This is a genomic window from Sphingobium sp. SG1, from assembly GCF_057063145.1.
In genome coordinates this window covers 1-56230 of the sequence record NZ_JBVVOJ010000018.1, presented here as the reverse complement: position 1 = coordinate 56230, position 56230 = coordinate 1, and the positions used below count along the sequence as shown (strand labels likewise).

Sequence of the window (56230 nt, the reverse complement as noted above, 5' to 3'; positions counted from 1 at the left end):
CAAGGCGCCGTCGACCCAGACCTTTTCGGGCCGGGTGTAGGTGCTGAACGGATTGCCGTTCCACAGCACGACATCGGCCATCTTGCCGACCTTCAGGCTGCCGGTCTGGTCGGCGATGCCCATCGCCTTGGCCGGATTGATGGCGAGCCAGGTCCAGGCGATCTCGTCAGGGATATTGATGCCCATGCGACGGCCCGCGCCCAATGCCTTGGCCGCTTCCTGGTTCAGGCGCTGGATGCCATTCTCGTCATCGGAATGGACGATGGCGCAGGCGCCGGCCTGGTGGACGAGCGGGACATTTTCCTTGATCCCGTCATAGGCTTCCATCTTGAAGCCATACCAGTCGCCCCACATGGCGGCGCAGATGCCGTTCTCGCGCAGCAGGTCGGCGATCTTGTAGGCCTCGACCGCGTGGTGGAAGGCGGTGACCTTGTAGCCGAACTCCTTCGACATATCGATCACATTGGCCATCTCGTCGGCGCGGTAGCAATGGTTCTGGACCAGGATCTTGCCTTCCAGCGCGTCGGCCAGCGTCTCCATGCCCAGGTCACGGGTCTGGTCCTTACCGGCGGCGCGCTTCTTCTGATATTCGCGCGCCTTGATCCAGGTCTGGCGATCGACCGCCATATTGCCCATGCGGGTGCTGGGTTCGCGGCCCTTGGCGCCATAGACGCGCTTGGGATTTTCGCCACAGGCCATCTTCAGGCCATAGGGTGCGCCGGGGAATTTCATCCCCTGCATGGTGCGGGCCTGGACATTCTTCAGGATCACGCTGCGGCCGCCGAACAGATTGCCCGACCCCGGCAGGATCTGAAGCGTGGTGACGCCGCCATTGGCGAGCGCGCGACCGAAACCGGGATCCTGCGGCCAGACCGAATGTTCGGCCCAGACATGGGGCGTGACCGGCGAGGTCATTTCATTGCCGTCCGAATGCGCGTCCACGGCAGGCGAGGGATAGACGCCCAGATGGCTGTGAATGTCGATGACGCCGGGCGTCACATATTTGCCGGTGCCGTCGAACACCGCGATGTCGGCCGGGATCGGCGTGTCGGGGCCGCCGATCGAGGTGATCTTGCCACCCGACAGGAAGACGACGCCCTTGTCGATCCGTCCGCCCTCACCATCGAAGATGGTCGCGCCGCGGATCGCGGTCGCCACGCCCGGATAGGGCTTGTAGGTCGAAGGATAGGGATTGTCCGGCTCGGCCGAACTGCCCTGAGACGCCGGTGCGGGCTGATCCTTTTCCTTCTTGGCGACCGCCGGCGCGGTCATGCCGGTCGCGACCAGCGCCAGCCCCAGCAGCAGCTTGCTGCGTGCGTTCATGCCTGTTTCCCCTTTTCAGCGGCAATGAGATCGAGATGCATCATGCGTTTCACATAGGGCGAGACGAGCAGCACCAGGCCGCCGACCACCACGGAAAACCAGCCGATGCGGCTGTAGACGTCCAGCACCTGGGTCACGTCGCCCGCCTCGCCGCTGCCGGTGGCGCGCGCGATCAGGCCGGCGATGAAATTGCCCGCGGCCATCGCCAGGAACCAGGTGCCCATCACCAGCCCGACCATGTTCGACACCGACAGGCGCGTCATCGCCGACAGGCCGACCGGCGAGAAGCAGAGTTCCGCCATGGTGTGGAGCAGGTAGATGAGGAAGACGAAGATCACCGGCGTCAGCGACTGGCCGGCCATGGCCGCGCCCGCGACCAGCACCAGGAAGCCGGCGCCGCACAGGATGAGGCCGATGCCGAACTTGGCGGGCGAGGATGGCTCCAGCCGGCGCTTGTCGAGGAAGGTCCACAGCACCGCGAACAGCGGCGCGAGCAGGATGATGTAGATGGAGTTGACCGACTGGAACAACGAGGCCGGCACGTCCCAGCCCAGGATGACGCGATCGACATTGCGGTCGGTGAAGATGTTGAGCGAGGAACCGGTCTGTTCGAACAGGCCCCAGAAGAGCGGATTGAGCGCGATCAGGAAGAGCGCGGCGAACATCCGGTCGCGTTCCACCTTGGTCAGCACCGTCACCGAACGCCACAATATGTAGGCGACGGTCAGGGCGGAGAAGATCAGCAGCGTATAGCCCAGCAGTTCGGCATAGCGGATGACCATCCAGATCGCCGCCACGCCCAGCGCGGCGCTGGCATAGATGGTCCATTCCTGCGAGATCGTGCCGATCGCCGGCGCGCGCAGCTTTTCCGGCGCGGGCGGCTCGCCCTTGCCCAGCAGCCAGGGCCGCAGCCAGACGAACATGACGAGGCCGAGCAGCATGCCGACGCCGGCCGCGCCGAAGCCCCAGCTCCAGCCCCACAGTTCGCCCAGCAGGCCGCAGACGATCGGTCCGCTGGCACCGCCCAGGTTGATGCCCATGTAGAAGATGGAGAAGGCCGGGTCGCGGCGATGATCGTCACGGGCATAAAGTTCGCCCACCAGCACCGAGATATTGGCCTTCAGGAAGCCGGTGCCGACGATGATGCTGGCCAGCGCCAGATAGAAGCCGTTGAGATAGAAGCCATCCTGCCCCCCCGGCCCTTCGGTGATGGCGATCAGGAAATGGCCGATGGCGATGAACACGCCGCCCACCAGCACCGCCTTGCGCGGGCCAAGGAACCGGTCGGCCAGATAGCCGCCTATCACCGGGGTGATATAGACCAGCGAGGTATAGGCGCCGTAGAGGATATAGGCCTTGTCCTCGCCGAACAGGAAATGTTTGGTGAGGTAGAAAATCAGGATGGCACGCATGCCATAATAGGAAAAACGTTCCCACATTTCCGCGAAGAACAGCAGGAACAGGCCGCGCGGATGGCCGAGCCAGGTCTTGCCTGCCTCCGCCGGTACGGTGATTGCGGTCGCCATCGGACCCCCTTGAAATTGTCTTTTTGTGCCGGCCGGCGAGAGCGGCGGCGTTATGGCGCGGACCCTAGAGGGGAAAGGTGGGCAGAGTCAAAGCAGGGTTGAAGCGACAGGAAGTGCGCCCTTCGCCCTTGCGCCCGGCGGCAAAGCCTCCCATTTGGCAACCGATGTTCAACGACCTTTCCAGCCCCCTCACCCTGCTGCAGACCCGCCGTTCCGGCAAGCCGCGCGACCTGATCGCGCCCGGCCCGGACGATGCGCAGCTGCGCCAGATCCTCGAAGTCGCGCTCCGCACGCCCGATCATGGCAAGCTGGCGCCCTGGCGCTTCGTGATCGTGCCGCAGGACAAAAGGGAAAAGCTCGCGGAAGTGCTGGAGGCGGCCTATCGCGCCGAGAAACCCGAGGCCGGGCGGCTGGAGATCGAGGCGATGCACCAGTTCGCGCATCAGGCGCCGACATTGGTGGTGGCACTGTCCAAGCCTGTGGCGGGCAGCAAGATCCCGGTCTGGGAGCAGGAATTGTCGGCCGGCGCCGCGATCATGAACCTGCTGCACGCCACCCATGCGCTGGGCTTTGCCGGCGGCTGGCTGACCGGCTGGCCGAGCTTCAATGACGATGTGCGCGACGCCTTTGGCAGCGCGGACGAGCGGCTGGCCGGATTCGTCTTCATCGGCACGCCATCACGCGCGCTGGAAGAACGGCCCCGGCCAGATTATAACGATATCGTATCGACATGGGACAGATAATTGCCGAAAATACGGACTTTCACGTAACAAGGTCCATTGACCTGCACGGCTGTATTATGGCACTGATGCACTTATGAGCGACGAATCCAAACCCGTCTATCTCCGCCTTCGCGAGATCATTGCCGCCTCCATCCTGGATGGGGACTATCGCGATGGCGACCTCCTCCCCTCGGTCCGCGCCTTTGCCGCGCAGCAGGGCGCCAATCCGCTGACCGTGGCCAAGGCCTATCAGAGCTTTCAGGATGACGGTCTGGTCGTCGTGAAGCGCGGCGTGGGCATGTTCGTCGCCGATGGCGCGACCCGCAAGCTGCGAGAGGCGGAACGCAGCCGCTTCCTGGAAAGCGTGTGGCCGCCGGTCGCAGCGCAGATCAGGCGGCTGGGCATCCGGCTCGACGAACTGGACAGCCAGAAGGTCTGAAGAAGAGCGCCCCACGGGGCGCTTTTTTTTTTTACAAGGCAGCGAGCGCCTTCACCGCCTGCTGGCGATCGGGGAAATGGGCGGCTGCCGCGCGCGACAAAGCGCGCTTCGCCTCCGCCTTGCGCCCGGCAGCGGCATAGGCCTGCCCCAGATGCAGTTGGAAAGGCGGGTTTTGCGGCGCGAGGGCGACCGCCTTTTCCAGCAGGTCGATCGCCGCCGGCCCCTTCGCATCGGTGCGCAGCAGCACCAGGCCATAGATGTCGGCGGTGACCGGATTGGCCGGCATCAGGCGATAGGCCTGGGCCGCATAGAGGCGCGCCTTGCCGGGCGATCCCGTTTCCAGGCTCGCGCGGGCCAGATCGGCCATCAGCAACGCATCATGGCCGCCGGTCTGGGCTTCCACAGCCTGCAACAGGCGTAGCGCGCCGCGCCAGTCATGCGCCTGCATCGCCGCCCCGGCCGCCAGCCGCTGCATCTCCACGTCCATCGGATTCTGCGCCAGGAACAGGCGGACGAGTTGCAGCGCGCGGGCGGGATCGCCCGCCGCGCTCCAGGCCGCGACCAGCCGCAGCGCGGCATTGCGATCGAACCGGATATTGGCCGCCGCCTCGAAACTGCGGGCGGCATCGGCCGGCCGGCCGGCAGCGACCAGAGCATCGCCCAGCACCACATGGGCGGCCGGCGCGCCGGGATTGGCGCGCGCCAGCAGCCCGGCGCGGTCAATCGCCTCGGCCGTGCGCCCCTGCATCAGCAGCGCGCGGATATAGGGGATATTGTCGGCCGCGGTGGCGACATCGGCCGGCGGCGCCATCACGGCATTCGCCCCACCCAGCAGATCCGACGAGGGACGCACCGGCCAGGAGGCACGGGCCAGCAGCGCATCGGCCTGCACGCGATCGCCCAGTTGCTCCTGCGCGCGGGCGGCCAGCGTCAGCACATAGGGATCGGCATCATGGCGATCGACAAGGGGGGCGAGCGTCGCCGCCGTGCCGGCATAGTCGCCGGTCAGATAGGATGCGCGGGCGAGCAGCGTGCGCGCCACGCGATTGTTGGGCTGCATCGCCACCAGCGGCCCCAGCGCATCGGCCGCCAGCACGGCATTGCCATCCGACAGGTGCAGCACGCCGCGCAGCAACCGGGTCGCCGGTTCGCCATCCAGCCGGCCATCGGTGCGCGCGAGCAGGGTGCGGGCAAGATCGATCTGGCCGGCGCGGGCAGCGATCACCGCCTGAAGGAACCAGGCGCGCGGATTGCCGGGATCGAGCGCCAGGATGCGCCGGCTGACGCTGAGCGCGCGGCTCGCACGGCCGGCATCGGCCAGCGTCGCGGCATATTCGGTGAGCGGGGCAAGCGCATTGGGATGATCGTCCAGCGCGCGTTCGAACCAGGGCAGCGCCGCCACCAGCCCATATTGATCGCGGATCAGCATGCCGCGCAGGGTCAGCGCATCCGGATCGCCCGGTGCCAGCGTCAGCGCCTTGTCCGCGGCCGCAATCGCCCCGGCCTGATCGCCCAATGTCAGGCGGAACCGGCCAAGATCGACCCAGGTCCGGGCTTCGCGCGGGGCGAGATGCAGCGCATCGTCAAAGGCGCGCTGGGCGGCGTCATTGTCGCCCTTGGCCTGCCAGGCGCGGGCGGCGACGCGGGCGGCCTCGGCCGACTTGCCTTCGCCCGCCTGCACCGCGCGCAGCGCGCCATCGGCATCGCCCTGCAACAGCAGCGCCTGCGCCAGCAGCCCATTTATGTCCGCGACGCTGGCGCCCAGCCTGCGCGCGCGCAGCAGATCGGCCTGCGCCCCGGCGCCATCACCCAATTGCACCAGCGCGCGGGCATGGCCCAGCCGCGCCGGCAGCGATGCCGGATTGCCACGAATGGCGTTCATCATCTCGATCCGGGCGGTGCGCGCATCGCCGGCATCCAGCGCGGCCAGCCCACGCGCGAGCGCCGCACTGCCGTCCGCCTCATGCACGCGCCATTGCCACAGGCCGGCCAGCGCCAGCAGCAGCAGGGCAAGGCCCGCCAGCAGGATCAGGCGTGAGCGCCGCATCGATCAGCCCTGCATCTTATATTGCTTGAGCAGGTCGTAGAGGGTCGGCCGGCTGATCCCCAATATCTTGGCGGCACTGGAAATATTGCCGTCGGTGCGCGCGATCGCCCGGCGGATGGCGCGACGATCGGCCATTTCGCGGGCAGCCTTGAGATTGACGACCTCGCTGCCTTCGGCCCGATCGCCGTCGAGATCGAGATCGGCCGCCGTCACATGCTTGCCATCAGCCATGATGACCGCGCGCTTCACGCGATTTTCCAGTTCGCGCACATTGCCCGGCCAGCCCCAGGCGTCGAGTGCGGCGAGTGCATCGGGGGCGAAGCCCTTGACCTGCGGGTTCATATCTTGCGCGAAGCGGGTTAGGAAATGGCGCGCGAGCAGCGCCGGATCGCCCGGCCGGTCGCGCAGCGCGGGGATGCGGATGACGATCTCGGCCAGGCGATAATAGAGATCCTCACGGAAGCTGGCGGCGGCGATCATCGCGTCGAGATCCTGATGGGTGGCGCAGACGATACGGGTGTCGACCGCGATCGGCTGGCGCCCGCCGATCCGTTCGATCACCCGTTCCTGCAGGAAGCGCAGCAGCTTCACCTGCAGGGGCAGCGGAATGTCGCCGACCTCGTCCAGGAACAGGGTGCCGCCCTGCGCCTGCTCGATCTTGCCGGGGGTGGTCTTGACCGCGCCGGTGAAGGCGCCCTTTTCATGACCAAACAGTTCTGATTCCAGCAGGGTTTCGGGGATGGCCGCGCAATTGATCGCGACGAAGGCACCGCCGCGACGCGGGCTGGCATCATGCAGACCCTGCGCCAGCAATTCCTTGCCGGTGCCGCTGGCGCCCAGCAGCATGACCGAGACATCGGCGCTGGCGACCCGCTCGATCGTGCGGGCGACCCGCATCATCTCCGGCGCGCCGGTAATCATCCGGCCGAGCACCCTCCCGCCCTCCGGCGCGGCTTCGGCAAGGCGGGCATTTTCCTGTTCCAGCGCGTGGACATGGAAAGCGCGGCGGACGATCAGGCCCAGTTCGTCAATGTCGACCGGCTTCTGGTAGAAATCATAGGCACCGCCGGAAATGGCATTGAGCGCGCTTTCCCGCGCGCCATGGCCCGACGCCACGATCACCTTGGTATCGGGCTTGATGCGCAATATCTCCTCCAGCGTGGCAAAGCCCTCGCTGGTTCCGTCCGGGTCCGGCGGCAGGCCCAGGTCGAGCGTCACCACATCGGGCGCCTCCATCCGCAGCATCTCGATCGCTTCCAGCCGGTCGCCGGCGATGAACAGTTGATAATCCTCATAGGCCCAGCGCAATTGCCGCTGCAGGCCGGGATCATCCTCGACGATCAGCAATTTGGGGCGGGTGTCGCTCATCAGGCGGCCTTTCCTTGAACATCATCGCACGCCGGCGCGGGCGCCAGCGGCAGGCGCAGGGTGAAACGGCTCCCCACGCCGGGTTTGCTTTCCACGTCGATCCGCCCGCCCATCGCTTCGGCAAGGCTGCGCGCCTCGAAGGCGCCGAGGCCAAAGCCGCCGGCCTTGCTGGAGGAAAAGGGCTTGAACAGATCGCGGCGAATGAATTCGGCGGTCATGCCGCAGCCCTGATCGACCACGGCCAATGTCGCCTGACCGTGCGCGCTGCCCAGATGCAGTTCGACCGGGCGATCGGCATCGCTGGCGTCGATCGCATTTTGCAGCAGATGGACCAATATCTGCTCGACCCGCGCCGGATCGGCGAGCGCGACCGGCACGTCACCGCTGACGGTGATGGCGCGCTGGCGGGCGCGGCTGCGCACGACCTGATCGACCAGCGGCCCCAGCGCCACCGGGCGCGGCTCTTCGGGCCGGCCCTTGTTATGCTGCGACAGGCGGGCCAGCATGTCGTTCATCTTGCCCACCGACTCCTTGAGCGTCAGCAGCATGTCGGCGCGGAAATCGGGATTGTCGGCGTGCCGCTCTGCATTGCGCGAGAGCAGGGACAATTGGCTGACCAGATTCTTGATGTCATGCGCGATGAAGGCGAAGCGGCGGTTGAACTCGTCGAAGCGCTGGGCGTCGTCGAGCGCCTGCTGCCCCTGCGCCTCGCTGATATGGGTCGCCGCCTGGCGCCCGGCGGCGCTCAGCATGTCGAAATCCTCCCAGTCGAGGCGGCGGTCGATCGGCGGCGGCGCAAGCAGGATCGCGCCGATCAGACGGCCATAATGGAGCAGCGGCACCAGCGCCCAGACATGGGCATCCTCGATCAGCCAAGGCGGCAGGTCGAAGGTGGCGTCGCCATCGCGGATGCGACCGACATCGACGATCCAGCCGCTTCCTTCCCAGCTTTCCAGCTGATCGAGCGGCAGGGACAGGCCGGCAATCGGCTCCTGCGGCCAGTTCCATTGCGCCTCGAACGCCAGCCGACCATCATCGGTGCGCAGCAGCAGCAGGGCGGCGGGGGAATCGGTGATATCGGCGACCGCCTTTGCCACCCGCTCGCCCAGCGGCGGGGCATTTTCGCCCGGCCGGCCGATGGTTTCGCCAAAGCGCATCCATTCGGTGCGATAATCGTAGCGATGCTGGAAGAAATGCTTGGCGACCTGCACCTTCCACAGCGCGCGCATCTGTGGCGAGGGCAGCAGGACGAGCGCGGTCACCGCGACAAAGAAGACTGCGCCAATCTCCACCACCCGCGCATAGGGGCCGGCGATCATTTCGATCAGCACCGCCGCCGCGGTCAGCACCACGACATAGAGGCCGACCGCGACCAGCGAGAGCGACTGGAAGGCGATGGTGCGCGACAATTGCAGCCGCCCGGCCATTTCCTTGCGCATGCCGATCGCGATGACCGGCGCCAGAAGCGCCATCAGCGGCCCGCGCAGCGCGTATAGCTCGTTGACCCGATCCATCGCGAAATAGCCGATGACATAGAGATTGAGGTCATAAGTCCACATCGCCGCCAGCGCGCCGAGCAGCAGCGATACCCGACCGCGATCGCGCGAGGGCCAGGCGGTGTAAAGATGATGGACCAGCAGCAGGCAGCCGATCGCCGTCATCATCCGCAGCACCAGCGACACTGCCACCAGCATCTGATGCAGATCGCTGCGGACCGGCAATTGCCGCCAGGTGAGATCGGTCGAGGTCTGGAGGAAGATGAGGCCGGCAACGGCGAGATAGACGAGACCGACAGCGACCAGCGCGCCGCCGCGCGAGGCCGGGCCGCGCCGCAGCATGACGAACAGCAGCATCAGCCAGGCCGCGTTGCGGACGCTTTCCCCGATGCCCGACAGCGGCTTGTCGACGCCGCCGAACGAGACATAGAGCGCCCAGCAGGAGGTCAGCAGCAGCGCGCTGGCGAGCATGCGCGGTTCGGCCGCATCGTCCCGGCGCCGCAGGATGAAGATGCCAAGCGCGGCGAACAGGACCGCGGCCAGTGCATGGCCCCAGTCGCCGATGAATTGCAGCAGCGCGCTCATCGCCTGCCGCTCAGCGTGCGCCGTCAGGCCAGAGGATCACCCGCACCGTCTGGATCAGGATCAGCAGGTCCAGGAAGGGCGTGTAATTCTTGGCATAATAAAGATCATATTCGAGCTTGTGGCGGGCATCCTCGATCGACGCGCCATAGGGATAGTTGATCTGCGCCCAGCCGGTGATGCCCGGCTTCACCATGTGCCGTTCGGCATAATAGCGCAGATGCTGTTCCAGATCCTCGACGAACTGGCGCCGTTCCGGGCGCGGGCCGACGAAGCTCATCTCGCCCTTCAGCACGGTCCAGCTCTGCGGCAGTTCGTCGATGCGCAGCTTACGCAGCCAATAGCCCAGGCGCGTGATGCGCGGATCGTCCTTCTCCGCCCAGACCGCCTGGCCCTTGACCTCCGCATCCTGGCGCATGGTGCGCAGCTTCACGATCCAGAATTCCTGGCCATAGAGGCCGACGCGCTGTTGCCGGTAGAAAGCCGGGCCACGGCTGTCGAGCTTCACCAGCAAGGCAGCAAACAGGATGATCGGGCCGGTCAGCAGCAGCAGGATCGAGCTGGCGATGATGTCGAAGATGCGCTTAGCCATGCTGGACAGGCGACGACCGGCGGAAAAACCGTCGGAAAAGATCAGCCAGCTGGGATTGACGCTGTCGAGATCGACGCGCCCGGTCTCGCGCTCCAGGAAGGTCGAGAGATCGTTGACATGGACGCCGGTGGTCTTGATCCGCAGCAGGTCGGACATGGGGATGGCGTTGCGCCGTTCCTCCAGCGCCAGCACGACCTCGCTGGCGTTCAGCCGCACCACATAATCGGACATGTTGTAGATGGCGGTGCGGTTGATCGCTTCCTCCACCACCTGGTCGCCGTCATTCATGGCGATATAGCCGACCACCAGGAAACCGGCGCCGCGCTTCTGTTCCAGGTCGCGGATGCGATTGGCACGCCGGCCGGCGCCCAGCACGACAAGGCGGCGCTTGAACGCCTCCCCGCCGAGCAGCGATCCCAGCAGCATGCGGGCCAGCAGCAGCAGCCCCATCGCCAGCCCCATCGCGTAGAGCGAGTTGGAGCGCCACAGGGTGATGCCGGGCAGGAGGAAATACATGACCGAGAGGAATATGACGCCGAGCGAGATGGCGACGAGCAGGCGCGCAAAGGCGAAGCGGATCGATTGCAGCGCTTCGGGGCTGTAGACGCCGACCGCGATCATGCCGGTCTGGATGGCGAAGGCGAAGCTCAGCAGCGGGCCGATGCGGGTCGCGATCGGCTCGACATCCATGCCGATCTGATGCGCGCGCAGGATCCAGCCCGCTTCCGCCGCGCCGATCAGCAGCAGGAAATCGAGCAGGCCAAGCAGCAGCACCGCATGAGGGACATAATGTTTGAATAGCCTGATCATCGTATCGCGCTTCTTCCCGCAGCACCGCCCCTCCGGTCGGGAAGGGCCGCCAACTGGAGTCGGCCCAGCCTTACAACAAGCTGTAAGGAAATCCGACAGGGCTCAGACCCTGCCTGAAAATGGCAAAGAAAATCTGAAGATGGCGCCAATGACTGTAAATCAAGGCGACACCGGATCGCCTTGCCCCGCCCGATCGCAAGGAGGCTCAGTTGTTGTTGCGCAGCTTGTCCGCCGCATTGCGCGCGGCTTCACCCACGATCCGGGCACCATTATCGACCGAATCCGCCGCCTGGGTAATGGCGTCGGCGCGCCGATCCTCGCGGCTTTCGTTGGTGAGGTAGAAGAAGCCAATCGCCAGGATCAGGGCCAGCGCCACCAGCGCGAAAACGATGCCGCCGCTGCCTTGTGGACGATCCGAGCGTCGCCCCGTCCGATCCTGTCGATGTTGCGGGTCGCTGCCCATGGCTTCCATCCTTCCCATGGCCTTTCAACCGACAAGCCGGGCGGATCGTTCCCGATCACGCCGGGGCAAGTGCATCCCGCCCTCAATCTTCGACGGTCTTGCCACCCATGTCGTCATCGCCGTCGTCGTCGGCGGCACCATGGTCGACCAGATTGTCGGAAATGCGGCCACGGCTCAGGCGATCGACATCGTCCATGATCTCGTCCAGCACCGCCGTATCGGTCGTTTCCTGCGTCCGGCGCGAGGGCAGCGCGCCCTCCTCCAATATCTGTTCGAGCGCGGCGCGACCGCGGGCCACGCGGCTCTTGATCGTGCCGACCGCAACGCCGCAGATTTCCGCCGCTTCCTCATAGGCGAAGCCACCCGCGCCGACGAGGATCAATGCCTCGCGCTGGGGCTGGGGCAATTGCAGCAGGGCGCGCTGCATGTCGCTGAGTTCGACATGCTTGTCCTGCCCCGCGGGCGCAGCGAGCAGCCGGTCGGCGGTCAGGTCGTCCCAATCGCCGCGGAAACGCGAGCGGCGCATCTGCGAGAGATAATGATTGCGCAGGATGATGAAGGTCCAGGCGCGCATGTTGGTGCCGGCCTGGAAACGGGCACGGGCGGCCCAGGCCTTGAGCAGGGTTTCCTGGACAAGATCGTCGGCGGTGTCGCGATTGCCCGACAGGGATCGCCCGAAGGCGCGCAGATGCGGAATGACCGCGGCCAGTTCCCGCTTGAACTCGCCGTCCGACAGTGCCTCGCGCGGCGCCTGGTTCAGCCCTTCATCCACGGCAGCAACCCCCGTTTCGACTGTCGCCCTCGCTGCATGAACCGAAGTCGTCAAAGCCATATATGCATCCGCACCCTAGTTCGATTACCGCCAAAGGCCAATTCCCAAGATACCCCTAGAAACGCCCATTTTTTCCACTGCCTTACCGCCAGAGAACCAGCAGCATCACGATCACGGCCAGTGCGAGCGAAATGCCCAGCACATAGCGAACGACGTGCGGCGTGGCGCCGCCCCGTGCGTCCTGCGTGGAGATATGCTGCTTCTCGTCGGCCATCGGCCCTCTCCGAATCGTTACGCATATTTAACGCGTTAAAGCCGGGAGGGTTCCGCCGACCGTCACAAAGGATCGGCCGGCGGGAAGACAGGTCAGGCCGGGGCGGTCGCTTCGTCGAAGAAAAGCGCCTGCGAGATCGCGGCCTTGACCGTCGAGCGCTGGAACGGCTTGGTGATGAGGAAGGTCGGCTCGGGCCGTTCGCCGGTCAGCAGCCGTTCGGGGAAGGCGGTGATGAAGATCACCGGCACCGAGAATTCGGCGAGAATATCCTTCACCGCGTCGATGCCGCTCGAATCGTCGGCCAGCTGGATATCGGCCAGCACCAGGCCGGGTCGCTCCGCCAGCGCCTCGCGCACCGCATCCTCGCGGGTGACGGCAATGGCGGTCACGTCATGGCCAAGGTCGCGCACGATCGTCTCGATATCCATCGCGATGATCGGCTCATCCTCGATGATGAGGACCTTGGCACGGGTCTGCGCCTCGATCTCCTCCAGCGCTTCCTCGACCAGGGCTTCGACATCGGCGGTATCGAGACCGATCAGATAGCCGGCATCTTCCGTGGTGAAGCCTTCGAGCGCGGTCAGCAGCAGCGCCTGACGCGGCAGCGGGGTCAGCCGGGCCAGGCGGGCATGGGCGATCGCCTCCTGCCCGATCGAGCCCGAGAAGCCGGGCTCGTCATCCAGATGCGAGGACGACCAGATCGCATGGAAGGTCTTGTAGAGGCCGAGGCGAGGATCGACACCGCTGGGAAACTCCTCCGGCGCGGCAACGATCGCTTCGAGCGTGGCGCGGACATAGGCGTCGCCATGTGTCTGGCTGCCCGTCAGCGCGCGCGCATAGCGCCGCAAGAAAGGAAGATGGGGGTGCAGTTGCTGTCCAAGCGACATCGGTAAGTCTTCTCCCTGCCCTGTCGGGCCTGTTGTCCGAAACATCGGCTCCGCCGGAGGATGGGATGACGATGCCGCGCTGGCAAGCCCCTCTCCCCTGCCGCCGAATGACCGACGGTGCAAAAAATGCTTCGAATGCCGGAACCATCGACACCAAGATTTGTTTCACTCTCGTTCGGTTTTTTCGACGGTAACGGCTTTTTGGTGAAATTTGCCCAGCTTGGTGAATTGACGCCGCTATGCGTTGCGGCGAAATAGCGGACAGGCTGGCGTCACGGATTTAGCTTCAAAGGGGCTGATTTTGGTTTCTTCAACAACGGAACGGGACAGGATGGGAGGGGATATTGACGTCGGCACGACCATCCGCGACCGCGATATGAAGACTGCGCCCGAACCACGCAAGCGCCGCACGGCCGCGAAAAAGGACGAGGCCCAAGTGTCCCAGGTGCTCAAGTCCGTCTATCAGCGCACGGTCGACGAAGATATTCCCGCCGAAATGCTGGACCTGCTCAGCAAACTGGACTGATCAACGCTGGTCGGGGCGGCATTTCCCTGCCGCCCATACAAGGACCCTCTCGATCCCCCATGACCATGTTCGGCGTCTATCTCCGGTCCACCGGCGTCAAGATGTTCCTCATCCTGACACTCGCGCTGCTGCCGCTGGGGCTGATCGCGCTGGTGGCATCGCTGCAGGCGATCCGCACCGCCGACCTGGAGAAGGAAGCGCTACTGCGCGTCGCCGTGACGCAGAGCGCGCGCAAGCTGACCGCCGATCTCAACGCCGATCGCACCGCGCTGGGCCTGACCGTCAACGCGCTGGCCGATGGCAAGGCGGACGGCGAAATCTGCAACCGCCTCTCCTTCTTCCTCACCGCGCAGGACCGGAACGGCATCCGATTCTATATCTATGACCGATCCGGCAAGAAGCTGTGCGGATCGGCCACGCCGGAACCGGCCGGCATTCCGCCCACGCGCCGCTTCATCGGCCCGCGCGTCGAACTGCTGTCGTCCGGCGACTTCCTGCTCTCTCGCACCCACAGCCATGACAATCGCGTCGCGGCGCTGGCCTATTATTCGCGGCCGCATCTCGAAAGCGTCGCCGATCCGGCAACCGCGCTGCAGAACCGGCAGTTGAGCCTGCGCCAGGGCGAGCGGCAGATGATCGTCAGCCGCCCCGGCAGTCGGATCGACGGCCATAGCAGCAGCCTGTCCGCCCGGCTCGACCCGCCCGACATATTGCTGACCATGACGGTGCGCGAGCCGCCGGCGACGATCGCCCGATTGCTGTCGCTGTTCCTGCCGCTGGTGATGTGGTTCGCGGCCGCGGCGATCGGCTGGTTCGTGGTCAATCGGCTGCTGATCCGCCCGCTGGTGCTGCTGCGGCGCCAGGTGGCCGCCTATCAGCCCGGCGAAGTGCTGGAGCCGTTGCGGCGCATCCGCACCCCCGCGCACGAGATCAGCGACCTGGGCGACACCTTTCGCGAGATCAGCGAGGATGTCGCGACCCATGAGGCGGAAATGGCCGCCGCGCTCGACACCCAGCGCAAGCTGACGCGCGAGGTGCATCATCGGGTCAAGAACAACCTGCAGATCATCGCCAGCCTGATCAGCCTGCACGCCCGGTCGGCGCATGAGCCCGAAGCGGTGTCGGCTTATGGATCGATCCAGCGCCGGGTCGATGCCCTGTCGGTCGTCCATCGCAACCATTTTGCCGAGTTGGAGGAAAATCGCGGCGTCGGCGTGCGCCCGCTGATCAGCGAATTGTCCGCCAGCCTGCGCGGCACCGCCCCGCATGAGGCGCGCCGTTTCGGCATCCAGATCGACAGCGACGATGATCTGCACATCAGCCAGGATGTCGCCGTTCCGGTCGCCTTCCTGGTGACCGAACTGGTCGAACTGGCGATGCTGTCCGATCCGCGCGCGACGATGCGGATTTCGGTGCATCTAGAGGCCGATCGCAACGACCGCGCCCTGTTGCAGATGGCGTCGCCCGCGCTGCGCGCCGGGCCGGAAATGACTTTATTGCTGAACGAACGTTATGGCCGGGTGCTGACCGGCCTGTCGCGCCAGCTCCGCTCCCCGCTCGATCATGATGCCGAAGCGGGCTGCTACAGCATCGCGATCAGCGTCATTCCCTGAAAAAGCGTCAGACCCGCTGATAGTCGCGGCGGAAATCGGCCGTGAAGGTCGACAATGTGCCCGCCGCGATATTGTCGCGCAGGCCCTGCATCAGTTCCTGATAGAAATGGATGTTATGCTGGGTCATCAGCATCGCGCCCAGCATCTCGCCCGACTTCACCAGATGATGGAGATAGGCGCGGCTCCAGGTCGCGCAGACCGGGCAGCCGCAGCGCGGATCGAGCGGGCCCAGATCCTCGTTGAACTTGGCGTTGCGGATGTTGAGCGGGCCGGCCCAGGTGAAGGCCTGGCCATTGCGGCCCGACCGGGTCGGCAGCACGCAATCGAACATGTCGATGCCGCGCTCCACGGCGCCGACGATGTCGTCGGGCTTGCCCACGCCCATCAGGTAGCGCGGCTTGTCCTGCGGCAGCATGTCGGGCGCGAAGTCGAGCGTGGCGAACATCGCCTCCTGCCCCTCGCCCACCGCAAGGCCGCCCACGGCATAGCCGTCAAAGCCGATCTCGATCAGCTTTTCCGCCGAAATCTTGCGCAGCCCTTCGTCGAGCGAGCCCTGCTGGATGCCGAACAGGGCCGCGCGATCGGCATGGTCGCCGCCCGCATCGAAACCGTCGCGCGAGCGCTTGGCCCAGCGCATCGATCGCTCCATCGACCGGGCGGCCTCGTCATGGGTGCAGCCATTCTTGGTGCATTCGTCAAAGGCCATGACGATGTCGCTGTCGAGCAGCCGCTGGATCTCCATCGAGCGCTCGGGGCTGAGCATATGCTTGGAGCCGTCGAGATGGCTGGAGAAGGCGACCCCCTCCTCGCTCATCTTGGTAAGGGCGCTGAGGCTCATCACCTGATAGCCGCCACTGTCGGTCAGGATCGGCCGGTCCCAGCCCATGAAGCCGTGCAGTCCGCCCAGCCGTGCCATGCGTTCGGCGCCGGGGCGCAGCATCAGATGATAGGTGTTGCCCAGGATGATGTCGGCGCCGGTGGCGCGCACTTCGGCCGGGCGCATCGCCTTGACGGTGGCGGCGGTGCCGACCGGCATGAAGGCGGGCGTGCGGATCTCGCCGCGGCGCATCTGGATCGCGCCGGTGCGGGCCTTGCCGTCGGTGGCGGCGATCGAGAAGGAAAAGCGGGGCTTGGTCATCGCCGCGCTCTAGGAGCGAACGCCCGCGCGCACAAGAGCAGCGCGGTCGGAGCGCCGTTTCAGCCGGCCCGGCGGACGCCGTCGAACAGGGTCATCGCGTCGATATCGAACCCCTCGACCCGGCGATAGCGGCCGATGAAGCGCAGACAATCGGTGGACAGGCGCAAGGTCCAGGGCTGGCCCTGCGCGTCCTGTAGCGTGAGTGTCACATTCTTGCGGGCCGGAAGGCGATGCATGTCCATGCGACCGCCCTAATTAACAATGGTTAACAAAGGGCTGAGCAGACGGGCTGAAAAGGGGAAACGAAAATTTCTGTTGCGATATCGCAACAACAATCTCCATTTCGGCGCATTTACCGCGCTTTCCGGGCAACAGTTGCGGATAAAAATGGTTAATGATCTGTCAACTATTTGTCCCGCACTGCATCATAAGCGCCGACCGTCGAAGGTTCAGATTCAAGAGAAAAATGGGGCGCACATGATTGATTCAGGACGCTTTAGTGCAGCTGACGAGCGCGCGACCGAGGTCGAAGCGGCATTCGAGATCGAAAGCTTTGGCGAGGATGCCGTAACGTCATCCCCCGCCCCTTCCCAACTGTTCGACCTGGGCCAGATCGACGTGCAGTGGGAGGCCGAATCCGAAACGCTCTGGGCGTTCATGACGCCGGCCAATCGACCCAATTTCAGCATGACCATGCTGCGCGACGTCCGCTACTGGTATGCCGAGACCAAGCGACTGTTCGATGCCGGCCAGTTGCCGGTCAAATATATGGTGGCCGGCTCCCGCTTCCCCGGCGTGTTCAACCTGGGCGGCGATCTGGAACTGTTCGCCGGCTGCATCGAGCGCGGCGACCTGCCCGGCCTGGTCCAATATGGCCATGCCTGCATCGACGTGGTCCATCGCACCTGGCGCAACGGCGACATGCCGGTGGTATCGATCGCGCTGGCGCAGGGCGATGCGCTGGGCGGCGGGTTCGAGGCGCTGCTCTGTTTCGACGTGGTGATCGCCGAGCGCAGCGCCCGTTTCGGCCTGCCGGAAATGCTGTTCGGCCTGTTCCCCGGCATGGGCGCCTATTCGATCCTGTCGCGCAAGCTGGGCCGGCTGGCGGCCGAGCGCATGATCCTGTCGGGCAAGGTCTTCACCGCGGAAGAGATGTTCGACATGGGCATCGTCCATACGCTGGTCGAGGATGGCGAGGGGGAAGCGGCGGTGCGTGATTTCGTCACCCGCAATCGCCCGCACCATGCCGGCCATGTCGGCGTCTATGAAGCCGGGCGCCGGGTCGATCCGCTGCACCATGACGAACTGAAGGATATTGTCGAGAATTGGGCCGCTTCGGCGCTCAAGACCGACCTCAAGGATATCCGCATGATGCGCCGGCTGGCGTCGGCCCAGACGCGCTTGACCAAATAGGGATCAGGCCAGGCGGCGCTGACGGATCAGCGCCGCCATGTCATGGACATCGGCCCTGTTGCGGTTGAGCAGGGCCTGCAACTCTCCGATCGGGACCGGCCGGCTGAGGACGAAGCCCTGAACGTTGGTGAAGCCGGTTTCGCGGGCGTAGCGCAACTGTTCCTCGGTCTCGATCCCCTCAGCCACCGTCTCCACCTCCAGCGCGCGGGCCAGATAGGCGACGGACTGGGCAATCGCCCGGTCGCGGGGATTTTCGCCGACGCCGCGCATGAAGCTCTGATCGACCTTGATCGTGTCGAACTCATGGGTGCGCAATGCGCCCAACGAGGAATAGCCGGTGCCGAAATCGTCGAGTGCCAGGCGCAGGCCGATGCGGCGCAATTCGCTGAGGATCAGATGGGTGCGGCGGTCATCTTCCAGGAAGATGGATTCGGTGACTTCCAGTTCCAGCCGGCGCGCCTTGAGCCCCGACTGGAGCAAAGCGGAGATGACGGCGCGCGGCAGGCCGTCGGTCTTGATGAGCGCGGGCGAGATGTTGACCGCAACCCGGATATCCTCGTCCCAGCCCATCGCATCCCGGCACGCCTGGGCCAGCGCCCAGTTGGTCATCGGCTCGATCAGGGCCGAGCTTTCGGCGATCGGGATGAACTCGGCCGGGGAAATCCAGCCCAGTTCGGGATGCTGCCAGCGCATCAGCGCTTCGCAGATGGTAATCCGGCCAGTCTCGGTATCGAAGATCGGCTGATAATGAAGTTGCAGCTCGCCATTGGCGAGTGCGCTGCGCAGCCCGGTCTCCAGCTCATAGGTGCGGTTCTGCCGCTCCTTCATGGTCCAGTCGAACTGGGCATGGCGATTTCGACCCGCATGCTTGGCTTTGTAGAGCGCCAGATCGGCATGTTGCAGCAGCTCGTCGCCATCGGCGCCATCTTCGGGCGCGACGGCAATGCCCATCGAGGCGGAGATGGTCAGGTGATGGCCGCCGACTTCGAAATCGCCGGCCAGAATGCGGGTGATGTCGCCCGCGATCACTTCGGCCTGGATGCGGCTGACGCCAGGACAGATCAGCACGAACTCATCGCCGCCGAAACGCGCGACATGGCCGCGCCGGTCGAGCGCACGAGTCAGCCGCTCGGCCACCTGGCACAGCAGCTGGTCGCCGACGATATGGCCCAGCGTGTCGTTGATTTCCTTGAACCGGTCGAGGTCCATCCACAGGACGGCGGTCTGATCCGCATCGGAAATGCGATTGTCGAACAGGTCGCGCAGCCGCATCTGCATCGCCATGCGGTTTTCCACGCCGGTCAGGCTGTCATAGCGGGCCAGCCGCTCGAACTTGATCGCGAGGTTGCTCTTCTCCTGCTTGCCCTGCATCGCCTCCAGCACGATGCGGTGCGTGGTCTTGGTGATTTCCGCCATGGCGAAGATCATCAGGAAGCAGAGCACGCCAAGGACGACATAGCCGACGCCGCCCGCGATCAGCAGGCCGATCGAGGTCGGCAACATGGTGAAACAGGTCTGGCCGACCGCGACATGGACCCGGCCGGCATTGCGCCCGGAAATGCCGCCCGCATAGGAAGCGACCATGCCGACGGCGAGCACATGCAGGGTCGCATCCTGGCTGATCGTCAGGGTCGCGAGCGACTGAAGCCCGAGCAGCGCGGCATAGATCCAGGCGCCCATTTCATAGGCGATTCCCCAGATCGGACGCGCCGGGCCATCCTGATGCGCCAGCGCGCGCTGGAAATAGACGGCCGAAATGGAGCGGCTGATTCCCACGATCAGGACCAGCGCAGCGATGATGTGCATGGTCAGGACATGGGCCTGCCAAGCGATCACAAGGCTGAGCGAACCTCCTGAAATCGCGCCAGAAAGCAGCGATGCCGGGGAGGCGTAAAGCGCCTTGACGAGGCTGTCCTGCACCTCAGCGCTCTGCTGGGTACGGGGCGCAAAGCGCGCGCGCAGGACTGCGCACAGATGGCGGACGAGGCGTGACACGTGCCAGCATAGTGGCGGATCAGCCTTGAGATTTGGTAAACCAGATGCCCACCAAAGCAGATCAATTCCGCTGCCCGATCAACAATATCCCCCTACCCCTCCCCGGCCAGGGCACCGTCATATGGGGCCGGAAACAGGCTGTAGGACAGCGGAAAGGACGGGCATGAAAAAGGCCGGTGGATCGCTCCACCGGCCTCATCATTTTCGCAACAAGCGCAGGACTGATTAGAAGTCCATGCCGCCCATGCCGCCCATGCCACCCGGCATGGCGGGCATGGCGGGCTTGTCTTCGGGCAGTTCCGAAACCGCGGCTTCGGTGGTGATCAGCAGACCAGCAACCGAGGCAGCGTTCTGGAGCGCGGTGCGCACGACCTTGGTCGGGTCGATGACGCCAGCGGCAACCAGGTTTTCATAGGTGTCGGTCGACGCGTTGAAGCCGAACGAGGTGTCGGTCTGGTCAAGCAGCTTGCCCGAGACGACAGCACCGTCATGGCCGGCGTTGGCGGCGATCTGGCGAACCAGCGCCGTCAGCGACTTGCGGACGATGTCGATACCGCGGGTCTGGTCGTCATTGGCGCCAGCGACGCCTTCGAGAACCTTGGTCGCGTAGAGCAGCGCGGTGCCACCACCGGGGACGATGCCTTCTTCGACGGCCGCGCGGGTCGCGTGCAGGGCGTCGTCGACGCGGTCCTTGCGCTCCTTGACTTCCACTTCGGTCGCACCGCCAACCTTGATGACGGCAACGCCGCCAGCCAGCTTGGCCAGGCGTTCCTGCAGCTTTTCACGGTCATAGTCCGAAGTGGTGACTTCGATCTGCGCACGGATCTGCTCGGTACGGCCCTTGATCGAGTCGGCATCACCGGCGCCATCGACGATGGTGGTGTTGTCCTTGTCGATGGTGACGCGCTTGGCGGTGCCCAGCATGCCCAGGGTGACGTTTTCGAGCTTGATGCCCAGGTCTTCCGAAATCACTTCGCCCTTGGTCAGGACGGCGATGTCTTCCAGCATGGCCTTGCGGCGATCGCCGAAGCCCGGTGCCTTGACCGCAGCAACCTTCAGGCCGCCGCGCAGCTTGTTGACGACCAGGGTCGCCAGCGCTTCGCCTTCGATGTCCTCGGCGATGATGAGGAGCGGACGGCCCGACTGAACCACGGCTTCCAGGATCGGCAGGATCGACTGCAGATTCGAGAGCTTCTTCTCGTGGATCAGGATGTACGGATCAGCCAGCTCGACAGCCATCTTTTCCGGGTTGGTGATGAAGTAGGGCGACAGGTAGCCGCGGTCGAACTGCATGCCTTCGACAACGTCCAACTCGAAGTCGAGACCCTTGGCCTCTTCCACGGTGATGACGCCTTCCTTGCCGACCTTTTCCATGGCTTCGGCGATCTTCTCGCCGACTTCCTTGTCGCCATTGGCCGAGATGATGCCGACCTGGGCCACTTCGGCCGAACCGGCAACCGGCTTCGAGCGCGACTGGATGTCCTCGACAACCTTGGCGACGGCGAGATCGATGCCGCGCTTCAGGTCCATCGGGTTCATGCCGGCGGCAACCGACTTCATGCCTTCGCGCACGATGGCCTGGGCCAGGACGGTTGCGGTGGTGGTGCCGTCACCGGCGATGTCGTTGGTCTTCGAAGCGACTTCGCGGACCATCTGGGCGCCCATATTCTCGAACTTGTCCTTCAGTTCGATTTCCTTGGCGACGCTGACGCCGTCCTTGGTGATACGGGGGGCGCCGAAGCTCTTGTCGATGACGACGTTGCGGCCCTTCGGGCCCAGGGTCACCTTGACCGCGTCGGCCAGGATGTCGACGCCGCGCAGGATGCGCTCACGAGCGTCACGCGAAAACTTTACGTCCTTCGCTGCCATGATCTAATTCCTTCGAAAAATAGGGAAAAATGGAAAACCGAAATTCGGGAAATCGCTTAGGCGACAATACCCAGAATGTCCGATTCCTTCATGATGAGCAGGTCTTCACCGTCGACCTTGACTTCGGTGCCCGACCACTTGCCGAACAGCACGCGATCGCCGGCCTTGACGTCCAGCGGAGTGACCTTGCCGTCTTCGGCCTTCGAACCCGAACCGACGGAGACGATTTCGCCTTCCTGCGGCTTTTCCTTGGCGGTGTCGGGGATGATGATGCCACCGGCCGTCTTCGCTTCCGCTTCAATGCGGCGAACGAGAACGCGGTCATGCAACGGACGGAATGCCATGATGATTGCCTTTCCCTTTGTGCTGGGATGGGTCCGGCGCGGCCCGCAAGAGGAATGTCCCCGTGCGATATTGTGCCCCGCCTTGTCCTTCTCCCGATGAACTCTCTCATTGTTAGCACTCGCGGATGGAGAGTGCTAGCGGCATGCATATGGAAAAGTCGTTTCGCCGGTCAAGGGCGGGACGGGATAAAATTTTCGCCGTCACGATGGATCGGGGATCGATCGGACCGGCGTGCGGGCCATAGCGCAATCACCCTGCTCCGTCATGCCGGGCGCGACGGACCGCACGGGGATTGCGACGCGACAGGTGGCGGGATCGGGGCACGCACCTGTCGAAGTTCACAGTGTAAACGGGGTTTCCGGGCCTTTTGCACCGCCAACGCGCCGGAAACGCGACAGCTACGCGCCTGTCGCGCCTCGGGGGCGTGGGGGTGCAGGTCAGTGGCGCGCGCCCGCCATGCGCCGGCGAGGCGACGGTGACGCGACACATAGGCCCCTGCCGCGCGTCGATCGGGCGACAGACGAGGCAGAGGCGGCGATGCGAAGAAAGGCGCTGGTCCATCGCGCAGGGTAGATCAGAAATCGGGCATGTAGGACAGTATCGGTGAAGCGAGCATCTCCGTCATTGCGAGCGGAGCGAAGCAATCCATCTCGCGCCAGTGGATTGCTTCGCTCCGCTCGCAATGACGATATCCGGCTTTGACAGCTAACGACCAGCAGCGGCTGTAAATTCCTCCCCTGCAAGGTTCGGCAGAGGCACGCGACTCTGCCGAAGGGGACCACGAAGTGGTGGAGGGGTGTTACGCTATCGAGAGGGGGATACCCCTCCGTCTGGCCTTCGGCCAGTTCAAGGGAGACACGGGTCTCCCTTGAACTCCCCTTGCAGGGGAGGATGGTCTGAAAACGACCAGAAGCTGACATTCCTCCCCGGCACGGGGAGGTGGCAGGCGCGGAGCGCCTGACGGAGGGGCAGGAGCCTATTAGTGCTGCGCTATTGGGCCTGTGCCCCTCCACCACTCGCTGCGCGAGTGGTCCCCCTCCCCGTACCGGGGAGGAATGTCTTGTTCCCACCCTTCGTCATTCCCGCGCAGGCGGGAATCCATCTCCTGACCTCGCATCTGGTCCGAAGCTGGTGAGATGGATCCCCGCCTGCGCGGGGATGACGCTGTGAAACAGGTGGCCAGCTTCCCACCCCACTCCGCCATCTCAGCGACGGGTGGGAATGGCCGTGCCTGCCCCCTCCCCCATTGCCCGGCGATTGCGGCATGTCCTTATTCATGTCGCGTCGGGAATCTTTGATGGCTGGGGCATCCCGCGCGCGCGTCAGTGGTTGGACGGCGCATAAGCGATAAGAGGAGAGCGTCATGTCCTATGCCACGATCGTCGCCGCCGTCGATGTCAACGCCCCCGAGTTGGCCCGTGCCGCCATTGCCGGCGCGGCCGATGTGGCGGGGAACCAGGGCGTCGTCCATCTGCTCTATGTCCGCTATTATCTGCCGACCCGCTATTCCGAACTGCTGGACGGCAGTTTCGACGAGAATGAGGAGCGCGATGCGCTGGCGGCGATGAAGACATGGGCGAGCGAGGCCGGGCTGGCGCCCGATCGCACCCATTTCCTGACCCGGCGCGGGCGGGTGCGCGACGAGGTGCTGAGCGAGGCGGCGCGGCTGAAGGCCGACCTGGTGGTGATCGGATCGCACCAGCCCTCGCTCACGTCCAAGCTGCTGGGGTCCAATGCGTCGGCGATCATCCACCAGTCGCCGGTCAGCGTGCTGGTGGTGCGGACGCAGGCAGCGGAATAGCAGAAATAATCAACAGGGGTTGAGCGGCGCTCGGTTGCGGCGGGCGGGCGCCGTTCCTACCTGCCGGGCATCAGAGATTTATCGGAGCGATGCCCGCATGACCGACAGCTATACCCCGCCCGCCGTCTGGATTTGGGACAAGAATAAGGGCGGCGCCTTTGCCAATATCAACCGGCCGATCGCCGGCGCCACCCATGACAAGGCATTGCCGGTCGGGCCGCATCCGCTCCAGCTCTATTCGCTGGGCACACCCAATGGGCAGAAGGTGACGATCCTGCTGGAGGAATTGCTGGAGGCGGGCGTCACGCAGGCCGAATATGATGCCTGGCTGATCCGCATCGGCGATGGCGACCAGTTCGGTAGCGGCTTTGTCGACGTCAATCCCAACAGCAAGATCCCCGCGCTGATGGACCATAGCGTGTCGCCGCCGCAGCGCGTGTTCGAATCCGGCGCGATCCTGCTCTACCTGGCCGAGAAGTTCGGCAAGTTCCTGCCGACCGATCCGGCCAAGCGCACCGCGGCGCTGAGTTGGCTGTTCTGGCAGATGGGCAGCGCGCCGATCCTGGGCGGCGGCTTTGGCCATTTCTTCGCCTATGCGCCGGAAAAATACGAATATCCGATCAACCGCTACACGATGGAAGTGAAGCGGCAGCTGGACGTGCTGGACCGGCATCTGGCGGAGAATGACTATCTGGCGGGCGACGAATATTCGATCGCCGATATTGCGGTGTGGCCCTGGTATGCGGGCGTGCTGCTGAACCGGGTCTATGGCGCGGCGGAGTTTTTGGATGCGGGCAGCTACAAGAACGTGCTGCGCTGGGCGAACCAGATCGATGCACGCCCGGCGGTGAAGCGCGGGCGGATCGTCAACAAGACCAACGGGCCGCTGGAGGATCAGCTGCACGAGCGGCATGATGCGGGCGACTTCGCCACGAAGACGCAGGACAAGCTGGAGGGGGTGGCTTAAACGGCCACCCGCTCGTCATCGCGAGCGAAGCGCGGCGATCCATGGATTGGTTGGGCGCTGCCCGCCTTCGGCCCGCTTCGCTCGCAATGACGAAGGATCAATAACCCACGGTGAAGCGCTGGCGGCTATGTTTCGGCGTTTCGATCTCGTCGGCGAGCGCAAAGGCATAGTCGGCATAGGAGATGCTGCTATTGCCCTCGCCATCGACCAGCAGCTGGTCGGTGCCGAGACGGAATGTCCCCTTGCGATCACCGACGAAGAACAGGGCGGAGGGCGAGAGGAAGGTCCAGTCGAGATCCGCCACGCCGCGCAGATAGGCGAGGAAAGCGCCGCCCCGGCCGGCTTCCGCCTTATAGGCTTCGGGGAATTCCGGCGTGTCGATCAGCTTGACGCCCGGCGCGACTTCCAGGCTGCCGGCGCCGCCGACCACCAGATAGCGGGCCACGCCCGACGCACGCACCGCGCCGACCAGCGATGCCGGATCGGTGTCGGCGAACATGACGGCGCTCACCACCGCATCATGGCCGGCGAGCAGCGCGCTGAGCGCGGCCGCATCATTGACGTCGCCGGCGATGGCGGTGACGCCGGCATCCTGCACGGCATTTTCGGGATGGCGCGAGATCGCCGTCACCTGATGGCCGCGGCGGGCCAGTTCCGCGCTAATTTCCCGCCCTGCCCGGCCGCTGCCGCCGATGATCGCGATCTTCATGTTCCATTCTCCATGGGTAGTTACCAATGGAAACCAGATAGCGATTGGGATATCATGGTCGCAAGAAGGCACTTTGCCATCACCTGGTTACACCGAGGAAACCGACCCCATGACTGCGCCCACGCCCCTGCCCCGGATCGGCGACGCCTATGATCCCGATTGCCCGACCCGCCATGTGCTGGACCGGATCGGCGACAAATGGGCGGTGCTGGTGATGCTGACGTTGAAGGACGGGCCGGTGCGGTTCAACGATCTGCGCCGGCGGATCGGCGCGATCTCGCAGAAGATGCTGTCGCAGACATTGAAAAGCCTGGAGCGCGACGGGCTGGTGAGCCGCGCCGCCTATCCCACGGTGCCGGTGACGGTGGAATATCGGCTGACCGAGATGGCGCAGGGGCTGATCGGCATATTGGACCAGATCACCCGCTGGGCCGAGGGCCATGTCGGCGCGATCATGGATGCGCGCCGGGCACATGACGCGCGGGAGGCCGAGGCCGCCTAACCGGCCTGGGTGGCGCGCTGGCCCTGCGACGCAGTGCGATCGCGCCACCAGCGGTTGATGCGACGGGCGGCGGGACGCTCCACACCATAGGTGAGCGCGCTTGCCAGCAGCAGCGAGGCCGCGGTTGCCAGCAGCAGGCCGATCCAGGTCGACAGGCCGGCGCGGTCGACCAGGTTCATGATCGCCAGCCCGGCATTATGGTGGATGAGGTAGAGCGCATAGCTGATCGCGCCCAGCCAGAGCAGCAGCCGATGGCGCAGGAAGGGCAGCCAGCCGCGCAGCATCGCGGCGAAGATCGCCATCACCAGCAGCGCCGCGACCAGATATTCGCGCGGGTCGGCCCAGGCGATCGTCGCCAGCGCCGCCACGAAGAAGGGCGCCTGCTGGCCCCAGCGGCGATGGCCCGACCAGATGCGATAGAAGAGCATGCCGATGATGAAGAAGGGGATATAGTCGAGCACCAGCAGCATGACGAGGCGGCTGGGCATCGCGTGCCAACCGGCAATCGCCGCCTTGATCGCCAGCCAGCCGAGCAGCAGCCATTCCAGCCGGGCAAAGCCGCGTCCCATCCAGATCGCCAGCATGCAGCAATAGAAAGCGAGTTCGACGCCCAGCGTCCAGTAAACGCCATCGACCGCGGGCAGGTAGAAATAGCCCTGCAGCATCGTCATGTTGACCGGGATCACCCAGGCGGGCGGCAGCAACTGACCGGTGCCGAGCAGCAGGACGATGCCGATCGAGAGCGCCATCGCGGCCCAATAGACCGGAAAGAGCCGGGCGAAGCGCTTGACCGCGAAATCGGCGGCGCTGCGCGTTCCTTCCAGCGAGAAGGCGATGACGAAGCCGGAAATGGCGAAGAAGAGCAGCACGCCATAGCCGCCATGTTCGAACAAGGGCGGCAGGCGATGACCGTGCGGGAAGAGCTTGGGGTAGATGTTGAAATAGTGAAAGAGCAGCACGGAAAAGGCCGCGATGCCGCGCAACGCGTCCAGTTCCTGCAATCGCGTCCGACCCTGCCCCATCATCCCCCTGCCCTACGCCCCCACGCGATAAGATTGGGTAAATTTGCGTGAACGATAGCGCCCGCCCTGGGGCGCCGGCATCAATTGCCGTCGGCGTCGACCATGAACTGCATCGGCTTGCCGCGCGATTCCGGTTCCCAGCCGGCCGCCAGCGCCGCGCGCACGCCGCGCGCGACGATGGCGTCGTTGATCTGGAGCCGGCCGCGGGCCAGTCCTTTGAGCAGGCGCTTGGGCGGCGGAAATTCCAGCACCGCGCCGCGCTGCGTCCCCTGCTGCTGCAGGGCGACGGTCATGCCGCGCCAGCCATCCGCATCGCTCCATTGCGGTTCGCGCCGCACTTCCCAATCATAATGCGCGCCATCGACCAGGACGGTGCCGCTGTTGTTGCTGTTTGACATGATCGCCCTATAGAGCATAATCCATTCATTCTGAATGGATTATGCTCTACTTTCCTTTTATTTTCCGCATTTTCCGAGCCAGCAGATGATACCATCTGCCTCGAAAATGCTCTAGCCTGCCGCCCTGACGATGTCAGCCCAGTCTTGTTCGCTAATCACCTCGATGCCGAGCGCGGTCGCCTGCTTCAATTTGCTGCCCGCGCCCGGACCGGCGACGACCAGATCGGTCTTGGCGCTGACCGATCCCGCCGCCTTGGCGCCCAGCCGTTCGGCCTGTGCCTTGGCCTCGTCGCGGCTCATGGTTTCCAGCTTGCCGGTGAAGACGACGATCTTGCCGGTGACCGCGCTGGCGGTGGTTTCCACCACATAATCGGGCGGCGACACTTCGGAGAGGAGATCGTCCCACGCCTCGACATTATGGGGTTCGTGGAAGAAGTCGGCGAGCGCATGGCCGACGGCGGCGCCGACATTCTCGACCCCGATATGCTCGGCGATCGCCTTGTCCTTCTTGGCCTGCGTCTCATGCTCCTGATCGCGCAGGGCGATGATCTCGTCAGCCAGGGTGCGGAGCGCAGGAAGCGTGGTGTAGCGCTTGAGCAGATCGCGCGCGGTGACGGCGCCGACATGGCGGATGCCGAGGCCAAACAGCAGCTTGGCGGCATCAGGCGCGCGCTTCGCCTCGATCGCGGCGAGCAGATTGTCGACCGACTTTTCCTTCCAGCCCTCACGCCCGAGCAGTTCCCCGGCATGGGTACGCAGGCGAAAGATGTCGGCCGGCTCCTTGATCCAGCCAAGGTCGAGAAATTCCTCGATCGTCTTTTCGCCCAGCCCCTCGATATCGAGCGCGGCGCGGCTGACGAAATGGCGCAGCCGCTCGAACCGCTGGGCGGCGCAAATCAAGCCCCCGGTGCAGCGATAATCGACTTCCTCCTCCTCGCGCACCGCTTCCGATCCGCAGACCGGGCAATGGGTGGGGAAAGGAAAGGGTTCGCGCGCTTCGTCGCGGGTGAGATTGTCGACCACCTGCGGGATGACGTCGCCGGCGCGCTGGACGACGATACGGTCGCCGGGCCGCACGCCCAGCCGCTCTATCTCGTCGGCATTATGCAGCGTGACGTTGGAGACGACGACGCCGCCGACCGTCACCGGGGTCAGACGCCCGACCGGAGTCAGCTTGCCGGTGCGGCCGACCTGGATGTCGATCGCCTCCAGCGTGGTCTGGGCGCGTTCGGCCGGGAATTTATGGGCGATCGCCCAGCGCGGCGCCTTGGCCACGAAGCCGAGCCGCTGCTGCCAGTCGAGCCGGTCGACCTTGTAAACAACGCCGTCAATGTCGAAGGGCAGATCGGCCCGCGCGCGCTCGATCGCGCGATAATGGGCCAGGATCGCGTCGATGCTATCGACGCAGACCAGCATGTCGGACACGGGCAGGCCCCAGCTCGCGATCGCCTGCATCACGCCCAACTGGGTGTCGGCGGGCAGCGCGCTATGGGCACCCCAGCCATGGGCAAGGAAGCGCAGCGGCCGGCTGGCGGTGACGCTGGCATCCTTCTGGCGCAGCGAGCCGGCGGCGGCGTTGCGCGGATTGGCGAACTGGCGCGCCTTGTCGGCATCCTCCGCCTCGTACAGCAGCCGCTGGTTGAGGGCGACGAAATCCGCCTTGGCCATATAGACCTCGCCCCGCACCTCGAACAGGTCGGGGATGGCCTCACCGGTCAGGCGCTGGGGGATGTCGGCGATGGTGCGGACATTGGCCGTCACATCCTCGCCCGTGGTGCCGTCGCCGCGGGTCGCGGCCAGCATCAATTCGCCCTGCTCATAGCGTAGCGAACAGGACAGGCCGTCGATCTTCGGTTCGGCGGTCATCGCCACCGGCGCGTCTTCGGCCAGCGCCAGGAAGCGGCGGACGCGGGCGGCGAACTCGGCGATATCCTCGTCGGCAAAGCCATTGTCGAGGCTCATCATGCGGACCGCGTGCGGCACTTTCTTCAGCGCCGAGGTGGCGGCGGCGCCGACCTGGGCATTGGGCGAGTCGGCGCGGATCAGGTAGGGAAAGGCCGCTTCGAGCGCGTTATTCTCGCGGATCAGCGCGTCATAGTCCGCGTCGCTGATCTCCGGCGCGTCCTGGTCATGATAGAGGCGGTTATGCTTCGCCACCTCCCTGGCAAGGCGCATCAGGCGGTTGGCGGCTTCGGCTTCGGTGAGGCTGGCGGGGTCGGTCATCATACCTGATTCTTGAAAAACTCGTCGATCTTGCCGCCCCAATACAGTTCGTGAGGCGCATGCACACCATCCGCATCGATAATCTGTGCCGCGCTTTCTTTCAGAAGACGAACCAACCGGGAATCTGCTCGACAACGGTTGAGTGAGACGAAAAAGGTCTCCGCGTCAGGTGCCAGTCGATCCGCATGCGTGAGGATGGCCGGAATATCCGGTTCGCCGGGCGCTTCAAAGCGCAGCCAATAACGCTCAACGACCGCCTCAAGCGCTTCGCGTTCAAGTGGATGATATTCACGATCGCAGCGGGCCATGAAGACCAAGCTGTTAAGCAAGGCAACGAAATCTGCGCGTTGCCGAACATTCAGCCCCCAACCGGGTTTGGATCTTTGCGATCGATCAACTTGAAACTGAGCGAAGAAAATAGGCGGCGCATCGGATACTTCGCCGGTCTCTGCATCCGCAACTTCGACAATGCGATCTACCCGAAACTGTCGAACCGCCAGACGGTGATGGCAAAACCCCCAAAGGTAGAGCGTATCAGCAGCGCGATCCAATCGCTGGCAGGTGACCAGTCTTTGCGACTGATTACCTTTGCTATCCTTGTAAGCGATCAGAATGGGAAGACCGGAAATTGAAATGATTTCATCTTGCCAGGATGGCTGATCGCCATCGTCTATCGTATCGCTTTCATCCTCATCTTCAAGCAGCAGGATAGCCGTTACGCTATTTCGAGCGGCAACAAATTTTCCGCGGACCTCATTCCACAAAGTCGCCATTGCACCCTCCGTCTATTTTAAAGTCGCATCATACCCCTGCCACCGGTACCGTCTCGAAATGCTGGGGGAAGCCGGCGATGATCGGGCGGGCCTTGACGATGGCGGCGCGGACGGCGGGGAGTTTCAGCGAGGCGGCATGGCTTTCGCGGCTGTCCCAGACTTCGGTGATCCAGAGCGCGTCGGGATTGGCGGTGTCGAGCGCGACCACATAGGAGAGGCAGCCGGGCATCGCGCCGATCGCATCCTTGAGATAACCGACCAGTTCGTCGCGCTTGCCCGGCGTGCTGAGCATCTGGCCAATCAGGCCGTAGCGCGGCTTTGCCTCCTGCGCGACGGCGGGGATGGCCGTTGCGGCCAGCGTCGCGGCGGTGAGGCCGAGCATGTCTCTGCGATTATGGGTCATGCGGCTATCCTATCCCCTCCGTTCGTCCTGAGCGAAGTCGAAGGACGCGCCGAGCGGAGCGAGGCGCCTTCGCTTCGCTCAGGTGAAGGCTTCGACTTCGCTCAGCCCGAACGGTATGTGAAACGCGCGAATTGGCAAGCCTCAAGCTTCCAGCAACCGTTCCGCCTGTGCCCGTGCTTCGGCGGTGATTTCCGCGCCGGAGAGCATGCGGGCGATTTCCTCGCGGCGCTCGCCATCGCTCAGCGCATGGACGCCGGTGCGCGTTACCGTACCGTCGCTGGATTTCGCGATCAGCATATGGCCGGCGCCGCGCGCCGCGACCTGGGGGCTGTGGGTGACGACGAGAATCTGGTTGCTCTGCGCCAGCCGCGACAAGCGCTCACCGATCGCATCGGCCACCGCGCCGCCGACGCCCCGGTCGATCTCGTCGAAGATCAGCGTGTCGGCCCCGCCCTGCTCCGCCAGCGCAACCTTGAGCGCGAGGATGAAGCGGGACAGTTCGCCGCCCGAGGCGATCTTGGCGAGCGGCGCGAAGGGCGCGCCGGGATTGGTCGAAATCTCGAACTCGACCCGGTCCATGCCGGCGCCGCTCCATTGCCCTTCGTCGAGCGGGGCTACGACGGTGCGGAAGCGGGCGGCGTCCAGCTTCAGCGGCGCCAGTTCGCCCGCGACCGCCGCATCGAGCCGGCCGGCGGCAAGCTGGCGTTCGGCCGACAGCGCCTGGGCAGCGGCGCGATAGGTTGCGGCCTTGCGCGCGACATCGGCTTCGAGCGCGGCGATATGCTCCTCCCCACCCTCGATCGCGGCGAGGCGCGCAGCCATCTCGTCGCGCAGCGCGGCGAGATCGTCGGGCGCGACCTGATGCTTGCGGGCGAGACCCCGCAGGTCGAACAGCCGGGTCTCGATCGCGTCCAGCCGGGCGGGATCGAAGCTCAGCGCCTCGGCCGCCTCGGCAAGCTTGTCCTCCGCCTCGCCCGCTTCGATCACGGCGCGGTCCAGCGCCTCCAGCACGGCGGAGAGTGGTTCATATTCGCCCGCGATCCGGTCGAGCCGGCGGGCCGCCTGGCGCAATTGGGCAAGGCCACCGTCGGAGCCGGTCAGGCAATCGGTGACGGCGGACAGGTCATCGGACAGGCGCGCCCCCTTCTGCATGGTCGCGCGCTCCTCCGCCAAAGTCGCTTCCTCGCCGGCTTCGGGCGCGAATTTCGACAGTTCGGCAACGGCATGATCGAGATAGTCGCGATCGCGCGCGGCATTGGCGACGGTGTCGCGCGCCTGCGCCAGATCGGCCGCGGCGGCGCGCCAGGCGGCATGAGCGGTGGCGACCGCCTCCGCCTCGCAACGGCCATAGGTGTCGAGCAGCGCGCGGTGGCCACGGGCATTGAGCAGGCCGCGATCGTCATGCTGGCCGTGGATCTCGACCAGCGCGCCGCCCAGATCGCGCAGCAGCGCGGCGGAACAGGCCTGGTCGTTGATGAAGGCGCGGCTGCCGCCATCGGCCTTGACCGTGCGGCGGATCAGCAGCGGTTCGCCGGCTTCGATCTCGATGCCATTGTCGGCCAGCAGCAGCGCGGCGCGATGGCCGGCGGGCGGCGGATCGAAGCTGGCGGTGACACTGGCCTGCGCCTCCCCTGCCCGGACGAGGCCGCTATCGGCGCGGGCGCCGAGCGCCAGCCCCAGCGAATCGAGCAGGATCGACTTGCCCGCGCCGGTTTCACCGGTGAGGACGGAAAGGCCGGCGCCGAACTCCAGGTCCAGCGCCTCGATCAGCACGACATTGCGGATGGCAAGCGAGGTCAGCATGGCGCCTGTCTACCTGCCATCGCACAAAAGGGGAACAAATAAAGCGTGCGCCTCAGCTCTTGACCGGATGCTGCTGCATCAGCTTGTAGCTGCGCTCATACCATTTGGTGCCGGGATAGTTGCGGCCCAGCACGGCGGCGGCCTTCTGCGCTTCGGCCGGGATGCCGAGCGAGAGATAGGATTCGACCAGACGCTCCAGCGCTTCGGGCGTGTGGGTGGTGGTCTGGAACTTGTCGATCACGGTGCGGAAGCGCAGCGTGGCAGCAAGCCACTGGCCCCGGCGCTGGTAGAAGCGGCCCAGCTCCATTTCCTTGCCGGCGAGGTGGTCATTCACCAGGTCGACCTTCAGACGGGCGTCGGCGGCATAGCGGGTGTCGGGATAGCGCCGGATCAGTTCGCCCAGCGCATCCATCGCCTGCTGGGTGATCTTCTGGTCGCGGGTGACGTCGGCAATCTGCTCATAATAGCACAGCGCGATCAGATAATAAGCGTAGGGCGCGTCCTTGTTGCCGGTGTGGATCGACAGGAAGCGCTGCGAGGCCGCGATCGATTCCGGATAGTCGCGGTTCATATAATAGCTGAACGCCGACATGAGCTGCGCGCGGCGGGCCCAGGGCGAATAGGGATGCTGGCGCTCGACCTCATCGAACAGTGCGGCGGCGAGCTTGTACTGGCCGCGATCGAGGCGGGCCTTGCCGCTGTTGTAAAGGGTCGACACGTCGCGGGCGACGTAGAGGGTGTCAGCCTTGTTCTTTGATGTGGAGCAGCCGGTCAGCACAGGCGAGGCGATCAGGACCAGAGTGGTGGCCGCGCCGATGCGCGTCAGGGTTTTCGTCAGCATGCGCCGGGTCATAGCCGAGCGGATCGCCGTCGCCAAGCGCCAGAATGTTGCAGAACGTTAAGCCGTGTCAGCGCGTCTGTTGCGGCAGGTCGAGGCAGGCCATGGCGCCGCCATCCGGCGCGGGTTCCAGCCGGAAGCGGCCGCCAAGCTGCTGCGCCAGCGCGACGGCGATGCGCAGGCCGATGCTGGTCGGCCCGTCGGGCATGGTCCCGTCCGGCAGGCCGCGCCCATCGTCGACGATGCGCAGTTGGAGCGCGCCGTCCGCCTGCTGTTCCAGCGTCACCGCCACCCGCCCGGCGCGATCGGGCAGGCCATGTTCGATCGCGTTGCTGACCGATTCCGCCACGATCAGCGCCAGCGGCACGATGACATCGGGTTCGAGCGACAGGCCATCGGGCGCGCAGATGGTGCAATCAATATCGGTGCGGCCCGACGCATCGACGATATCGGCGCAGAGCATGACCATGAAGGCGCGCAGTTCCTGCCCCTGCCCCGAGGGATCATAGAGGGCGCGGCTGATCTTGCCGATCAGGGCGAGGCGGGCGGCGGCATCGTCCAGCGCGCGACGGGCGACATCATTGTCGATCTGGCGCCGCTGGAGCGAGAGCATGGCGGCCACTACCTGAAGATTGTTCGACACGCGGTGCTGAAGCTCGCGGAACAATAATTCGCGATTCTCGGCCAGGGCGCGGCTGCGCTCCCGCTCCACCGCCAGGTTGAAATTGGCGCGCTGCATGAAGTGGATGAGCAAGATGTCGACGGCCACGACCATCGTGTAGAAGATCAGCGCCATGGCGACGCCGGGGTTGAAGGCCAGCGCATAGAAGGGCGGGATGAAGCAATACCAGGACAGCAGCCCGCCGATGATGGCGGCGAAGATGCCCGGCCGCACCCCGAACAGGAAGGAGGAGAGGATGACCGCCGGGAAGAAGGTGACGAAGGGATAGCCGACCGGCAGCAGCGTTTCCGCTGCGACACGCGCCAGCCAGGCGAGCATGCAGAGCAGCAGGCTCAGCGCATAGCCATAGACCGGTCTTGGAAGCACGAGCGGCAGGCGCTCGACAAACCGCTCATTGCTGCGTTGCATGGACATTCCCCCGGAACCGTGACGCGACCGTATCAGATGTCGCCCCCCGCGCCTTGATCGAAATTAGCCCGGACGGGATTCGTCACGAAAAAGGGCGCCCGGTCGAACCGGACGCCCCATTTTCTTGTCAGCGATGATGCTGCCGATCAGTCCTGGGTCAGGAAGTCGGGCAGGCCGGCGTTGGAGCCGTCATCGTCGCCCTTGCCTTCGCTGCGCGGGCCACGGTCGCGGCGCGGGCCACGATCGCCACCACGACCGCCACGGTCGCCGCCGTCACGGCGCGGGCCGCGACCACGATCGCCGCGATCACCACGGTCGCCGCGCGGTTCACGCGGTTCGCGGGCCGGACGGGTGTCTTCCAGTTCCTCGCCGGTTTCCTGGTCGACGACGCGCATCGACAGGCGAACCTTGCCGCGCGGATCGATCTCGAGAACCTTGACCTTCACTTCCTGGCCTTCCGACACGACGTCGGTCGGCTTTTCGACGCGCTCATTCTTCATTTCGCTGACGTGGACGAGGCCGTCCTTGCCACCCATGAAGTTCACGAACGCACCGAAGTCGACGATGTTGACGACCTTGCCGGTGTAGATCTTGCCGACTTCCGCTTCCTCGACGATGCCGAGAATCCACTTCTTGGCAGCTTCGATCTGGGCGGTGTCGGACGACGAAATCTTGATGATGCCTTCGTCGTCGATGTCGACCTTGGCGCCGGTTTCAGCGACGATTTCGCGGATGACCTTGCCGCCGGTGCCGATGACGTCACGGATCTTCGACTTGTCGATCTGGATCGTCTCGATGCGCGGGGCGTGCGCCGACAGTTCGGTGCGGGTCGAGGACAGGGCCTTGTTCATCTCACCCAGGATGTGGGCGCGACCTTCCTTGGCCTGGCGCAGGGCGGTCTCGAAGATTTCCTGCGTGATGCCGGCAACCTTGATGTCCATCTGCATGGTGGTGATGCCGGCTTCCGTGCCAGCGACCTTGAAGTCCATGTCGCCGAGGTGATCTTCGTCACCCAGAATGTCCGAGATGACGGCGAAGTCGCTGCCTTCCAGGATCAGGCCCATGGCGATGCCCGACACCGGACGCTTCAGCGGAACGCCCGCATCCATCATCGAGAGCGAACCACCGCAGACGGTGGCCATCGACGAGGAACCGTTCGACTCGGTGATGTCCGAGAGAACGCGGATGGTGTAGGGGAATTCGTCCTTGGTCGGCAGCACCGGGTGCAGCGCACGCCAGGCGAGCTTGCCATGGCCGACTTCACGACGACCCGGCGCACCGAAGCGGCCCACTTCACCGACCGAATAGGGCGGGAAGTTGTAGTGCAGCATGAAGTTTTCATAGTGCAGGCCGGTGAGGCCGTCGATCATCTGCTCGGCGTCCTTGGTGCCCAGCGTGGTGGTGCAGATCGCCTGCGTCTCGCCACGGGTGAACAGGGCCGAACCATGGGTGCGCGGCAGGAAGCCGACCATCGCCTCGATCGGACGGATCTGGGTGGTGGTGCGGCCGTCGATGCGCTGGCCGTCCTTCAGGATGGCGCCACGGACGATTTCGGCTTCCAGCTTCTTGGTCAGCTTGATGCCGGCCATCACGGTCTGGGCGTCGAGGCCGTCTTCCGTGAACATCGCCTTCGCCTTGGCGCGGGCTTCGTTCAGGGCGTTCGAGCGGGCCGACTTGTCGGTCAGCTTGTAGGCGGCGGCGATGTCGCCACCGATCAGATCCTTGAGCTTGCCCTTGAGCGCGCCGAGATCGTCGCCCTTGGCCATTTCCCACGGATCCTTGGCGGCCTTCTCGGCCAGCTGGATGATCGCGTCGACGACCTTCTTGCTCGCTTCATGGGCGAACAGGACAGCGCCGAGCATGACGTCTTCCGACAGTTCCTTGGCTTCGGATTCGACCATCATCACGGCGTTGCTGGTGGCAGCGACGACCAGGTCGAGTTCGCCGGTCTTCACTTCGTCCAGCGACGGGTTCAGCTGATATTCGCCATCCTTGTAACCAACGCGCGCAGCGCCGATCGGGCCCATGAAGGGCACGCCCGACAGGGTCAGGGCAGCCGAAGCAGCGATCATCGCGACGATGTCGGGCTCGCTCTCGCCATCGAACGACATCACCTGAGCGATGACGTTGATTTCGTTGTAGAAGCCTTCGGGGAAGAGCGGGCGGATCGGACGGTCGATCAGGCGCGAAACCAGGGTTTCCTTCTCGGTGGCGCCACGCTCACGCTTGAAGAAACCACCCGGAATGCGGCCGGCAGCCGAATATTTTTCCTGATAGTGAACGGTCAGCGGGAAGAAGTCCTGGCCTTCCTTCACCGACTTGGCGGCGGTCACGGCGCACAGCACCACGGTTTCGCCATAGGTTGCCAGCACGGCGGCGTCGGCCTGACGCGCGATCCGGCCGGTTTCGAGGGTCAGCGTCTTGCCGGCCAGCTCGATCGAAACTTTCTTTACATCGAACATATATGTTCCTTTGCCCACCTGGCCCTATTGCCGGGCGGGGCCTCATATGCGGACGAAACCGGTCCGCGGCGGTTGTGGAGCATCGTGTGGCCCCTGAAACGAAACGGGGCGCCGGATTGCGCCCGTCCCGAATGACATCCCCAAAAGGACGTCCGTTAGAATCGGAAACGGCCCCGAATGGGGCCGTCCCTTATTAGCAGGCTTACTTACGCAGGCCCAGCTTGGTGATGAGGTCGGTGTAGCGAGCCGCATCCTTCTTCTTCAGATAGTCCAGCAGCGAACGACGCTTGTTGACCAGCATCAGCAGGCCGCGACGGCTGTGGTTATCCTTGTGGTGACCCTTGAAATGCTCGGTCAGGTTCGAGATGCGCTCCGACAGGATCGCAACCTGGACTTCCGGCGAACCGGTGTCGCCTTCGACGCGGGCATGTTCCTTGATCAGCGCTTCCTTGCGCTCTGCAGTGATCGACATCGGGCTTCCTTTCGTATCTAGAGATTGAAGCCGCGCACCACCCGGATCTCCGGGCCACTGGACTCCACCAGCGCGACGGGCGTATCGCCCAACATCGCCAGCAGGAGACCGGTGTGCGGTTTCCCCATGAGCATCTTCCCCTGTCGGAGTGCCAATGCTTCATCGGGAGAGACTGCAAGAGCCGGGATATCGTCCAGCCCTGCCGTCAACGGGAGCATAAGCTCGCCGATGTCGCCGCCCCTAGCAGCTTCGTCCAGTTTGTCCAGCGAAATCGCGGTTTCCAGGGTGAACGGCCCGGCCTTGATCCGCCGCAACATGGCGACATGGCCGACCGTGCCGAGCGCCAGCGCGATGTCGCGGGCAAGGGAGCGGATATAGGTGCCCTTGGAGACATGGGCACGCAGGGTGACGGCGGCCAATTCCTCCCCGGCACGGGGAGGGGGACCATGCGAAGCATGGTGGAGGGGCACGCCCCCCATATCCTGCCCATCCAAAGTCGCATCCAGCGGCGCCTGCCCCTCCACCCCGTCGCTGCGCGACGCGGTCCCCCTCCCCGTTCCGGGGAGGAATAGTTCATGGATCGTCACCGATCGCGTCTTCATCTCCACCTGCTCCCCCTTGCGGGCGAGGTCATAGGCGCGCTGGCCGTCGATCAGGATCGCGCTATAGGCGGGGGGCGCCTGTTCGATTGGGCCGGTGAAGCGCGGCAGGATGGCTTCCAACTGCGCCAGCGTCGGGCGCACATCGCTTTGCGCGATGACCTTGCCCTCCAGGTCGAGCGTGTCGGTCTGTGCGCCGAAGGCGATGGTGAAGTCGTAAATCTTGTCGCTGTCGAGCATCCGACCGGCCAGCTTGGTCGCCTCGCCGATCGCGATCGGCAGCACACCGGTCGCCAGCGGATCGAGCGTGCCGCCATGGCCGACCTTCCATTTCTCCGTGCCGCCCAGCACCTCGCGCTGGGTTCGCAGCGCGCGCTTCACTGCGCTGACCGCCTGGGTCGAGCCAAGGCCATGGGGTTTGTCGAGGATAAGCCAGCCGTGCATGGCGGCGCGCTCTATAGCGCCCGCCATCCCCTGTCAGCCCTTATTGCGGCCCAACGTCTCTTCGTTCCGCCGATCAGCCATTTCCCCCTGCCCCGCGCCGCGCTATTCCCGGCGCCATGACGATCAAGCTCATCTGCCTCGATGCCGACGATACGCTGTGGCACAATATGCGCCATTTCAACGCGACCCAGGACGCGCTGACCGATATGTTGCAGCCCTTTGCCGATGTCGATGTGACGCGCGAACGGCTGATCGCCTGCGAGATCCGCAACCTGCCGCTCTATGGCTATGGCGCCAAGGGCTTCACCCTCTCGATGATCGAGGCGGCAGTGGAACTGGCGGGCGAGCAACTGTCGACCGCGATGATCCAGGACATATTGGCGGCCGGCCGCGCGCTGCTGGCCCATCCGGTCGAGCTGTTCGACGGGGTGGAAGAGACGCTGGAGCGGCTGGCGGACATCGGCCCGCTGGTGCTGGTGACGAAAGGCGACCTGCTGCACCAGGAAAGCAAGCTGGCGGCGTCGGGCCTTGGCGACCTGTTTTCCGGCATCGAGATCGTCAGCGACAAGAAGGTCGACACCTTCCGCACCCTGTTCGCCCGCCATGGCATCGCCCCCGAACAGGCGGTGATGGCCGGCGATTCGATGCGGTCGGACATATTGCCGGCGCTGGAGGCCGGGGCCTGGGCCGCGTTCATCCCGCAGGAGGGCGCCTGGTCGCACGAGCGGGCGCAGCCGCCGATCGGCGCGGCCCGCTATACCCAGCTCGAACGGCTGGACGAATTGCCGGACTGGATTGCCGGCATCAACTGAAGCTCAGGCGGCGCGGGCAGCCCATTCGTCGGCGAGGATCGAGTAGATTACCGTGTCGCGGACATGGCCGGTCCAGGTGATGCGCTGCTTGCGCAGCACGCCTTCGCGCACGGCGCCCAGCTTCTCCACCGCCTTTTGCGAGCGGATGTTGCGGGCGTCGATGCAGAACTGGACGCGGGTGAAGCCGCAGGCAAAGGCGCGGCCAAGCAGCAGCGGCTTGATCCGGCCATTGAGCCCGGTGCCACGCACCGACGGCGTCATATAGGTGCCGCCCAGTTCCAGGCCATTATGCGCGGCGTCGACATTCAGATAGCCCGACATGCCGACCGGCTCGCCATCGGCCAGAATGAGAAACGTGTAGCGATTGGGCGTCGCCAGGATCGCGTCGAAGGTCGGGTCGAAATCCGCGCCGGCGAGATGGTTGGGATAAATCTCCCACACCGGATCGTCGACCGGGCAGATGGCGCGCAAGGCTTCGCGATGATGCTCGGCCAGTTGCTCCAGATAGAGGCCGGGCGCTTCGATCGGCGCCAGCAGATCGTCCATCCGGCTCATCCGCGCATCTGCTCGACAAAATGGCGACGGCACAGCGCGACATAACGGTCATTGCCGCCAATCTCGGTCTGGGCGCCCTGGCGGATCGCCCGGCCCGACGCATCGACGCGCAGGTTCATCGTCGCCTTGCGGCCGCAATCGCACACCGTCTTGATCTCGGTCAGCGCGTCGGCGAGGCCGAGCAGATGGGCACTGCCCTCGAACAATTCCCCCTGGAAATCGGTGCGCAGGCCGTAACAGAGGACGGGAATGCCGAGGCTGTCGCTGACCGCGGCCAGTTGCCAGACCTGATCGCGAGTCAGGAACTGCGCCTCGTCCACCAGCACGCAGGAGAGCGGCGTCGCGTCATGCTGGGCGGCAATGGCGGCCAGCATGTCGACGCCCGGCTCGAACAGATGAGCCTGCGCCTCCAGCCCGATGCGCGACGCGATCCGGCCATGGCCGAAGCGATCGTCGACCGCCGCCGTCCACAGCATCGTCGCCATGCCGCGTTCCTGATAGTTGAAGCTCGATTGCAGCAGGGTCGTCGATTTGCCCGCATTCATCGAGCTATAATAGAAATAGAGCTTCGCCATGGCCGCGCTTTAGCGCAGCGTGGGCGCAACGCCAGCCAGGAAACGCACCAGCGCGTCGGCGAGCGCGATCCGCTTGTCGGAGAAGCTGTGATCGGTCGGCCAGACCATCAGGCGGGTGTTGGGATTGGCCGACTGGGCGTCCGCCCCGACCTTGCGCGCCATCGCGCCAATCCCCCGGTCCGCGCCGATGATGGTCAGCGGCCGGCGGCCATAGCCGACCAGCTTGCGGCCGAGGTCGAACTTCTGCGTATCGCCCTTGATCTCGGCGGTCAGGCTTTCATAGCTGGCGCCCGACAGCGGCGGCAGGTCGCCGGCCACCTCCGCCTTCCAGCCGGCCTCCCCTTGGGGCGTTGCGAGCGCGGCCACGGTCTGGGCCGGATCCCAGGGATCGATCAGGAACAGGCCGGCAACGCGCGGTTCGGCGGCCGCCGCCTCCGCCGCCATGAAGCCGCCCATGCTGTGGCCGGCGACCACGATCGCGCTGGTGTCGATACGATATTTGGCGACGGTCGACGCTTCCTCCAGGAACAGCAGCGCATTGAAGGCATCCTCCGCCGCGTTGGTGAAGGAGAAGATGCCGGGGCTGCCCCACGATCCGCGATAATGGAGGGTCAGAACATTCCAGCCGGCGCGGCGCGCGGCCTGGGCCAGGTCCAGATTCTGCTCATTGCCGGGAAAGCCGTGGAGCAGCAGCAGGGTCGGATGCACGCCGCTGCCCGCCGCGACATACATGACCGCGTTCATCGCCCCCTCGCCCGAGGGAATGACGAACGCGTCCATCCGCGCGGGGTTGGCGGCGTCGGGCGCGGGATCGGTGGTGACAGCGGGATGGATGGCGGGTTCGCGGGCGATGGCGGGCGTAGCCAATGCCAAGGCGGCCATACTGATTATCCCGCTCATCTTCATGCGTCTGCCCCTTTACTCGATTGCGAGTGAGACGCTGTTAACGGGGCTACACCGTCCCGTCGATGACGATAACGCGCTTATTCCTCCCCGTCATCCTGCTCCAGGTCGCGGGCGACCTTGGGGTCGCGGAGCAGCTTGTCGATATGGCTGCCCTCGTCGAAGCTCTCGTCCGACAGGAATTTGAGCTTCGCCGCATATTTGAGGCGGATGCGGTGCGCGACTTCGCGCTGGAGATAGGCGGTGTTGGTGCGCAGCGCCTTGAGCACCGCTTCCTCATCCTTGCCAAGCAGCGACTTGATGAAGACGGTGGCGTGGCGCAGGTCGGGCGACATGCGCACTTCGGTGACGCTGACCACATGCTGGCTCAGCACATCGTCATGCACGTCGCCGCGCTGGAGAATGTCGGAAAGGACATGGCGCACCTGTTCGCCGACGCGCAGCAGGCGGACAGAGGGGCCTTCGGGCTGGTTGGACATAGTCAATAACTCCCCCTCCCCGGCCGGGAGGGTGCAGGTGGGGTGGTGAGCGTAGCGGGCACGGCCGAATAGCGAAAGGGTGGAAGCGATTGCTTGCACAATCGCACCCACCCCCGGCCCTTCCCCGAAGGGAAGATCGTTCGCCTTGATTTACAGCGTGCGTGCGCGCTCTTCGACTTCGAACAGTTCGAGCGTGTCGCCCGGCTTGATGTCGTTGGTGTCCTGCAGGACCGCACCGCACTCCATGCCGGCGCGGACTTCGGAGACATCGTCCTTGAAGCGACGCAGCGACGCGATGTTGGTGCGCGACACGATGACATCGTCGCGGGTGAGGCGCGCGGCCAGACCCTTGCGGATGATGCCGTCGAGGACGAGCAGACCGGCGGCCTTGTCCTTCTTGCCGGCCGGGAAGACCTGCAGCACCTCGGCGCGGCCGACGATCGTCTCGATCCGTTCGGGGGCGAGCTGGCCAGCCATTTCGCCGCGAACTTCCTCAAGCAGGTCGTAGATCACGTCATAGTAGCGCAGGCTGATCTTCTCGCGCTCGGCGAGCTGACGGGCCTTGGCATTGGGACGCACGTTGAAGCCGATCAGCGGCGCGCGGCTGGCAGCGGCCAGCGTGACGTCGCTTTCGGTGATCGCGCCGACACCCGAATGCAGGATGCGGACCTTGATCTCGTCGGTCGAGATGCGGTTGAGCGAGGACACGATCGCTTCGACCGAACCCTGCACGTCGCCCTTCACCACCACCGGATATTCGATGACCTTGGTGTTCAGCGCCGAGAACATATGCTCGAAGCTGGTCGGGGCAGCCGTGGTGCGCTTCTTGGTCGCCTGCTCCTGACGATAGGCAGCGACTTCGCGGGCGCGGGCTTCATTCTCGACGACGGTGAGCTGGTCACCGGCCATCGGCACGCCCGACAGACCCAGAACCTCGACCGGGGTCGAGGGGCCGGCGGTCTTCACCTGCTGGCCCTTGTCGTTGATCATCGCGCGGACCTTGCCGCTTTCCGAACCGATGACGAAGGTGTCGCCGATCTTCAGCGTGCCCTTGCGGACCAGAACGGTCGCAACCGCACCACGGCCCTTGTCGAGCTGTGCCTCGATCACATTGCCTTCGGCATCGCGATCGGGGTTGGCGGTCAGTTCCATGACCTCGGCCTGGAGCAGGATCTTGGTGATCAGTTCGTCGAGGCCGGTCTTCTTGAGCGCCGACACTTCCACGTCCTGGACGTCACCACCCATGTCCTCGACCACGATTTCCTCGCTCAGCAGGCGCTCACGCACCTTCTGCGGGTTGGCGTCGGGCTTGTCGCACTTGTTGATCGCGACAATCATCGGCACGCCAGCAGCCTTGGTGTGGTTGATGGCTTCGATCGTCTGCGGCATCAGGCCGTCATCGGCCGCCACCACGAGGATGACGATGTCGGTGACGTTGGCGCCACGGGCACGCATTTCCGAGAAGGCTTCGTGGCCCGGCGTGTCGAGGAAGGTGATGAGATCACCGCTCTTCGTCTTCACCTGATAGGCGCCGATATGCTGGGTGATGCCGCCGCTTTCGCCGGCCACCACGTCGGTGCCGCGCAGCGCGTCGAGCAGCGAGGTCTTGCCATGGTCGACATGGCCCATGATGGTCACGACCGGGGCACGGGGCTTGAGCGTTTCGGGTGCGTCAGCCTCGCCTTCCATGCCGATTTCAACGTCGGCATCCGACACGCGCTGGATGCGGTGGCCGAATTCCTCGACCAGCAGCTCCGCCGTATCCTGATCGATCGGCTGGTTGAGCGTGACGGCGGTGCCCATCTTGAACAAGGCCTTGACCAGATCCGCGCCCTTTTCGGCCATACGGTTGGCCAGTTCCTGCACGGTGATGCTTTCGGGCACCACGACGTCGCGGCTCTGCTTCTCGCGCGGCTGGCTGCCGCCCGAATAATGGGCACGACGTTCCTTCTCGCGCGCACGCTTGAGCGCGGCGAGGCTGCGGGCACGGGCGCTGTCGTCGTCCGCAAGCGCGCGGGTGACGGTCAGCTTGCCGGACTGGCGGCGATTATCGTCGTTGCGCTTGGCACGATCCGGCTTCGCCGGTTCGGGGCGCTTGACCGGCGCGACCGGGGTGAAGCGGCGCGGCGGCGGCATGGTCGAGCTGGTGGTCGCCGGTGCGGCGGGCGCGGCCGGAGCGACAGCGGCAGGCTCGGCTGCAGCAGCCGGCGCGGCCGGCGCTTCGACCGGCGCAGCCGGCTTGGCGGCTTCGGCAACCTTGGCCTGCTCGGCGGCTTCGGCAGCCTTGGCGGCCTCGACCTCGGCATTTTCGGCAGCCTGGCGATTTTCCTCGGCGCGGCGCTTTTCTTCCTCGCTGGCGGCAAGGCGCGCAGCATCCTCACGGCGGCGCGCATCTTCCAGGGCGGCCATGCGGGCTTCCTCGGCCTCGCGCAGCAGCTTGGCCTGCAGTTCCTGACGCGACATCAGGCTCTGCGGCGGCGCCTGGCGCACGGGGGCGGGCTGCGGCGCGCGCTGCTGCGGCGCAGGCGCGGCGGGACGGGGTGCGGCCGGCGCTGCGGGCGCGGCCGGCGTCGGATCAGCCTGGGGCGCAGCAGCGGGCGCAGCGCCGGTGCTTTCACCCGGCTTGCCCATGGGGACGCGGCGCCGCTTCACCTCAACCACGACCGTGTTCTTGCGGCCATGGCTGAACTGCTGCTGCACCTGACCGGACTCGACCGTGCGCTTGATCCCCAGCGGCTTGCGGCCCAGAACCGGCTTGTCTTCGTTGCTGTCACTCATCGACTATGTTTAACCCTTCACATCATCATCAGCCGGCGCAGCCGCCGACGCATCATTCCATGCAGCCTCATGCGCCTGCGCATCGGCGGAGTCCTGCTCCCCATGCACCGGCGCCCCGGTAGCGCATCCCAGATAGCTTTCCAAGCGGCCCAGAGCCGCACGCAGGCGCACTGTCGCCCGCGAGTCGGTCACCGCGATATGGACGACATTGTCGCGCCCCATTGCCATAGATAGGGCGTGCCGGTCCACAGGCAAGACGATGCCCGCAAGATCCGTGCCTTCCGCTTCCTGTCCCACACGCAAGGCCTGGTCCAGTTTTCGATTGCCGTCCGTGCCCGCATCGGCGGCATGGAGCAGCATTTTCACCATGCCCTTGCGGCATGCTACGTCGATCTTTTCCGATCCGGTCAGCAGCATGGAGGCACGAGCCTCCAGCCCCAGGCGGCTGAGCAGATCCTGCCGCAGCCCGGCCTCCACCAGATCGGGAAGATTGTCGGGAATTTCAAGAGCGCCTTCCTTGAAGGCGCGGGCGAGCGCGCCCTTGAGCTTGCCCTTGGCCAGCGCTGTTTCCAGTTCGGCCCGCGACACGCCGATCCAGGCGCCCCGGCCCGGCGCCTTGGCGCGGACGTCGGGCAACACCTGTCCTTCAGGGCCGATGGCCAGGCGAATCAGCGTTTCGGGATCGGCGCGGTCGCCGCTCAATATGCATTTGCGTTCGGTCATGCGCGCCCCTCCGCCAAAACGGACAAAAGGGCAAGACCAACGCTGTCGAGTAGGCTTATTCTCTCATCGGGGAGTGTCCGCAGCATTGGCGTCCTCCCTGTTTGGAGAAATTGCGCGGTCGGCGATCAACTGACCGCCGGCCGCATAATTTTCGGTCGAGACTTCCGAGATCACGATCTGGACGGCAGCCGCCGGCTTTCCCAGCCGCTCCACGAGCGACTGGGTGACGTCAGCAACGATCGCGGCTTTCTGCTCGCGAGTCGCGCTACCGGCCAGGCGGATGTCGACGAAAGGCATGTTGGCTTACGCTTCCTCGCCTTCGAACCAGTGAGCGCGGGCGGCCATGATGATCTCATTGCCCTGCTCGTCGCTCAGACCATAGGCAGCCAGGATGCCGCCCTTGTCCTCATTGCCGCTGTCCGACTTGCGACGACGCTGATCGACACGCTTCTTCTGCACCAGTTCATCGGTGGCCAGATCGGCGAGATCGTCGAGCGTCTTGACGCCGGCCTTGCCGAGCGTGACCAGCATCGCTTCGGTGAGGTGCGGCATGTCGGCCAGCGCGTCCTCGACGCCCAGCGCCTGACGCTCTTCACGGGCGGCCTGTTCGCGACGATCGAGCGCTTCCTGCGCACGGCTCTGCAGCTCGGCAGCCAGATCCTCGTCGAAACCTTCGATCCCGGCCAGTTCCTCGACGCTGACATAGGCGACTTCTTCCAGCTCGCCAAAGCCTTCGGCGACCAGCAACTGCGACAGCGTCTCGTCCACGTCCAGCTCGTTCTGGAACATTTCCGAACGGCTGACGAATTCCTTCTGGCGCTTCTCGCTGGCGTCGGCTTCGGTCATGATGTCGATTGCCTTGCCGGTCAGCTGGCTGGCGAGGCGGACATTCTGGCCGCGGCGGCCGATGGCGAGCGACAGCTGATCGTCGGGAACGACGACTTCGATGCGCTCTTCTTCCTCGTCGATGACGACGCGGGCGACCTGGGCCGGCTGCAGCGCGTTGACGACGAAGGTGGCGGTATCTTCCGACCAGGGGATGATGTCGATCTTCTCGCCCTGCATTTCCTGCACGACGGCCTGGACGCGGCTACCCTTCATGCCGACGCAGGCGCCGACCGGATCGATGCTGCTGTCACGGCTGATGACGCCGATCTTGGCGCGCGAACCCGGATCGCGGGCGGCGGCCATGATGGTGATGACGCCATCATAGATTTCGGGCACTTCCTGCGCGAACAGCTTCTTCATGAATTCGGGGTGCGCGCGGCTGAGGAAAATCTGCGGACCGCGATTTTCGCGGCGCACGTTCAGCACGACCGACCGGATGCGGTCGCCGACGCGAACGACTTCGCGCGGGATCTGCTGGTCGCGGCGGATCACGCCTTCGGCGCGGCCCAGATTGACGACGACATGGCCGAATTCGACCGACTTGACGACGCCGGTGATGATTTCACCCACGCGGTCCTTGAACTCGTCGAACTGGCGCTCGCGCTCGGCGTCGCGGACCTTCTGGAAGATCACCTGCTTGGCCGACTGGGCATCGATGCGGCCCAGGTCGATCGCGGGCAGCGGATCGACGATGAAGTCGCCGACCACGGCGTCCTTCTTCAGCTTGGCGGCCTGCTTGAGGTCGACCTGCTTGAAATAATCCTCGACCACCTCGACGACTTCGACGACGCGCCACAGGCGCAGGTCGCCGCTGTCCGGGTCCAGCTTGGCACGGATGTCATTCTCGGCGCCGTAACGGGCACGGGCGGCGCGCTGGATCGCATCTTCCATCGCCTCGATGACGATCGCTTTGTCGATCATCTTCTCGCTGGCGACGCTGTTGGCGATCGCGATCAGCTCGGCCTTATTGGCGGAAATGGCGTTGGCCATGACGATAAAACCCTTATTCCTCGGTTTCGAACTCGTCCGCCCCATCGGAGGAGAGCGGCATGGTAGCAGAAATCAGTGCATCGGTCAGCATCAGCTTGGCATCGCCGACCAGCGCGAACGGGATGGTGACATCGCCGGCCTTGGCATCTTGGAACAGGATATCCTCACCCTCGACGCCCTTGAGGATGCCACGGAAGCTCTTGCGCCCCTCGACCACTTCGGTCGCGGCGATCTTCGCTTCATGGCCCGCCCATTCGAGAAAATCATGCAGACGGGTCAGCGGCCGGTCGATGCCAGGCGAACTGACTTCCAGACGATAGGCTTCCTCGATCGGGTCGACTTCATCCATCACGTCGGACAGGCGGCGCGAGATGGCGGCGCAATCCTCGATGACCAACTGCTTGGTCTTCGGGTCTTCGGCCATGATCTGCAGCGTATATTCGTCGCCCGATCCGAACAGCTTGATGCGCACGAGGTCAAACCCCAGGGCCTTTACCTCGGGCTCGATCAATGCGGTCAGTTCGGCGATGTCCGCCATGGATACTCCAGAAAATAGACAGGTCTGCTTGTTGCCGCCGCAGGCTTGGTGCCTGCGACCCTGACATGTGTGACGATGTAAGGAAGCAATATCCATATAGGCAGGTTGCCAATGACCTGCAACATCTTTCGTAAAATGCGCTATTTCAGGGGTCTGCGCGGCCTGTCCAGTCGCGCCACATCCACGCCAGCAGATAGGGCCGGGCCAGCGCCCGGTCCAGCGCATAGGGAATCCAGCCGGGACCGAAGGGCACATAGAGGCGAACCGGCACCCCCTGCCCCCGCGCTACCTTCCGGCAGCGACGGCCCGGCAGCCCCCGCAACTGCTCCAGACTGCACGGCGTGCCGGCGTCGCGCAGCAGGGCCAGCGCCCGGTCGGCCAGCGCGGGGCGATGGGTAGCTATCGCGACCGGCGCCGCGCGGCCGGCCAATGCTTCGACCAGCGTCAGATAGGCGGCATCGGGATCGACGGCATAGCCCGCCGGGTCGGGCCATTCACCGCGCACGACCCGGACCGGCGCGCTGCTGTCGCGCAGCCGGACCGCATCGGCCACGCTGCGCTGCCAGCGGGCGGGTAGGACGATGCCGGTATCGGGAAAGTCGGGCAGAAGCCGTTCGACCGCCGCCAGCGTCTCGTCCGCATCCTGCGGGCCATGGGCGTCGAACACCAGCGACAGGCCGGACTGGCGCGCAATCTGCGCCAGTTCGCGCAGGCTGACCGGATCGAAACGCAGCGGCGGCGCCTTCACCGACAGGCTGAGGTCCAGGCCGCGCGCCCGCTGCGCCACCCGCGCATAGGCGGCCATGATCGACGAGGGATCACCCCCCGCCCCTTCGAAATAGCCGATCGTGGTGGCAGCGCCGGCGCGGGCCTGTTGCCGGGCGATCGCCACGGCATGGGGGGCGTCGGGTGCCGGGATGACCCGCCCCAGCGCACCGGGCAGGGCATAGCGCGTGTCCCGCAACAGGCGCCAGGCCGCCCCGCCCCTCACCGCCGCCACAGCCGTTGCCGCGACCAGACAATAGCGTCCGCCGCAAAGGCCGCCGCCCCGCGCAGATTATAGGGATAGGTGCGCAACTGGACGCAATCATGCTCCGCCTGGGTCCAGAGCTTGCGAATCCAGGGTTCGGCGACGCCGAGAAATTCGAAACTGTGCAGCCGCGCCTGCGCCGCCCAGCCGATGGCATGGAGCATCAGCAGCCCGCCGGGCGAACAGGCGTTGAAGGCCGCGTCATGACCGATCTTGAACAGCCAGTAGCGGCCGTTCCACAGCACCGCCATCTGCATCGCGATGGCGCGGCCATCGATCCGCAGGAAGGAGATGCGCAGGTCGCCGCGCTGCGCGACCGCACGGAAGAAGGCGCGGAAGATCGCCGCCTGACGCGGGTCGGTGGCGATGGCGGTGCCCGCCTCGCTCTTCCAGCCCAGCGCCTCGACCGCGACGGCCTCGTCGAACAGGGCGTCGAAATTATCGGCGTCCGGCGCCAGCGTCTCGCACTGGAGCAGGCCGCACCCTTCCGCCTTGCGCCGGGCGCGGCGGAAGTCGGAGCGGCGACCAGCGTTGAAGCGGCTTTCCGGGTCGCGCCAGCCCTCATCGAGCGCGATATGGGGACAGGCCATGGCCGGTCGCACGACCAGCCGCCCGCGCCGCCGCACCGCCCGCGCCAGTGCGGGGATCAAGGGCGACCCGGCCGAAATGCGATCGAGCAGCAAGGGATGCGGCAAACGCGCGATCGCGCCGGCCAGCGCATCGGCCGCCACCGTCCCGTTGCACAGCATGTCGCCCGGCTCATAGGTTTCGCGCGCGCCGATCATCCGCCAGCGGGCCAGCGCGCCACCATCGCGGCACAGCGGCAGCAGCGCGACCAGATCGGCGCCCGCCCAGACCGTCATGATGCGGCTTGGCCCGGCGGCAATCAGGTCGTTCAGCGTGACGGCGAACAGGCGGGTCTGGGTCGGCCAGTCGGCGCGGGCCTCCAGCCTTTCCCAGGCGCGGGCAAGCACGGTCGAATCCAGCGCGTCGGCAAGGCATAGCGGCTCGACGCGCAAGGCGCCTGCCTGCGCGCACGCAGCATCGAAATCCGATACGCCGTGCAGCACCATATTCCCCCTCTTGCCGCCCCGGTCTCTAGCGGCAGAAGCTTAAGAAATCGGCTGATCGCCGATGAGGCTTGCATCCATGCCCGCATCCGGTGGAGGATGCGGGCATGGAACCCCCGCCGAAAATCGGCTTCCCCCCGCGAATATTATAACAGGAGTTTCCCATGCTGCGCGTGATGGCCGTCACTCTCCCCCTCGCCCTGCTGGCCTGTTCGGCGGACAACGCGACCGGCCAGAATGCCGGTGCGACCGCGGGGGAAAAGCCGTTCAAGACATCGGTGATCGCCGATTTCGAATCGCCCTGGGCGATGACCTTCCTGCCCGACGGGCGGATGCTGATCACCGAAAAGGCCGGCGAGATGATCCTGTTCGATCCGAAGAACGGCACCAAGATCCCGGTCGCCGGCATCCCCAAGGTCGACAGCGAGGGTCAGGGCGCGCTGATGGACATCGTCCCCTCCCCGACATTCGCGCAGGACAAGAAGGTCTATTTCAGCTTCTCCGAAGTGGGCCAGGGTGATCGTGCCGGCGGCAAGGGCGTAGCGCTGGCCACCGGCATCTTCGACCAGGCGAGCGACGGCACGACGAAATTGGCGGACGTGAAGGTCATTTTCCGTGCCAGCGATTATGTCGAGGGCAATGGCCATTATTCGGGCCGCATCGCCTTTTCGCCGGACGGCAAATATCTCTTCTTCACCAATGGCGAGCGGCAGAAGTTCGAACCGGCGCAGGATCCCAAATCGACCCTGGGCAAGGTGCTGCGCCTCAATCTGGACGGCACGCCGGCGGCGGGCAATCCGCTGGCCGCCAAGGGCTTCAACCCGGCGGTCTGGTCCTATGGCCATCGCAACCTGCTGGGCATCGCCTTCGACAAGGACGGGCGCCTGTGGGAACAGGAAATGGGCCCCAAGGGCGGCGACGAGGTCAACCTGATCAAGCCGGGCCTCAACTATGGCTATCCGCGCGTGTCGAACGGCGATCATTATGACAGCCGCGACATTCCCGATCACAAGCCCGGCGACGGCTATGAGGCGCCGAAGGTCTGGTGGAATCCGGTAATCTCGCCGGGCGGCCTGATCTATTATTCGGGCGACCTGTTCCCGCAATGGAAGGGATCGCTGTTCATCGGCGGCCTGTCGAGCCAGTCGCTGGTGCGGGTGAAGCTGAACGGCGAGAATGCGGAAAAGGCCGACCAGTGGGACATGGGCGCCCGCATCCGCGAGGTCGAACAGGGGCCGGACGGCGCCCTGTGGCTGCTGGAGGATGGCGGCAAGTCGCAGGGCCGCCTGCTCAAGCTGACGCCCAAGGCATAGATGGCGGCATGAACGACATGGATGCCCTGCCCGCGCGCAACGGGCAGCAACTGGCGCGCGCCGACATCATGGCGTTGGCGGGCACGCCCCACGTCCTGATCGACTGCGATCTGGAGGAGGCGGCGCTGGCGCAGCTCGACCTCACCGGCTGGCAGTTCGAGCGCTGCAACCTGCGCAACGCCGATCTGGCCGGCGCCATGCTGGAGCGCACCCGCTGGCAGGGTTGCCGGGGCGGCGGCGCGAATTTCACCGGCTGCGATCTCTCCGACGCGGTGCTGACCGGATGCGACTTCAACAATGTCATATTGCGGCGGGCGCGGCTGGAGGGCGCGCGGCTGGCCCAGTGCAAGCTGACCGGCGCCGACCTGTCGGACCTGCGCGCGCTGGAGGTCGACATGGCGGAATGCCTGCTGATCGACGCGCGCCTGCCTGGCCTGTCCTTCCGCAAGCAACGGCTGAGCCGCATCGATTTTTCGCAGGCGGACCTGCGCAAATGCGATTTCCGCATGGCCAGTTTCGAAGGCTGCAGCCTGCGCGAGGCGATGCTGGACGGCGCCCGGTTCGAGGGCGCCGACCTGCGCGGCGCGGACATAGGCGGCGTCCATCTGGGCGATGCCAGCCGCTTTCGCGGCGCCACCATCTCGCGCGACCAGGCCGGCGAACTGCTCGCCGAACTGGGGCTGAAGGTGCGCTGAGCCGTCCTATCGAACTAGCGGCATCTCGCTCGCCACCATCTCGCCAGCACCCCGGCCGATCGACCAGAGGCGCCGGGGCGCCTTGGGATCCCAGTCGATCGCCTGGCCCGGCGTGGCAATGCCGAGCGTCCCGACATGCTCCAGCACCGATCCGGCCTCCGGCAGTTTCAGCGCATAGACTTCGGGCCGGTCATGGCCGGTGGCGTAGATCAGGCCGTCTGCCCCCCAGCTGAGGCCCGAACAGCTTTTGGGCGCGAAGCGGGCCAGCACGTCCGGCGGGAAGGCCCAGCTTGCCTCCGCCCGGAAAGCCTCGTCCATCCGCACCAGCACGGTATAGCGATAGTCGCGGCCCGGCTCGCCGCCCTTGCCCTCATAATTGGCGAATACCGCCCACCATTTGCCGTCATGGCGATCCATCACCGTCAGCGATCCGGGGCCAAAGCCCAAGCTGACGCTGCGGACATGTTTCAGCGTCTTCGTGTCGAAAATCTCGACCGCGCTGGTCTGGGGCACGGCGGGATAGTTGGACGCGGCACAGACCAGTTCGGTGCCGACCACGGTGCAACTGTTCATGTGCGTATAGAGGCGACGCTCCCCCTGCCACTGCGCCACGCGCTGTCCGTCGGCGATGCGATATTTGCCGATCCGGTCATTATCGATCGCATAGACATAGGTGCCGTCCGACGCCGCGCCCTGATGCGCTTCCGGCGCCTTGATCCGCAGGCCGACCGGGGGTGGCGGCGGCGACGGCGCATCCGCCGGCGCCTGCTGCGCGACCGCCGCGCCGGCCAGTCCCAGCAGCGCGGTTCCGACAAGCAGCGCCCTTACCATTTGACCGAGGCCCCGACGTAGAAGGTGCGACCATAGCGTTCATTCTGGATCACCCAGTCGCGCACGCCGCCCTGATATTGGCGGGTCGGCTCGTCGGTCAGATTCTGCCCTTCGGCAAAGAGGCGCACATTCTTCGTCACATCCACCCCGATCTTCGCGTCCAGGCGACGCAGATCGTCATTATACTGGTCATTGAGGCGGATATCACCCGCCGACAGCAAGGCGCGGCCGGTATGATGATAGGCGACCGACGCTTCGACGATACCCTTCTGATAGAAGAGCTGCGCGCCCCAGAGCAGCTTGGACTGTTCGGGGAAGGCAACGGTGCCACGGTCCGGCATGCGCAGGCTGGAGTCGATCAGGGTGAGGTTGAGGTTCATGCCAAGACCCGAGAGCAGGCCCGGCAGGAAGGTGAACTGCTGCTGCCAGGCGGCTTCCAGGCCGATGATATCGCCCTTGTCGGCGTTGAGCGTCTGGCTGAAATTGATCCGGTCATAGGCAACGCCGCCAAAGCTGCCGTCATTGATGGTATAGCTTTGCGTGAAGATCGGGTTGCGGATGAACTTGGCGAAGGCGCCGACGCTGATCAGGCCGCCGGGCGCGAAATACCATTCGGCCGACATGTCGAGATTGTCCGCGACATAGGGCTTGAGCGCCGGATTGCCGCTCGACACGCTGATCTCGTCCGCGCCCTCCACCGTGACGGTGCCGCCCGGCGACAGGTCGGCATAGCTGGGCCGGCCGATGCTGCGCGAATAGGCAAGGCGGAAGACGGTGTCGTGCGACGGGGTCACGCGCACCACCAGGCTGGGCAGCCAGTTGGTATAGCGGGTGCGGCCCGACGTCGGGCGGACGACGTCGCCTTCCAGCAGATAGCCGTCAATGTCCAGTTCGGTCCGCTCGACCCGCAGGCCGCCCGTGACCGACAGCGCGCCAAAGTCGAGATTGGCCATGGCATAGCCGGCATAGACATTCTCGCTGAGGTCGAAATCGCTCAGCGTTTCATTGGCCAGGCTGGTCGCTTCGTTGAGCACGAACTGCGCGCCGCCCAGCTTGCCCTGGGTATAGGCATCGACAAGGTCGGCATCGATCACCGGGCCAAGGAAATAATTGCGGCCATCGCCCAGCTTCACGATGACGGTGTCGCCCGACAGGCCATCCAGGGTGAAGCGGTTGGCGCTGCTGCCGCGCCCATAGACGTCATTGGAGGAATCAAAGCGCTTGTCGGTCCAGCGGCCATTGGCACCGAACTTGATGAAGCTGTTCTGGCCGATCGTCGGCAGCTTGCCGGTCAGGTCGAGCCGGCCCTGCCAGGTCTTTTCCAGGCCATATTCATCCTGCGCCGAATATTGGCGGAAGCCCAGGTCCGACGGATCGAGATAGCCGTCGACCGGCACGGCGCTGAACAGCTTGTCCGAAAAATCGACCGCGACCGCGCCGGGATTGCCCCGGAACTGCCAGAGCTGATTGGGTTCGATCACCTCGTTGCGGGTGCGCGCCGCGCCGAAATCAAGCGACCAGTTGTCGGCCAGCGCGGCCGTGCCGCCGGCCATGAAGGACAGGACCGACTTTTCCTTATATTCCAGACGCAGGTCGGAACGCTGCTCGCTGGTGGAGGCAATGCCGGTCAGGCCATTGGCGTCCCAGTCGATATCGGAGAAATCGAGGCGGAAGCGCTGGCGATACTCATCCTCGGAGAATTTGGAATAGATGCCGCGGACATAGAGCTGGACGCTCTCGCCGCGCCAGTCGAACGAGCCGGCCGCGCCGATCCGCTCACGCTTGAGGCGATAGTCATTATATTTGATGTTGACCGGCACGGCGCCGCGCACGGCATCGGCGTCGGGCGTCCAGTCATCGGGATAGATGCCATAGCTGGTATAGGTGCGGTCGGAATAGCTGGCACCCAGCAGGATGCCGAACTGTTCGTCCGCGCCGAAGCGGGTGCCGATGGTGACATCGCCCTTGATCGGCTGGTCGCCCTTGCGCAGTTCCTGATAGCCGACCTGCCCGTTCGCCTGGAAGATGAAGCGATCGTCGAAGTCGAAGGCGGTCTGGGTGACGAGGTTGATGGTCGCGCCGATGCCCTGGCCGGTCAGGTCGGCGGTCTTCACCTTGGCGACCTCCACCTGCTTCAGGAGTTGGCCCGACAGGATGTCGAGCGGCAGGCGCCGATCGAGCCCGTCGGGATTGCCGATCTCGAAGCCGTTGATGGTATAGCCGTTGAGGCTGGAGGGCACGCCGCGCACCGCGACATAGCGTCCCTCGCCCTGGTCATATTGGACGCCGACGCCGGGCAGGCGCTCGACCGCTTCGGCCACATTCTTGTCGGGCAGCTGGCCCATATCATCGGACGCGGTCACATCGACGATGCCCAGCGCCGCCCGCTTCTGGTCGATGGAACGCTGCAACTGCGCGCGCTGGCCGGTGACGACGATGCCGCCTTCCTCCTCGGGCAGCGGCTGCTGCGCATGGGCGGTGCCGGCGATCGCGAGTGCGAGCAGGCTGATGGATGCCGCAAAAATCCTGGTCATGATCGAGTCCCCTCTGGTCGGGGTCGCGATTAGGAAAGCTGCGCGACAGCGGCGTTTCCGAAGCGCTGCACCACGATGACCGATTGATGACGATTTGAAGACCAGACCATCTTGCGACCGCGAAAGAGGCCCCCTTTCGGCTGCCCGGCCGGCTTCCTATCTTGCGGGCCTTCTCTCCCCTCTCCCCTTCTGGAGACCTGCATGAGCGCCCCCAAGCTGTTCCAGCCTTTCGATGTCGGCGGCCTTGCCCTCGACAACCGCATCGTGATCGCGCCGATGTGCCAATATTCCGCCGTCGACGGCGAGATGAACGACTGGCACCTCATTCATCTGGGCCAACTCGCCCTGTCGGGCGCGGCGTTGCTGACGATCGAGGCGACCGCCGTGCTGCCCGAGGGGCGGATCAGCCATGCCGATGTCGGCCTGTGGGACGATGCGACGCAGGCGGCGATGCAGCGCGTGCTGGACGGCGTGCGGCGCCATAGCGACATGCCCATCGCGATCCAGCTCGGCCATGCCGGGCGCAAGGCATCTACCGAAGTGCCATGGCAGGGCGGCGCGCAGATCGCGCCCGATGCGGCCAATGGCTGGCAGACGGTCGCCCCGTCCGCCCTGCCCTTCACGCCGGGCACCCATGCGCCGATGGCGCTGGACAAGGCCGGGATCGACCGACTGCGCGACGCCTTCGTCGCGGCGGCGAAGCGGGCCGACGCTATCGGCATCGACGCGGTCCAGCTGGACGCCTCGAAAAACGCTGGCCTTTGGGGGGTAGATTTGATTCACTTCGCCGACGCTGTGGCGGAGGCAGAA

Annotated in this window: 52 protein-coding genes (1 of these 52 cut by a window edge); 12 read left to right on the top strand and 40 right to left on the bottom strand. The window is 65.2% G+C overall.

What is annotated here, in order from left to right:
• Nucleotides 1-1323: the 5' portion of an amidohydrolase gene (locus tag AC0KVN_RS23765; protein ID WP_037511271.1), read on the bottom strand. The gene continues 81 nt to the left of window position 1, outside the view; 1323 of the gene's 1404 nt are visible here — the first part of the coding sequence; its start codon is at nt 1321-1323; the stop codon falls past the left edge of the window.
• Nucleotides 1320-2849 carry a peptide MFS transporter gene (locus AC0KVN_RS23760; RefSeq protein ID WP_004211330.1) on the bottom strand — a complete coding sequence of 510 codons (1530 nt, stop codon included), beginning with the start codon at nt 2847-2849 and terminating at the stop codon, nt 1320-1322. The genes AC0KVN_RS23765 and AC0KVN_RS23760 overlap by 4 nt, the downstream gene beginning before the upstream one ends.
• A 164-nt stretch (nt 2850-3013) precedes the next feature.
• Here AC0KVN_RS23760 and AC0KVN_RS23755 point away from each other — a divergent pair, with 164 nt between their 5' ends.
• Together AC0KVN_RS23755 and AC0KVN_RS23750 are read left to right on the top strand one after the other, a co-directional pair.
• Nucleotides 3014-3592 carry a nitroreductase family protein gene (locus tag AC0KVN_RS23755; protein WP_435567408.1) on the top strand — a complete coding sequence of 193 codons (579 nt, stop codon included), beginning with the start codon at nt 3014-3016 and terminating at the stop codon, nt 3590-3592.
• A gap of 73 nt (nt 3593-3665) precedes the next feature.
• Nucleotides 3666-4010, top strand: coding sequence for a GntR family transcriptional regulator (locus tag AC0KVN_RS23750; protein ID WP_004211328.1), 345 nt, complete (start codon nt 3666-3668; stop codon nt 4008-4010).
• Nucleotides 4011-4041: 31 nt separating this feature from the next.
• Here AC0KVN_RS23750 and AC0KVN_RS23745 read toward each other — a convergent pair whose 3' ends face one another.
• The 8 genes from AC0KVN_RS23745 to AC0KVN_RS23710 form a co-directional block, all read right to left on the bottom strand.
• On the bottom strand, nt 4042-6057 hold the full coding sequence (locus tag AC0KVN_RS23745) for a tetratricopeptide repeat protein (RefSeq protein WP_483656417.1): 2016 nt from the start codon (nt 6055-6057) through the stop codon (nt 4042-4044).
• A gap of 3 nt (nt 6058-6060) precedes the next feature.
• Nucleotides 6061-7425, bottom strand: coding sequence for a PEP-CTERM-box response regulator transcription factor (prsR, locus tag AC0KVN_RS23740; RefSeq protein WP_004211323.1), 1365 nt, complete (start codon nt 7423-7425; stop codon nt 6061-6063).
• Nucleotides 7425-9506, bottom strand: coding sequence for an XrtA/PEP-CTERM system histidine kinase PrsK (gene prsK, locus AC0KVN_RS23735; protein ID WP_483656416.1), 2082 nt, complete (start codon nt 9504-9506; stop codon nt 7425-7427). The genes prsR and prsK overlap by 1 nt, the downstream gene beginning before the upstream one ends.
• Before the next feature lie 10 nt (nt 9507-9516).
• Complete coding sequence (locus AC0KVN_RS23730; RefSeq protein WP_122129364.1) at nt 9517-10905, bottom strand: TIGR03013 family XrtA/PEP-CTERM system glycosyltransferase; 1389 nt, start codon at nt 10903-10905, stop codon at nt 9517-9519.
• Nucleotides 10906-11110: 205 nt separating this feature from the next.
• Nucleotides 11111-11368 carry a hypothetical protein gene (locus AC0KVN_RS23725; RefSeq protein ID WP_004211319.1) on the bottom strand — a complete coding sequence of 86 codons (258 nt, stop codon included), beginning with the start codon at nt 11366-11368 and terminating at the stop codon, nt 11111-11113.
• Between the two features lie 82 nt (nt 11369-11450).
• The gene (locus AC0KVN_RS23720; RefSeq protein WP_026109401.1) at nt 11451-12200 is read right to left on the bottom strand and encodes a sigma-70 family RNA polymerase sigma factor; all 750 of its coding nucleotides are present in this window, start codon (nt 12198-12200) and stop codon (nt 11451-11453) included.
• Nucleotides 12201-12282: 82 nt separating this feature from the next.
• Nucleotides 12283-12414: a hypothetical protein gene (locus AC0KVN_RS23715; protein WP_435567405.1), complete on the bottom strand. Its 132-nt coding sequence runs from the start codon at nt 12412-12414 to the stop codon at nt 12283-12285.
• Nucleotides 12415-12506: 92 nt separating this feature from the next.
• Complete coding sequence (locus AC0KVN_RS23710; protein WP_004211315.1) at nt 12507-13301, bottom strand: response regulator; 795 nt, start codon at nt 13299-13301, stop codon at nt 12507-12509.
• A 331-nt stretch (nt 13302-13632) separates the two neighbouring features.
• On the opposite strand from AC0KVN_RS23710, the gene AC0KVN_RS23705 reads away from it, so the two are divergent.
• Both AC0KVN_RS23705 and AC0KVN_RS23700 read left to right on the top strand, forming a co-directional pair.
• Nucleotides 13633-13827 carry a NepR family anti-sigma factor gene (locus tag AC0KVN_RS23705; RefSeq protein ID WP_004211312.1) on the top strand — a complete coding sequence of 65 codons (195 nt, stop codon included), beginning with the start codon at nt 13633-13635 and terminating at the stop codon, nt 13825-13827.
• Between the two features lie 59 nt (nt 13828-13886).
• Entirely contained in the window at nt 13887-15440 is a 1554-nt protein-coding gene (locus AC0KVN_RS23700; protein ID WP_313392579.1) for a sensor histidine kinase, read from the top strand.
• A 7-nt stretch (nt 15441-15447) separates the two neighbouring features.
• Here the strand turns inward: AC0KVN_RS23700 and tgt are convergent, their stop codons facing one another.
• Both tgt and AC0KVN_RS23690 read right to left on the bottom strand, forming a co-directional pair.
• Nucleotides 15448-16578: a tRNA guanosine(34) transglycosylase Tgt gene (gene tgt / locus AC0KVN_RS23695; RefSeq protein WP_004211310.1), complete on the bottom strand. Its 1131-nt coding sequence runs from the start codon at nt 16576-16578 to the stop codon at nt 15448-15450.
• A gap of 59 nt (nt 16579-16637) precedes the next feature.
• Nucleotides 16638-16820, bottom strand: a complete 183-nt coding sequence (locus tag AC0KVN_RS23690; protein WP_004211308.1) for a hypothetical protein — start codon at nt 16818-16820, stop codon at nt 16638-16640.
• Between the two features lie 235 nt (nt 16821-17055).
• Here AC0KVN_RS23690 and AC0KVN_RS23685 point away from each other — a divergent pair, with 235 nt between their 5' ends.
• Nucleotides 17056-17991 carry a crotonase/enoyl-CoA hydratase family protein gene (locus tag AC0KVN_RS23685; protein ID WP_099234150.1) on the top strand — a complete coding sequence of 312 codons (936 nt, stop codon included), beginning with the start codon at nt 17056-17058 and terminating at the stop codon, nt 17989-17991.
• Between the two features lie 3 nt (nt 17992-17994).
• Here AC0KVN_RS23685 and AC0KVN_RS23680 read toward each other — a convergent pair whose 3' ends face one another.
• The 3 genes from AC0KVN_RS23680 to groES all read right to left on the bottom strand — a co-directional run bounded on the left by AC0KVN_RS23680 (nt 17995) and on the right by groES (nt 22199).
• Complete coding sequence (locus AC0KVN_RS23680) at nt 17995-19986, bottom strand: putative bifunctional diguanylate cyclase/phosphodiesterase (protein WP_435567404.1); 1992 nt, start codon at nt 19984-19986, stop codon at nt 17995-17997.
• 225 nt (nt 19987-20211) lie between these two features.
• Nucleotides 20212-21855, bottom strand: a complete 1644-nt coding sequence (gene groL / locus AC0KVN_RS23675) for a chaperonin GroEL (protein ID WP_004211302.1) — start codon at nt 21853-21855, stop codon at nt 20212-20214.
• A 56-nt stretch (nt 21856-21911) separates the two neighbouring features.
• Nucleotides 21912-22199, bottom strand: coding sequence for a co-chaperone GroES (gene groES, locus AC0KVN_RS23670; protein ID WP_004211301.1), 288 nt, complete (start codon nt 22197-22199; stop codon nt 21912-21914).
• Between the two features lie 1364 nt (nt 22200-23563).
• Here groES and AC0KVN_RS23665 point away from each other — a divergent pair.
• Both AC0KVN_RS23665 and yghU read left to right on the top strand, forming a co-directional pair.
• Entirely contained in the window at nt 23564-24001 is a 438-nt protein-coding gene (locus AC0KVN_RS23665) for a universal stress protein (protein ID WP_435567403.1), read from the top strand.
• Between the two features lie 97 nt (nt 24002-24098).
• On the top strand, nt 24099-24968 hold the full coding sequence (yghU, locus tag AC0KVN_RS23660) for a glutathione-dependent disulfide-bond oxidoreductase (RefSeq protein WP_435567402.1): 870 nt from the start codon (nt 24099-24101) through the stop codon (nt 24966-24968).
• A gap of 97 nt (nt 24969-25065) precedes the next feature.
• On the opposite strand, the gene AC0KVN_RS23655 is transcribed toward yghU, so the two are convergent.
• Nucleotides 25066-25677, bottom strand: a complete 612-nt coding sequence (locus AC0KVN_RS23655) for an NAD(P)-dependent oxidoreductase (protein ID WP_435567401.1) — start codon at nt 25675-25677, stop codon at nt 25066-25068.
• A gap of 109 nt (nt 25678-25786) precedes the next feature.
• Between AC0KVN_RS23655 and AC0KVN_RS23650 the strand changes: the two genes are divergently transcribed.
• Nucleotides 25787-26179: a winged helix-turn-helix transcriptional regulator gene (locus tag AC0KVN_RS23650; protein ID WP_483656415.1), complete on the top strand. Its 393-nt coding sequence runs from the start codon at nt 25787-25789 to the stop codon at nt 26177-26179.
• On the opposite strand, the gene AC0KVN_RS23645 is transcribed toward AC0KVN_RS23650, so the two are convergent.
• The 11 genes from AC0KVN_RS23645 to truB all read right to left on the bottom strand — a co-directional run bounded on the left by AC0KVN_RS23645 (nt 26176) and on the right by truB (nt 38706).
• Complete coding sequence (locus AC0KVN_RS23645; RefSeq protein ID WP_435567399.1) at nt 26176-27204, bottom strand: acyltransferase family protein; 1029 nt, start codon at nt 27202-27204, stop codon at nt 26176-26178. The genes AC0KVN_RS23650 and AC0KVN_RS23645 overlap by 4 nt on opposite strands.
• 77 nt (nt 27205-27281) lie before the next feature.
• Nucleotides 27282-27599 carry a hypothetical protein gene (locus AC0KVN_RS23640; RefSeq protein WP_004211293.1) on the bottom strand — a complete coding sequence of 106 codons (318 nt, stop codon included), beginning with the start codon at nt 27597-27599 and terminating at the stop codon, nt 27282-27284.
• Between the two features lie 111 nt (nt 27600-27710).
• Nucleotides 27711-29822: an NAD-dependent DNA ligase LigA gene (gene ligA / locus AC0KVN_RS23635; RefSeq protein WP_435567444.1), complete on the bottom strand. Its 2112-nt coding sequence runs from the start codon at nt 29820-29822 to the stop codon at nt 27711-27713.
• Nucleotides 29822-30595, bottom strand: coding sequence for a WYL domain-containing protein (locus AC0KVN_RS23630; protein ID WP_435567398.1), 774 nt, complete (start codon nt 30593-30595; stop codon nt 29822-29824). Before AC0KVN_RS23630 ends, ligA begins: the two co-directional genes overlap by 1 nt.
• A gap of 28 nt (nt 30596-30623) precedes the next feature.
• Nucleotides 30624-30998, bottom strand: a complete 375-nt coding sequence (locus AC0KVN_RS23625) for a putative quinol monooxygenase (protein WP_435567397.1) — start codon at nt 30996-30998, stop codon at nt 30624-30626.
• A gap of 141 nt (nt 30999-31139) precedes the next feature.
• The gene (gene recN, locus AC0KVN_RS23620) at nt 31140-32801 is read right to left on the bottom strand and encodes a DNA repair protein RecN (RefSeq protein ID WP_097382526.1); all 1662 of its coding nucleotides are present in this window, start codon (nt 32799-32801) and stop codon (nt 31140-31142) included.
• A 52-nt stretch (nt 32802-32853) separates the two neighbouring features.
• Complete coding sequence (locus AC0KVN_RS23615) at nt 32854-33642, bottom strand: outer membrane protein assembly factor BamD (RefSeq protein ID WP_037492082.1); 789 nt, start codon at nt 33640-33642, stop codon at nt 32854-32856.
• Between the two features lie 67 nt (nt 33643-33709).
• Nucleotides 33710-34729, bottom strand: coding sequence for a sensor histidine kinase (locus tag AC0KVN_RS23610; protein WP_287429108.1), 1020 nt, complete (start codon nt 34727-34729; stop codon nt 33710-33712).
• A gap of 146 nt (nt 34730-34875) precedes the next feature.
• Complete coding sequence (gene pnp, locus AC0KVN_RS23605; protein ID WP_097382524.1) at nt 34876-37191, bottom strand: polyribonucleotide nucleotidyltransferase; 2316 nt, start codon at nt 37189-37191, stop codon at nt 34876-34878.
• Between the two features lie 202 nt (nt 37192-37393).
• Nucleotides 37394-37663 carry a 30S ribosomal protein S15 gene (rpsO, locus tag AC0KVN_RS23600; protein ID WP_010337408.1) on the bottom strand — a complete coding sequence of 90 codons (270 nt, stop codon included), beginning with the start codon at nt 37661-37663 and terminating at the stop codon, nt 37394-37396.
• A 17-nt stretch (nt 37664-37680) separates the two neighbouring features.
• Entirely contained in the window at nt 37681-38706 is a 1026-nt protein-coding gene (gene truB, locus AC0KVN_RS23595) for a tRNA pseudouridine(55) synthase TruB (protein WP_435567395.1), read from the bottom strand.
• Between the two features lie 116 nt (nt 38707-38822).
• Here truB and AC0KVN_RS23590 point away from each other — a divergent pair, with 116 nt between their 5' ends.
• On the top strand, nt 38823-39518 hold the full coding sequence (locus AC0KVN_RS23590; protein WP_435567394.1) for an HAD family hydrolase: 696 nt from the start codon (nt 38823-38825) through the stop codon (nt 39516-39518).
• Nucleotides 39519-39521: 3 nt separating this feature from the next.
• Here the strand turns inward: AC0KVN_RS23590 and AC0KVN_RS23585 are convergent, their stop codons facing one another.
• The 11 genes from AC0KVN_RS23585 to AC0KVN_RS23535 all read right to left on the bottom strand — a co-directional run bounded on the left by AC0KVN_RS23585 (nt 39522) and on the right by AC0KVN_RS23535 (nt 50050).
• Complete coding sequence (locus AC0KVN_RS23585) at nt 39522-40064, bottom strand: GNAT family N-acetyltransferase (RefSeq protein WP_278987021.1); 543 nt, start codon at nt 40062-40064, stop codon at nt 39522-39524.
• A gap of 5 nt (nt 40065-40069) precedes the next feature.
• On the bottom strand, nt 40070-40648 hold the full coding sequence (locus AC0KVN_RS23580) for a thymidine kinase (protein ID WP_004211282.1): 579 nt from the start codon (nt 40646-40648) through the stop codon (nt 40070-40072).
• 9 nt (nt 40649-40657) lie between these two features.
• Nucleotides 40658-41554, bottom strand: coding sequence for an alpha/beta hydrolase family protein (locus tag AC0KVN_RS23575; RefSeq protein ID WP_435567393.1), 897 nt, complete (start codon nt 41552-41554; stop codon nt 40658-40660).
• Nucleotides 41555-41631: 77 nt separating this feature from the next.
• Nucleotides 41632-42030, bottom strand: a complete 399-nt coding sequence (rbfA, locus tag AC0KVN_RS23570; RefSeq protein WP_303758584.1) for a 30S ribosome-binding factor RbfA — start codon at nt 42028-42030, stop codon at nt 41632-41634.
• Nucleotides 42031-42180: 150 nt separating this feature from the next.
• Nucleotides 42181-44808, bottom strand: a complete 2628-nt coding sequence (infB, locus tag AC0KVN_RS23565; protein WP_435567392.1) for a translation initiation factor IF-2 — start codon at nt 44806-44808, stop codon at nt 42181-42183.
• 9 nt (nt 44809-44817) lie between these two features.
• On the bottom strand, nt 44818-45531 hold the full coding sequence (locus AC0KVN_RS23560) for a DUF448 domain-containing protein (RefSeq protein ID WP_099230930.1): 714 nt from the start codon (nt 45529-45531) through the stop codon (nt 44818-44820).
• Between the two features lie 63 nt (nt 45532-45594).
• Nucleotides 45595-45828 carry a tautomerase family protein gene (locus tag AC0KVN_RS23555; protein WP_017499897.1) on the bottom strand — a complete coding sequence of 78 codons (234 nt, stop codon included), beginning with the start codon at nt 45826-45828 and terminating at the stop codon, nt 45595-45597.
• Between the two features lie 6 nt (nt 45829-45834).
• The gene (gene nusA, locus AC0KVN_RS23550) at nt 45835-47409 is read right to left on the bottom strand and encodes a transcription termination factor NusA (RefSeq protein WP_004211271.1); all 1575 of its coding nucleotides are present in this window, start codon (nt 47407-47409) and stop codon (nt 45835-45837) included.
• A 13-nt stretch (nt 47410-47422) separates the two neighbouring features.
• Entirely contained in the window at nt 47423-47947 is a 525-nt protein-coding gene (rimP, locus tag AC0KVN_RS23545) for a ribosome maturation protein RimP (protein WP_017499896.1), read from the bottom strand.
• Nucleotides 47948-48092: 145 nt separating this feature from the next.
• Entirely contained in the window at nt 48093-48947 is an 855-nt protein-coding gene (locus AC0KVN_RS23540; protein ID WP_435567391.1) for a proline dehydrogenase, read from the bottom strand.
• A complete protein-coding gene (locus AC0KVN_RS23535; RefSeq protein WP_435567390.1) occupies nt 48935-50050 on the bottom strand; it encodes a GNAT family N-acetyltransferase in 1116 nt (371 codons plus the stop codon). Before AC0KVN_RS23535 ends, AC0KVN_RS23540 begins: the two co-directional genes overlap by 13 nt.
• A 161-nt stretch (nt 50051-50211) precedes the next feature.
• On the opposite strand from AC0KVN_RS23535, the gene AC0KVN_RS23530 reads away from it, so the two are divergent.
• A complete protein-coding gene (locus AC0KVN_RS23530) occupies nt 50212-51360 on the top strand; it encodes a PQQ-dependent sugar dehydrogenase (protein WP_435567389.1) in 1149 nt (382 codons plus the stop codon).
• Between the two features lie 8 nt (nt 51361-51368).
• Nucleotides 51369-52055 (top strand): pentapeptide repeat-containing protein, encoded by a 687-nt coding sequence (locus AC0KVN_RS23525; protein ID WP_435567388.1) that lies wholly within the window; start codon nt 51369-51371, stop codon nt 52053-52055.
• A 6-nt stretch (nt 52056-52061) separates the two neighbouring features.
• Here AC0KVN_RS23525 and AC0KVN_RS23520 read toward each other — a convergent pair whose 3' ends face one another.
• The gene (locus tag AC0KVN_RS23520) at nt 52062-52886 is read right to left on the bottom strand and encodes a hypothetical protein (protein ID WP_435567387.1); all 825 of its coding nucleotides are present in this window, start codon (nt 52884-52886) and stop codon (nt 52062-52064) included.
• Entirely contained in the window at nt 52880-55420 is a 2541-nt protein-coding gene (locus tag AC0KVN_RS23515) for a TonB-dependent receptor (protein ID WP_435567386.1), read from the bottom strand. The genes AC0KVN_RS23520 and AC0KVN_RS23515 overlap by 7 nt, the downstream gene beginning before the upstream one ends.
• Before the next feature lie 201 nt (nt 55421-55621).
• Here AC0KVN_RS23515 and AC0KVN_RS23510 point away from each other — a divergent pair.
• Nucleotides 55622-56230: oxidoreductase (locus AC0KVN_RS23510; RefSeq protein WP_483656414.1), on the top strand; the 609-nt coding region annotated here is incomplete at its 3' end.

Bases quoted from the DNA above. Each gene is read 5' to 3' on its own strand.
- AC0KVN_RS23760 (WP_004211330.1), bottom strand. From the start codon at position 2,849: ATGGCGACCGCAATCACCGTACCGGCGGAGGCAGGCAAGACCTGGCTC.
- AC0KVN_RS23755 (WP_435567408.1), top strand. From the start codon at position 3,014: ATGTTCAACGACCTTTCCAGCCCCCTCACCCTGCTGCAGACCCGCCGT.
- AC0KVN_RS23750 (WP_004211328.1), top strand. From the start codon at position 3,666: ATGAGCGACGAATCCAAACCCGTCTATCTCCGCCTTCGCGAGATCATT.
- AC0KVN_RS23745 (WP_483656417.1), bottom strand. From the start codon at position 6,057: ATGCGGCGCTCACGCCTGATCCTGCTGGCGGGCCTTGCCCTGCTGCTG.
- prsR (WP_004211323.1), bottom strand. From the start codon at position 7,425: ATGAGCGACACCCGCCCCAAATTGCTGATCGTCGAGGATGATCCCGGC.
- prsK (WP_483656416.1), bottom strand. From the start codon at position 9,506: ATGAGCGCGCTGCTGCAATTCATCGGCGACTGGGGCCATGCACTGGCC.
- AC0KVN_RS23730 (WP_122129364.1), bottom strand. From the start codon at position 10,905: ATGATCAGGCTATTCAAACATTATGTCCCTCATGCGGTGCTGCTGCTT.
- AC0KVN_RS23725 (WP_004211319.1), bottom strand. From the start codon at position 11,368: ATGGGCAGCGACCCGCAACATCGACAGGATCGGACGGGGCGACGCTCG.
- AC0KVN_RS23720 (WP_026109401.1), bottom strand. From the start codon at position 12,200: ATGGCTTTGACGACTTCGGTTCATGCAGCGAGGGCGACAGTCGAAACG.
- AC0KVN_RS23715 (WP_435567405.1), bottom strand. From the start codon at position 12,414: ATGGCCGACGAGAAGCAGCATATCTCCACGCAGGACGCACGGGGCGGC.
- AC0KVN_RS23710 (WP_004211315.1), bottom strand. From the start codon at position 13,301: ATGTCGCTTGGACAGCAACTGCACCCCCATCTTCCTTTCTTGCGGCGC.
- AC0KVN_RS23705 (WP_004211312.1), top strand. From the start codon at position 13,633: ATGGGAGGGGATATTGACGTCGGCACGACCATCCGCGACCGCGATATG.
- AC0KVN_RS23700 (WP_313392579.1), top strand. From the start codon at position 13,887: ATGACCATGTTCGGCGTCTATCTCCGGTCCACCGGCGTCAAGATGTTC.
- tgt (WP_004211310.1), bottom strand. From the start codon at position 16,578: ATGACCAAGCCCCGCTTTTCCTTCTCGATCGCCGCCACCGACGGCAAG.
- AC0KVN_RS23690 (WP_004211308.1), bottom strand. From the start codon at position 16,820: ATGGACATGCATCGCCTTCCGGCCCGCAAGAATGTGACACTCACGCTA.
- AC0KVN_RS23685 (WP_099234150.1), top strand. From the start codon at position 17,056: ATGATTGATTCAGGACGCTTTAGTGCAGCTGACGAGCGCGCGACCGAG.
- groL (WP_004211302.1), bottom strand. From the start codon at position 21,855: ATGGCAGCGAAGGACGTAAAGTTTTCGCGTGACGCTCGTGAGCGCATC.
- groES (WP_004211301.1), bottom strand. From the start codon at position 22,199: ATGGCATTCCGTCCGTTGCATGACCGCGTTCTCGTTCGCCGCATTGAA.
- AC0KVN_RS23665 (WP_435567403.1), top strand. From the start codon at position 23,564: ATGTCCTATGCCACGATCGTCGCCGCCGTCGATGTCAACGCCCCCGAG.
- yghU (WP_435567402.1), top strand. From the start codon at position 24,099: ATGACCGACAGCTATACCCCGCCCGCCGTCTGGATTTGGGACAAGAAT.
- AC0KVN_RS23655 (WP_435567401.1), bottom strand. From the start codon at position 25,677: ATGAAGATCGCGATCATCGGCGGCAGCGGCCGGGCAGGGCGGGAAATT.
- AC0KVN_RS23650 (WP_483656415.1), top strand. From the start codon at position 25,787: ATGACTGCGCCCACGCCCCTGCCCCGGATCGGCGACGCCTATGATCCC.
- AC0KVN_RS23645 (WP_435567399.1), bottom strand. From the start codon at position 27,204: ATGATGGGGCAGGGTCGGACGCGATTGCAGGAACTGGACGCGTTGCGC.
- AC0KVN_RS23640 (WP_004211293.1), bottom strand. From the start codon at position 27,599: ATGTCAAACAGCAACAACAGCGGCACCGTCCTGGTCGATGGCGCGCAT.
- ligA (WP_435567444.1), bottom strand. From the start codon at position 29,822: ATGACCGACCCCGCCAGCCTCACCGAAGCCGAAGCCGCCAACCGCCTG.
- AC0KVN_RS23630 (WP_435567398.1), bottom strand. From the start codon at position 30,595: ATGGCGACTTTGTGGAATGAGGTCCGCGGAAAATTTGTTGCCGCTCGA.
- AC0KVN_RS23625 (WP_435567397.1), bottom strand. From the start codon at position 30,998: ATGACCCATAATCGCAGAGACATGCTCGGCCTCACCGCCGCGACGCTG.
- recN (WP_097382526.1), bottom strand. From the start codon at position 32,801: ATGCTGACCTCGCTTGCCATCCGCAATGTCGTGCTGATCGAGGCGCTG.
- AC0KVN_RS23615 (WP_037492082.1), bottom strand. From the start codon at position 33,642: ATGCTGACGAAAACCCTGACGCGCATCGGCGCGGCCACCACTCTGGTC.
- AC0KVN_RS23610 (WP_287429108.1), bottom strand. From the start codon at position 34,729: ATGCAACGCAGCAATGAGCGGTTTGTCGAGCGCCTGCCGCTCGTGCTT.
- pnp (WP_097382524.1), bottom strand. From the start codon at position 37,191: ATGTTCGATGTAAAGAAAGTTTCGATCGAGCTGGCCGGCAAGACGCTG.
- rpsO (WP_010337408.1), bottom strand. From the start codon at position 37,663: ATGTCGATCACTGCAGAGCGCAAGGAAGCGCTGATCAAGGAACATGCC.
- truB (WP_435567395.1), bottom strand. From the start codon at position 38,706: ATGCACGGCTGGCTTATCCTCGACAAACCCCATGGCCTTGGCTCGACC.
- AC0KVN_RS23590 (WP_435567394.1), top strand. From the start codon at position 38,823: ATGACGATCAAGCTCATCTGCCTCGATGCCGACGATACGCTGTGGCAC.
- AC0KVN_RS23585 (WP_278987021.1), bottom strand. From the start codon at position 40,064: ATGGACGATCTGCTGGCGCCGATCGAAGCGCCCGGCCTCTATCTGGAG.
- AC0KVN_RS23580 (WP_004211282.1), bottom strand. From the start codon at position 40,648: ATGGCGAAGCTCTATTTCTATTATAGCTCGATGAATGCGGGCAAATCG.
- AC0KVN_RS23575 (WP_435567393.1), bottom strand. From the start codon at position 41,554: ATGAAGATGAGCGGGATAATCAGTATGGCCGCCTTGGCATTGGCTACG.
- rbfA (WP_303758584.1), bottom strand. From the start codon at position 42,030: ATGTCCAACCAGCCCGAAGGCCCCTCTGTCCGCCTGCTGCGCGTCGGC.
- infB (WP_435567392.1), bottom strand. From the start codon at position 44,808: ATGAGTGACAGCAACGAAGACAAGCCGGTTCTGGGCCGCAAGCCGCTG.
- AC0KVN_RS23560 (WP_099230930.1), bottom strand. From the start codon at position 45,531: ATGACCGAACGCAAATGCATATTGAGCGGCGACCGCGCCGATCCCGAA.
- AC0KVN_RS23555 (WP_017499897.1), bottom strand. From the start codon at position 45,828: ATGCCTTTCGTCGACATCCGCCTGGCCGGTAGCGCGACTCGCGAGCAG.
- nusA (WP_004211271.1), bottom strand. From the start codon at position 47,409: ATGGCCAACGCCATTTCCGCCAATAAGGCCGAGCTGATCGCGATCGCC.
- rimP (WP_017499896.1), bottom strand. From the start codon at position 47,947: ATGGCGGACATCGCCGAACTGACCGCATTGATCGAGCCCGAGGTAAAG.
- AC0KVN_RS23535 (WP_435567390.1), bottom strand. From the start codon at position 50,050: ATGGTGCTGCACGGCGTATCGGATTTCGATGCTGCGTGCGCGCAGGCA.
- AC0KVN_RS23530 (WP_435567389.1), top strand. From the start codon at position 50,212: ATGCTGCGCGTGATGGCCGTCACTCTCCCCCTCGCCCTGCTGGCCTGT.
- AC0KVN_RS23525 (WP_435567388.1), top strand. From the start codon at position 51,369: ATGAACGACATGGATGCCCTGCCCGCGCGCAACGGGCAGCAACTGGCG.
- AC0KVN_RS23520 (WP_435567387.1), bottom strand. From the start codon at position 52,886: ATGGTAAGGGCGCTGCTTGTCGGAACCGCGCTGCTGGGACTGGCCGGC.
- AC0KVN_RS23515 (WP_435567386.1), bottom strand. From the start codon at position 55,420: ATGACCAGGATTTTTGCGGCATCCATCAGCCTGCTCGCACTCGCGATC.